Origin of the sequence: Danxiaibacter flavus (assembly GCF_041060425.1) — a bacterium.
Lineage (GTDB): Bacteria > Bacteroidota > Bacteroidia > Chitinophagales > Chitinophagaceae > Danxiaibacter > Danxiaibacter flavus.
Map to the genome: position 1 here is coordinate 103,779 of NZ_JAULBC010000006.1, position 57,671 is coordinate 161,449.

Genomic DNA, 57,671 nt, shown 5'->3' on the forward strand with positions numbered 1-57,671 from the left:
TCGTACTTCATCCGGAACTTATAAAGATAAAAGAAACGTTCGCTTGTCGCACCTACCGTACTTCGTACTTAAGGGTGTTGCACAAAAAAGCCACAACGCACCCGGCGTCATGGCTATAAAAATTTAAGATATAAACTCAACTACTTTCCTCCGCCTTCTACAACTTCTCCGTCAATTTCAAGAATTACCGGTTCTGCTATTTTAGCGAATTTTACTGTAACCTTTTTTGTGAAAGGTCCGCCTGCTGCGGCATTGTAAGTTACCTTAATAGTAGATGTCTTGCCTTTTAACACGGCTGCTTTGGAGTATTCAGGTGAAGTACATCCGCATTCCGCTGTGGCTGTTTCAATCATTAAAGGTTTACTACCGTTGTTGGTAAATGTGAAATTGGTTGTAACCGGCTTTCCCTGGGTAATTTTTCCAAAGGAATGCTTGGTTTCAGAAAATTTAACGTCAGATGCCTGCTGAGAAAAGGCATAAGTGCCAATCAATAAGGCAAATAATACCAATAATTTTTTCATATTACGAATGTTTTACCGAATTAGTTTTTTGTTGCCGGTGTGCTTTCGGCAAATGTTTCTCCGTGGAATTTGACTACTTTGCTCAGGCCGTTATTAAAGAAGATAGTGGCTGTTTTAGTGAAAGCTCCTGAAGCTGCTGCATTGAATCCAAGTGTAACCTTAAATGATTCTCCCGGCGCGTAAGGTCCAGCTTTCCATTTAGGAGTGGTGCAACCGCAACCTACCTGCACGTTTTCAATCTTTACGGGGCTGTTGCTTATGTTTTTAAGAGAGATATCGTATTCAACTGGTTTGCCCTGGGGAATTTTGCCAAAATCGTGGTCAAGCTCGCTAAACTCTACAACTTTTGTAGCATCAGCGCTTTGGGTTGTTGCAGATCCCTGGCCTGTTGGTGTTTGCGCGTTAACGAGGCCGGCAACAAGTAATGCACCTAATAAAAAGGTTATCTTTTTCATTCCGTGTTTTTTATTGTACAAAAGTAATGAACTAACAGACTATAAATTGCCGCTAGGACTTTAAAAGTCTGCATGGGTTTAAATTTAGAATAATATTAATGAATTTTGTGCTCATAATAAAAGAAAATAGGCCTGCCGGGAAGCATTTTAGATTATGCAAATAATCAATACATTTGGCGCATGGAAAATCTTGCTGTTCATACAGATGCAAACAATGATATGCTTTCTTATGAAGATTTCCGTACGGAAGTACTGAATGATTATAAGCGGGCCATTGAAAGTCGTGAAGTGAGTCTTTTGGGGAGAAGGGAAGTGCTTACCGGGAAAGCCAAGTTTGGAATTTTTGGCGATGGTAAAGAAGTGGCGCAGGTGGCGATGGCCAAGTTTTTTAAACCGGGAGATTTCAGGTCGGGGTACTACCGCGATCAGACTTTTGCATTTGCATCCGGGCTCGCCCAGGTGCAGGATTTCTTTGCACAATTATATTCTGACCCGAACATCGAAAACGAACCGCTGAGTGCAGGCAGGCAAATGACGGGACATTTTGTGACCCGCAATGTGGATGAACAGGGCAATTTTGTTGACATAGGCCATCAGAAGAATACAGCTTCGGATATGGCGCCGACTGCGGCCCAAATGCCTCGCTCTGTCGGGCTGGCTTTTGCATCCAAGCTGTTCAGAAACTCAGCCGTTTTAAAGCCTTTTACACAATTTTCCACTAACGGCAATGAAGTTTGTTTTTGCACTATCGGTGATGCTTCAACAAGTGAGGGACATTTTTGGGAAACAATAAATGCAGCAGGCGTACTGCAGGTTCCGCTTGCAATATTTGTTTGGGATGATGGTTATGGTATTTCCGTTCCCAAGCAATTACAAACTACCAAAGGATCCATTTCTGCTGCTTTGCAGGGTTTTCAAAAGAAGCCCGATACAAACGGAATCGATATATATAAGGTGAAGGGATGGGATTATGCCGGCATGTGTGAAGTGTTTGAACAGGCTATTCAAAAAATACGGGATACACATATTCCGGCGATATTTCATGTTGATGAGTTGACACAGCCGCAAGGGCATTCCACTTCAGGAAGTCATGAAAGATACAAATCTCCCGAGCGTCTTGAATGGGAGAGGGAATGGGATTGTATCAGGAAAATGCGTGAATGGATCGTTGATAATGAGATTGCGGTTAATTCAGAGCTCATTGAAATTGAAGCTAACGCGAAAAAATATGTGCGCGAATGCAGAAATACCGCATGGAGCAACTATATAACGCCTTTAAAGGAAATGGCAGCCAATGCTATTTCCCTTATCAAAAGCACTCCGGTAAACGATGTTGAATCGCACAATGATCTGCAGAAAATTGCGCACGAATTAGCGGGAAATAAAGAGCCGTTCAGAAGGGATATTTTACGCGCATTATCACTTGCCATTTCTACGGTAAGGCACAGTTCTGCTGCGCAGGAGCTGATTGACCACAAAGCATCATTGCTGGAAGAAAATGCACGTCTGTATAATACCTACTTGTATGATGATGGTCCGAAAAGTGCCTTGCGTGTGCCTGAAGTGAAAGCTGCATTCGGATCAGATGCTCCCTTTATAAACGGTTATGAAGTGCTCAACCGTTATTTTGATCAGTTGTTTAAGGCCAACCCGCTCGTAGTTGCTTTCGGTGAAGATGTAGGAACAATTGGTGATGTGAACCAGGGATTTGCAGGCTTGCAGCAAAAACATGGTGATAACAGGATCTTCGATACAGGTATACGTGAACTTACCATAATGGGGCAGGGGATAGGGCTTGCATTACGCGGCCTTAGGCCAATTGCTGAGATTCAGTATATGGATTATATGGTGTATGGCCTGCAACCACTGACGGATGATGTGGCTTCACTTCATTTCAGAACAGTAGGTCAGCAGAGCTGTCCGCTGATCGTACGTACGCGTGGCCACAGGCTGGAAGGGATCTGGCATAGTGGATCTCCAATGGGGATGTTGATCAACTCGCTCAGGGGAATGCATGTATGTGTGCCTCGCAGCATGGTTCAGGCTGCAGGAATGTACAACACATTATTGCAAAGTAACGATCCGGCGCTGGTGATTGAATGTTTGAATGGTTACCGCCTGAAAGAAAAGCTTCCACAAAACCTTGTTGAGTTTACTGTTCCGCTTGGCATACCGGAAGTCTTAAAAGAAGGTGATGATATCACAATTGTTTCTTACGGATCAGTTTTACGCATTATACAGGACGCTGCCGAAAGGTTAGAAAAACAGGGAATTAACTGCGAAATTATAGACGTACAGACGTTGCTGCCATTCGATATTCATCATTCCATCCTGGAATCTTTGAAGAAAACCAACAGGATTGTTTTTGTTGATGAAGATGTTCCTGGCGGTGCCGCTGCTTACATGTTCAATAAAGTAATGGAAGAACAGAAAGGCTATAAATGGCTGGATGTTGCTCCGCGCACGATAACCGCAAAAGCACACAGACCATCTTATGGCAGTGACGGAGACTACTTCAGCAAACCCAATGCTGAAGAGATATTTGATGTGATTATGGATATGATGAAGGAGTAGTTGTGTCGCGTGGAGATGTAACTTGTTAGAAGGTTTTTTAATGGACAATTGATAATTGAAAATTGAAAATGAGGGTTGGTCTGAAAGGTGAAGCTTGCAAATCGTCAATTAGCAGGCTTTACTTCAAATGCCTCAAGCCTCACACCTTACACCTCAAGCCTCATACCTTACACCTGAAACCTGACACCTCAAATTCACAAACCATGAATATACCTGAAGGATATCAAGCTGTAATGCCTTACCTCATCGTTAATGATGCTCCGGGATTTATTGCATTTCTGAAGAAGGTTTTTGATGGAACGGAAAAAATGCGCGAGCTGCGTGACGATCATAAGATCATGCATGCAGAGGTTGTAATTAACGGATCCGTTATTATGCTTGCCGATGCTACCGAGGCTTATCCTCCAAAAACTTCGGGGATGTTTGTTTACGTGGATGATGTAGATAAAGTATATGAACTTGCACTGAAAGAAGGCTGTCACAGCCTCATGCCCCCGGCTAACAAAGAATACGGTCGCGCCGCCGGTTTCAATGATGTATATGGCAACACCTGGTGGCCCGTAACGCCTTAGGGTTATACGTTGTAAGTTATACGTTGTACGTTTTTGAGACCAGCTGAAAGCCTAAAGCCCAAAGCCTAAAACTAAATGCGGAGAAAGGGGCCTTTTTGTAATCTTTACTTCTTTTTGTGTTCCTTTGCGCCTTAGTGTCTTTGTGGCAGATAAGTTGTACGTTGTAAGTTATACGTTGTACGTTTTTCTCCTTAGAAGTTTTCTTCGTGTTCCTTTGTGACCGTTGTGACTTCGTGGTTCTTAATTTGTGTTTCAAACCTTCGTGCCCCTTTATGTTCGTTGTGCCTTCGTGTTTCAAACCTTGCGCCCTGGCGCATAAAAAAGACGCCGTGTTTCTCAGCGTCGCCCTGTCTCCGTGGTTCAAAAAAAATTATGCTTTGGGATGTATACTTTCGCCTTTCAATCTTTCCTTTACCCATTTATGTGCCACTTTCAGCTGTTCTTCCATTGTCAGGTTGGAATTGTCCAGCACCAGTGCATCGTCTGCTTTTCGCAACGGGCTAATCTCGCGATTGCTGTCCATATAATCACGCATTTCAAGGTTAATGCGTACTTCATCCAGTGTTATATCCGGATTCCTTTCAAAAAGCTCTTTAAATCTTCTCTCAACGCGTACTGCCGGATCTGCAGTCATAAAAATCTTTAATTCTGCATCAGGAAATACAGTCGTGCCGATATCCCTTCCGTCCATAACAATACCTTTCTTTTCGCCCATTTTCTGTTGCTGATCTACTGCAAATTCTCTTACTTCCTTAACGGCGGCAATTGCACTTACATGTTCACTTACCAATAGATCTCTTATCAGTGCTTCCACATTTTCTCCGTTCAGGTATATATCACTTCTGCCGCTTCTTTCATTAAACTCAAACCAAAGCTCAATATTGTGGAGCGCTTTTTTTACTTCGGCCGACTTTTCATGGTTAACGTGATTTCTGAGAAAATACAGTGTAATAGCACGGTACATGGCTCCGCTATCTATAAATACATAATTCAATTCCCTTGCCAGTTGCTTGGCTAGTGTACTTTTTCCGCAGGAAGAAAAACCGTCTATCGTTACTATTATTTTGTGTGCCATACTACAGCAAAATTGCGGCAAATTATTGTGTAATGCAAGCAAAAAAGAAAAGCCATCTCAAAGATGGCTTTTAAATATAAAGTATATTACAAATTATTAGTTGGTAATCACTTCAACACCGGGATGTTTTGCTGCATCAAAAACGAATTTGTTATCGGGTAAAGATGCGTTTGTGTTTATGTTGGACAAAGAGAAATCAATCGTATTGTCACTTTTGTCAAGAATGTGCGCTTTGGTGATCATATTTTTCGATTTATCTACAAATACATTCACCTGTTTGAAATTTTTCTTTGAATCCACCGGTATCATCTGGATTTCGCTAAAGGCACCTGCAGAAGAAACTAATTTGTAAGTAAAATCTTTGTCGTAAAAATTAGAAAGCAATTTTTGCGGGGTTAATGTCTTGTTGTCGTTGTCCACATCACTTACTGTAACCTCACTTTCGCCATTGTAGTTCCAGGTTTTGGTTCCATTGCAAAAAATCTCAGTGCTTCCCTGTTTAATATAATATTGTTGCCCTTTAAATGAAATTAACCCGTTTACAGACCCTTTTTTCACATTTTTCTTGTCCCTGGTCGTGTACGAAAAATTTGCGGTAACTCCTTTCAGCGTTTTTAGCTTAGCACTCACGCCGTCCAGTATTTTTTTTGCATTTGCATCATTTTGCGCTTGTGATATAATTCCCAATCCCAGAAAAACCGTTAACAATAAATAGAATTTTTTCATCTTCTTACTTTTAAAGTTTGCAAATATAAAAAAGAGGATATTGCTTTTTAATTATAAATTAATTGTTCAAACATTTAGAGTTGATCCTCTTTGAGATATTTAAGGCTAAATGTATACCGTATTTGATATTAATCAGTTATTTTTTAAAATTCTTAACTAGCACAATTAGCGGCATAAATTTTCTATTCATAAATTGCCGTCTTTAATGTAATTTTGCCCGCTTTATGAAGTTTTTTGTACATGTGCTTCTTATTGGTGTATTATTATCATCTTGTTCTTCTAAGTTTTCGAAGGTTATGAAGAGCAAGGATAGCGAATACAAACTTAAAATGGCTGAACAGTTTTATGCAAATAAAAAGTACAGCTATGCACAGCAGCTATTTGATGATCTGTTTCCTACGATGAAAGGAAAAGAGGGATATGAGGATGCATTTTATAAATATGCGTATTGTGCTTATTATCAGAAAGATTGGTTAAATGCGGAGAACCTTTTTAAAACGTATATAGAAACGTTCCCCAACAGTCCGAGAGCCGAAGAGTGCGAGTATATGAGGGCATATACCTTCTATAAACAGTCGCCAAAAGTGGATCTGGATCAGACAAACACCACCAAAGCAATAGCATTGATGCAGGCATTTATCACAACGCACCCTACTTCAGAAAGGAGTAAGGAAGCAACGGAGATAATTGCCAAACTCAGGCAAAAGCTGGAACTGAAGGAATTTAAAACGGCCGAATTATATTATAACCTTGGTCATTTTAAAAGCGCGGCAACGTCTTTTGGCACTTTGATAGACAATTATCCTGATTCTGACAAGGGCGACAATTATATGTTATATAAGATAAAATCATCTTACAAATATGCTGAGATGAGCTTTTATGACAAGCAGGAAGAGCGTTTTGAAAAAGTAATTACTGCATGCGGAGAATTTAAAGACCGGTTTCCGGACAGCAAATTACTTGCAGAGGTTGAAGAATTTAAGACACATTCTACACATAATATAAAAAAAATACACAATGAGCAAGCTCAGGCGACAACTCAGCGCTAGTACCACAAATGTGGTGGAAACCAAAAGCCTGATTGATATTAAGGCCCAGACAGGAAACCTGTATGAGTCAATTTCAATCATAGCTAAAAGGGCCAACCAGATAAATGTGGCTATTAAAGAAGAGTTGCATAACAAGCTGGAAGAATTTGCCAGCCATACAGACAGCCTTGAAGAAATTCATGAGAACAAGGAGCAGATCGAGATTTCAAGAGCGTATGAAAAAATGCCTAATCCTGCTATCCTTGCAACCCAGGAATTCATGGAAGGTAAAGTTTATCACCGCAAGAACGACGACGATCTGTTCAGATAAGCAGAGCGGTGCGTTAAATTATATAAGAAGGGTAGTGGAAACGCTGCCCTTTTTAGCTTTTAGCTATTAGCTGTCAGCTATGAGCCTGGAGGAGGTCCAGGTGTCAGGTATCAGGCGTCAGGGATCAGGTAAGAGGTGTTAGGTATTAGGTATGCAGGCTTTTGCCTTCTTCATTGTATGTCATTGTTTGACTGTCGCTTGCAATAAAACCAACCCGGAATATGTCAGCCACTCCAGCCCAACGTACTTCGTAATTCGTACTTCGTCCTTATTTCTTAAACCGGTCCCCAAAATATCAACCACTCCAACTCAACGTAATTCGTACTTCGTACTTGCATCAAGAACTGCTCAAGATAAATCAGCAACTCTGACCTAACGTACTTCGTACCTCGTACTTTGTACTTTTACACCATTTCTGAGAAATAACGTTCTCCCCATTACATCGTACATCGTACACCATACATCGTACATCCGCCTTATCCAACATCAAACATCTTTTCGTAATTTGGCAGCGTGTTAAAAGGAAAAAAAATATTACTAGGTATCACCGGCAGTATTGCCGCCTACAAATCCATCTTGCTTGTAAGATTGCTTATAAAAGCTGGAGCGGAGGTTAAAGTTGTTATTACTCCGGCAGCAAGAGATTTTGTGTCTCCTTTGGTATTGTCAACACTATCCGGCAATAAGGTTCTTGCAGATATTTTCAGCGAAGACAGTTGGGCCAACCATGTAATGCTCGGGCGATGGGCAGATGTGATGGTAATAGCACCTGCAAGCTGCAATTCCATAGCGAAAATGGCCAATGGTCAGTGCGATAACCTGCTGCAGGCGGTTTATCTTTCTGCGACTTGTCCGGTTGTGGTTGCACCTGCTATGGATGAAGATATGTGGCACCATCCATCAACAAAGCAGAATATTGCAAAACTTGTTTCTTTTGGCAACAAGGTAATGGACGTGGAAAAAGGCGAGCTGGCCAGTGGATTAATAGGAGAGGGCCGCATGCCAGAACCGGAACAGATCCTTAGTTATATAGAACATTTTTTTTTCAGGGGCGATGCATTAAAGGGCAAGAAAGTGTTGATCACCGCCGGGCCCACACAGGAATTGATTGATCCGGTGCGTTTCATCAGCAATCATTCTTCTGGCAAAATGGGCTATGCACTGGCCGAAGCATTTTACATGCATGGCGCAGATGTACATGTTGTAACCGGGCCGGTTAATCTCCCTCATTCCAATAATGGTATACGTTTCAGCAAAGTTGTTTCTGCAAATGAAATGTACAATGCTGCCGTAGATGCATTTAAAGATGCTGACATAGCTGTAATGAGCGCCGCAGTAGCAGATTATACTCCGGCTGAAGTTGCAGAGGAAAAGATCAAGAAAAATGACGGAGAGCTTGTTATCCGCTTACTGAAAACAAAAGATATTTTAAAATCCCTGGGGCAACTTAAGAAACCCGGACAGTTGTTGGTGGGGTTTGCTTTGGAAACAAACAATGAGCGGGAAAATGCTTTGCAAAAGTTAAACAGCAAAAATGCTGACTTAATTGTTTTAAATTCATTACGCGATACCAATGCCGGTTTTGGCTATGACACCAATAATGTGACGGTTTTTGATAAAGAAGGGAATGTGTTTGAATCCGGCCTGGTTTCCAAGCAACAAGTTGCCGAGGACATCGTTAATATTATTATTAAAAAGCTGTATGATAAAGCGTAGTTTGTTATTAAGCTGTTTGCTGCTCGCATGCATATCCTTTATTCATGCGCAGGAGCTTGTAACCAAGGTGGTTGTTAACAGCCAGCGCATTGCCAGCTCTGTTGACAAGAAAAGGTTCAATACCTTACAAACCCAGCTTACTACTTTTTTAAACAGCCGTAAATGGACCGGTGACACTTACCAGAACAATGAAAAAATTCAATGCTATTTTTTGCTGAACCTTGAGAGCATTGTTGAAACCGATGTATATAAAGCTTCACTAACAATCCAGGTTGCAAGGCCGGTTTTTAATTCATCTTATCAGTCGCCGCTGATTAACTACCAGGACGGAGATGTAACTTTTAAATACGTGGAGTTTCAGCCGGTAGAGTTTAACGAAAACAGAGTACAGGGAACTGATCCGCAGGCCGCAAATCTTACCGCAATTTTTGCATACTATTCCTACATGATACTTGGCTTTGACTATGACTCTTATTCTCTGAAAGGTGGTGATCAGTATTTTAAAAAAGCACAGAATATTGTTAACAATGCGCCTGAATCAAGGAATATTACGGGATGGAAAGTGTTTGACGGATTACGTAACCGCTACTGGTTAGTGAATAACATGGCCAATCCCAAAAACAATACTTTGCATGATGTGTTTTACAACTATTATCACAAAGGGTTGGATAATATGTACGATAATCCGACTGAATCACGAAATCAGGTAATAGATGCACTTAGCAAGCTGCAGGATTTTAACCAGGATAATCCGAATACGATGATTGTTCAATTTTTCCTCCAGAACCGCTATCAGGAAATGACGGGTATCTTTAAAAACGCAGATCCCCAAAGCAAAGCAAAAGCAGGTGATCTTTTAGCAACACTGGATGTTTCCAATTCTAACAGGTATAAACAGGATCTTAGATAATGGTAAAAAGAGTTAGTGTTTTTTGTATGTTATTGCTGTTCTTTTCCTGTGCTGATAAAGAACGGGTACCGAAAGGAATTATACCGCCTGAACAGATGAAAATGATCGTGTGGGACCTGATGAGGGTAGATGAGCCCGCTTACAAATTAAAGCTTGACAGCAGTATTAATACAATAACCAACAAGCAGATGGTGATGTATAAAACTGTATTCGCCATACATAAAATAAGCAGGGACGAATTTTATAAAAGTTATGCTTATTACGAAGCGCATCCTGATTTGCATAAAGAGATGCTGGATTCTTTACAGACATATGCAAACAGGCAGCAAATGAAACTATATACCCGCGACAGTGCTGCAACTAAAAAATAAAAGTCAAATTGGCTAAGGCCTTTTGACCGTGTCGATTCAGTTGTTAATTCGCGGTTAGTTATAAGTCAAAAATCAAAAGTAAAAATTCAAAAGTTCTGATGTAACTAGCTAATGTTTTTCTTAATCACCAAAGAGAGAATGCATATCACCAGACCGCAATAGGCTTTTTTTGAATTTTGACTTTTTACTTTTGACTTAGGCCTTATGTTGCAAATCTAACGACGAGTCATATGAATAAAATCTACGTTAATGCTGATGAAGCATTACATGATGTTGCTAACGGAGCTACCCTTATGCTTGGCGGTTTTGGCCTTTGTGGTATTCCTGAAAATTGTATTTCCTCTCTTGTTAAAAAGAATGTACAATCGCTCACCTGCATTTCCAACAATGCCGGCGTGGATGACTTTGGCCTCGGCAGGTTGTTGAAATCAAGACAAATAAAAAAAATGATCAGCAGCTATGTGGGTGAGAATGCTGAATTTGAAAAACAGCTTCTTTCCGGTGAGTTAGAGGTTGATCTTGTGCCGCAGGGTACGCTGGCTACGCGTATTCAAATGGCAGCCATGGGTATTCCTGCATTTTATACACCCGCCGGTTTCGGAACCGAAATAGCTGAAGGCAAAGAAACCAGAAGGTTCAATGGAAAGACCTATCTGATGGAATATGCACTGCATGCAGATTTTGCACTTGTAAAAGCGTGGAAAGGTGATACAATGGGCAATCTTGTATTTCGTAAAACGACGCGTAATTTTTCCGTTCCCATGGCTAAGGCCGGAAATATCACCATCGCAGAAGTTGAAGAACTGGTAGAGCCAGGTGTATTAGATCCGGACCAGGTTCACGTTGCCGGCATTTATGTTCATCGCATTTTTAAAGGCGAGCATTATGAAAAACGCATTGAGAAAAAAACGATCAGGATTAATTGATAAGTGACAGTTCCTGCCCGACTTAGATCGTTCAGGCGGGGAAAATTGAAAATGGAGGGAATGGGCGAATGTGCAAATGTGCCGATGTGCAAGTCAAAAGCTTGAGTTAGTGCAACTGTGGTTCCACGCCTTTTGCCTGATACCTGAAATCCTTCTTAGTGCATCGTACACAGTCAGAATCAATTTGAGAATTGATAGTTGAAAATTGAAAATTGAAAATGAGGGATGCTGATTCAAACCTGGCGTTCAATAAAATTCGAGGAAGTTGCAAAGTGTAAACGTGCACACAACCAGGTACTTCGTACTTCGTAAATCGTACTTGAAGCATAATCATCGAGCATCCACATCTAACATCGTACATTAAATAACTTGCTATGTCTCTTGATAAATATGGAATTGCGAAACGTATCGCGCAGGAATTGCGTGATGGAATGTATGTAAACCTTGGCATAGGAATACCAACACTTGTAGCGAATTTTATACCTAAAGGCATGTCCGTTATCCTGCAAAGTGAGAATGGAATGCTGGGCATAGGCCCATACCCTGAAGAAAGTGAGATTGATGCGGATCTCATAAATGCAGGAAAGGAAACGGTAACCGTTATTCCGGGAGGTGCATTCTTTGATAGTGCCGAAAGTTTTGGCATGATCAGGGCGGGGAAGATTGACTTAACTGTTTTGGGTGCAATGGAGGTCAGTGATACCGGAGATATTGCCAACTGGAAAATTCCCGGGAAGATGGTTAAAGGCATGGGCGGTGCAATGGATCTTGTTGCCAGTGCAAGAAACATCATCGTAGCAATGCAGCATACAAACAGCAAGGGAGAAAGTAAATTGTTGCCTGCATGCACATTGCCCTTAACAGGGGTGAAGTGTGTGAAAAAAGTGGTGACAGAGCTGGCTGTGTTTGACATAACGGACGAGGGCTTTCTGCTGAAGGAAAGGGCGCCGGGAGTATCAGTGGATGAAATAAAAAGTAAAACAGCAGGGCGGATTGTTGTTCCTCCCGATGCTCCTGAGATGCAATTATGATTTGTGAACTTTTGAATTGATTGTTTTAATGTTGAATTTTCTGATTTTATGGTCTCTGATGTCTGATTTGTTTATGTGCAGCCGGATAATAAAATTCAGACATCACTTGTGAAAAAGAAAAAAACATGCTCAGTCAATGTGACCCTGGATAATAGCCAGAATGTTCATCGCTTCCAAATCAGAGATCAACAAATCAGACATCAAAAAATCCCACATCTGCGAACAATTTTGAACATTTACTTCGATGTATTGTTTTTGATAAAAAACACAGTTTATCAAGACGGCGAATAAAACCCCGACGAAGCGTATTTCCTTGCAGTTACAGAAAAGGTGCAGTTGGCTGTGCGCATTGCTAATGCTAACTTCTGCAACCCATGGGCAGTTTGGAAATGATTCCATACGAATGGCTGAGAAGAAAGGGTTGCTGCTTCCTTATCCTGTTTTAGGTTATGCGCCTGAAACAAAGTTTCAGTATGGGGTTGGTGCCGTTTATAGTTTCTATATTGATAAGACCTCACCTAAAACACGAAACTCCGCACTGTACTCCTACAATATGTTTACCGCGGAAAGCCAGATCCAGCTTATACTCCAGGGGAGTATATGGACAAAGGATAATGTCTGGCATTTTTTTACAAGTGGTATCTATAGCGATTTTCCCATTTATTTTTACGGTATTGGCGCGCACACCAAAGAAAGTGATGCGGACCTGATAACTGCAAAACGTTTTCGTTTTGTTGCTGGTGCTGAAAGAAAAATTATTGAACATGTATATGCAGGAGCGGGGCTTGGACTGCAATCTGACGATTTTACCGATGCAGCGCCGGGCGGCATATTTGATACCGGCAAATATGTCGGCAAACAAGGCGGTAAACTGGCTTTGCTGGGTTATCAGTTAGTGTATGATGATCGTGACTATGAGAACTACACCACGAAGGGTTATTATTTAAAAGCCGGCGGATGGTCGAATTTTGGGTACAGTGACTGGCATTACACGTTTTTTACTATTGACGGCCGGTGTTTTATTCCTGTCGGAAAAAATCAAACCCTGGGCTTTCAGGCTGTATTCCAGACAACACAGGGGAAGGATATGCCATTTTATTCTCTTTCAAATCTTGGTGGTTCAAGCTATTTGCGTGGCTATTATATGTGGCGGTACAGTGATCAGAATTTGGTAGCAGCCCAGGCCGAATATAGATACCGGCCATGGGGCAGTAAGCGGGACAGAGGATTTGTTTCGGCTTCAAGAATTATCTTCGGTGCCTTTGCAGGAACAGGAACAGTTTTTCCAAATACAGGCTTTTCGTGGAATGATTTATTTCCAAGTTTCGGTGGCGGTGTTCGATATATGTTTGATCCGCTGGCACGGCTCACGCTTCGGCTTGATTATGCCGTCGGAAGCAAGAAAACCGGCGAAGACCGGTCTACCGGTTTTTATGTGTCTTTAAATGAAGCGTTTTAAAAAAATACAGTTACACTGAGTTGCACAAAGAAGACACAGAGGGCACGGAGTTTTTTTTCGCTACAATCATTTTCAATTCTCCATTTTCAATTTTCAATTAATTGACTCTGTGTCTTCTCCTCGCTTTCTCCGTGTAACAAACTCCGCTCAGATCTCAAATGTAAAAAAACGTATCACGTATAACTTACAACTTACAACTAAAACTCAAATCCCACCCGTAACGAAATTCGCCTGTAATCATACGTATAACGGTCTTCGTATTGTTGTTGTGCGTCGGTATAGTAATTCGTCCTTTCCGTATAATTAAAGCGCTTGTAGCAATAACCAAGCATTAGATTCATTGCGTGCCCGTCATTCAACTTTACTTTGTAACCAATACCTGCCTCTGCATAAGGCCCGACTTTCAGTTTGTGCCAGGTGTCATCTGAGTTGTAATATTTTTCCGGTATTACGCCATTGTTCCATGGTATTGAAACACCCAGACTGGCAAATGCAAACGGCGAACTTTTATTGTTATGCAAAGCATATCTGAACTGAGCAAATACAGGGATGGTCCTAAATCCGTAAGGATCCAGCGCAACACCAACACCTGTGAAATAGTTTTTAAAACTAATTCCCTGCACTATTTGGGAATTCACTTTGGTATATGCCTTGCCAATCAGCATTCCCACTTCATACATGCCACTGTATTGCACTTTACCGGTTTTATTATCCTGGCAATTACCTTTAAGACTGCTCGCCGTCAAAAGCAACAATAGAAAATAGTAACGCATACAACTAGTTTTTGCGCAAGGTTATTTTGCTGATGATATGAGTATTATTGATGTCCGAATAGTCGCACTGATACAGTCCATCGCTTCCGGCTACAATGGCAATGTTGTTGAATGAAATAACATCAACGGCATCTGGGATTTCTACCCTTTTGATCAGTTTGATATTCTTAACATCAGACGCATCAAACACTCTCAGTCCATCTATACCGTCACATATAAACAAGTAATTTCCGTCTTTGCTTAATCCTTTAGGATTGGTAAGGTCATATGATTTTATCTCAACCGGCTGGGTAAGATCTTTTATATCGAGTACGTGCAGCTGATTCATATTGCCGCCACAGGTACTACCTGCATACAGTGTTACAAAAGCATATTTATCGTCTGCTATTACCGGGTCGCAGGAGGTTACATGCCCGAACGATCCTAGCTTTGAAGGTGATGCAGGATTGCTTGCATCATAGATCTGCATCCCGTTAGATGCGCCGATAAAAAGCTTGTTCTTATACGGAAAAATTGTTTCGATGGAATTGCCGAGATCAACTGTCTTCATCCATTTCGGATCAGGGCTTTCGCGAACATCTATTACATTTAGCTTAGAGAAAGTCACTGCGTAGAGATAATCGTTCATCAATGCAAATCTTGACATGGAACCAGCCATTCCTTTTGAAGGAGAGGACGAAGAAGCGTTTGGCGCAAGTGCATAGAAAAATACATCATTGACCGAATAATAGATCGGCGCATAGTAGCTGCCGTCCTTCCAGATACCATTGTTTTCGGATACGGTAATGTCGATTGTTGTGTCTGTTGTCACCCAGTCCGTTATAATGGTGTTACCTGTTACCTGGTAACCCATCACCCACTGCCTGTCCGGGAAAATATTGGGTATAACATTTTTAAGCTTGACATTGTTGGGGTCGCTGATGTCGATGGCCATAAGGTCGGTAAAACAATCGGCATACAAAATATTTTCTTTCACAGATATATCACCGTTACCGGGTATGTGAATGAATGCTTTGTTAACCGGTGCAGAGGGATTTGTATTGTCAATGATATGAACGCCTCTTCCTGCTTCGTTCAGGAAGATATAATTGCCCATTACAAACAGTTTGCCCGGGTGAGCGACGTCTTCTGCTGCATCGCTTTTTATAGACGCCCGCACCTGTTCCGAAGTAGAGAACACCGGCGTGAACTTTTTAGTCTTTTTAAATCCGCTGTCTTTTACGCAGGACGTAAAGCTGATGCCGGCAAACAATAGTATTGCCAGCCATAGTATGATAGCTATATGTTTCATGAGTGGTGGTGTTGATAGTATGTGTTTCTACTGCCACTATTCTTTCCCGGGATGCTGAAGAATAGCTTTAGCAAAAAAATATAAAGCGCGTTAGTGCCGTTTTTTTAGTTGTAAGGGAAGGGTTGAATAAAATGACCAGTTTTGCCAGATAAGTTTTGGCATACTAGCCTGGTCAGTTAGTTTAGTTATACTTCTTTGATACCGCAATCCGAATGATATATCAGACGGTAGTTTTACCGCCGCGCCAACATTCACGTTGAAAATATGTTTGTTCAAGAGCGAATCGTTATAATACAGTTTATTAAGTTTTGTATCAGGTAAAATCCAGTTGGAGGCAAACATCCACGCATAAGATCCACCGGCCTGTATGTTGAATTTTGTTTTACTGCCGGGGTTCACTGTAAATATCATGAATGCCGGCAGTTCCAGCCAGTGTGCCGTATTTGTAATAGTATTTGTAGTGCCTGCGTTGTACAATAAAGCTCCTCCTGTTAATGAATAGTATTGTGATGAGTACATGTATGAGCCAGCCTTCTGCTTGTTACTTAGGAACCGGTATTGTAAGCCTCCTGCAATTTCAACGCCCCTTGCAAGTTCGCGTGTGTACTGTATTCCGGCCAACACGTGGTAACCGCCATTTGCCACTGTTATATAGCTGGCAGAATCCGGACGCGGTAGCGAAACGCCACCGTTGCTGCTCCCGTTGCCTGGGCTATTGTAATTATTATCCAACATGTTTTGTCCCGAACTAAAAATACCCAGGCTGGACTCTTTTACAGACATAGGGCCGCCTCCGGCCACAAAGCTCCATTGTTGTTTTTTGCGGCTGGGAGTTTTGATCTTAATATCAGCCACATGATTATTCAGGCTGGTGGTTGTTTTTTTTGAATTTTCGAGATAAGAGCTGTCTATCGATGCTGATCCTGTTTGAAGAGCAGACCAATAGTCGTCCGGTTTTTTGGGGCGTTCACCATCCCGAATGAAAACAGTATCATTGATATCAGCTCGTGGCTCGCTCCCGGTAAACCTGGGGAGGTGCTCCTTACTTGCTGTTTGATTGCCTTTATACCCGAAATTGTTCTTGTATAAAGTTGTAGCTGTTTGTTTTGTTGTGATCTCCGGGTTGATGTTCTGTCTGTCTTTCTTATCAGATACTTCACCCGTCAGGGTTTTCGATGATTGATTCGTTTTCTCGTCAGAAGGATTCTGTTGTTTTTTCTCCTGCAGGTCCTTTTTTGTAATGATGTTTGTCGACGGTTGTTGATTATCTGCTTTCTGCGTGGTTTTTTCATTTGTCGAAAAATAGATCACTCCCAAAAATGCAATCAACAATGCCGCCACGCCGGGTAGAAGCCACCACCAGGCTACGAAACGCCTGCGCTTTTTGCTGTCAAGTGCAGCGTCAATCTCCTGCCATACCAGGGGTGATGGATCAAGATTGAAATCCTGCATTTGTTGCTGAATATTTTTTTCAAATCCTCCCTGCATAATTTTTCTTTTCAGATTGATCAGCAATTTTTTTTAAAGCGTCGATTAATAAGGATCTGGCTCTGCTGTATTGACTTCTTATCGTATTTTCTTTTGAGTTGAGCAGTTTGGCTACCTCTATGTGGTTGTAGCCTTCTATTGCTACCAGGTTGAACACTGTTTGGTAAATAACCGGCAGTTCGCGTACCAGTTCAACCAACTGCTTTGTATCTACATGTATTTCAGGTGTTTCATCACTTACCGGATGCATCGGGATGTCTTCAATCTGTAGTTCTCTTTTATACCGGTTGTGCTTGTTTAAATAGCTGATGCTCGTGTTTATCATTATGCGCCTGATCCAGCCGCCCAGTTCTCCGTCGTTCCTGTATTGATGCAGTTTAGTGAAAACCTTGATAAATGCTTCCTGCAGGATATCTTCAGCGTCGGCAATATTTTTTGTATAGCGGTAGCAGATCCCCAGCATTGCCGGGGAATACCGTGAATACAATAAATGTTGCGCACTCCTGTTGCCCTTAAGACATTCTTTTATTAGTTCTGTTTCCTGCATGCAGCTCTTGTACAGTTAGTATGACCGCAATTGTTGCCTGATCATTGCAATAATTGTAAAAAAAACTAAAAATATTTATATCGACCGGAATATGGAAGACGACGGCGGTATTTGACCGGGATTTTGGGGGATTGGTAGGATTTGCGGGATTTACCAAAATCCTGTTTAATTTGACCGGGATTTAAAGGATTAAGAGATTTACGGGATTTATCAAAACCTTGTTCAAGAAATCCCGGCCCAAAATCTCAGCAAAACAAAAGGCCCTCCAAAAGGAAGGCCCGCATTCAGGATTTTACTCCTGCTCATGAAACTTTTGCTTAGTCTCTTTAATCTGTATTTGTGCCCGCAAAGACATTTTGCATTAATCCAGTAAATCCCTCCAATCCGCAAAATCCCGGTGTAGAAATTCTCGGTCAAGAGAAGGGCCCTCCAAATGAAGGGCCCGTAGTCAGGATGTTACTCCTGCTTATGAAACTATTGCTTATATCTTTTAATGCGTTTGTAAGCCAGCAAATGCTTACTGTGTAATCCCATAAATCCTGCCAATCCAAAAAATCCGGGTCAAGAAATCCTAATCAAATCCCGGTCAAGAAATCATCCGTATTCCAAATCCCGGTCCCCTATTGCATTCCCTGGGTTGCACCTTGCATGCCTTCACCCTGGCTTTTGTTGTTCTGGCGCTTGAATATTGAAGCATCCATTTTGCCGAAGCGGTAGGTAAAGTTTAGTTTGAACATATGCGGGTTGGTCAGACGGTAGTAATCCTGCACAAAGCCATCCCCGTAAGAAACCTGGTCAGATCTTCTTGTTCCGAAAATATCACTCGCACTCAATGTGATCGTCGCTGCATTATTCTTCAGGAAACTTTTTTTAATTGCTGCATCCATGCCCCAGAACGGCTTGATATAACCTTGTGAAGATGCCTGTGCCTGTGACATTGGTGGTCCGAAACCTTGTTGGTTATTCACCGGTAAGTTTGTTTTTGACTGGTAATCAGCAGACAACTGGATGCTGAAATTTTTAGGCAACTTGAAGTTGTTATTGAATTTGCCGAACCAGCTCCACAATGCATCCTGTGAGGTTCCGCTGATGTTATCAGTATTTATTTTTGAGTTGTATACGTTAACGTTGGCCGTAACATCCCACCACTTTGTAAGATAATTGATAGATGTGATCTCTGCACCTGTTGAATAGCTTGAGTTGGCGTTTACATAGGTGTTGATCTTATCTTCCTGACCTGTTACGGGGTTTGTACTTGTTTGCAGATAACGTGTGATCAGGTTATCAGTGTGTTTGTAATATACTGAAGCGAGAATATTATTGTTGCCCTTAAATGTTTTGCTATAAGATGCTTCAATAGAGTTAGTGAATTCCGGAACAAGGTTTGGATTACCCTGTGTAATATTCAGGCTGTCTGTATAATCTGTATAAGGAATTAACTGGAAGAAATTCGGTCTGTTGATCCTTCTTGTATAGCTCATTTGTAACTCCTGGTTCTTCTTTAACTTCTGGCTTAAAAACACAGAAGGGAAGAGGCTGATAGGATATTTGTTATTGAATTTCTGATTCAGGTTTGTGAGCTCGCCGTTGTAGTTGGAGCTTTCTGCTCTTAAGCCAAGTTTATAACCAAAGTCTTTAATAGAACTTGTTACAGATACATAAGCAGCATACACATTATCACTGTTTTTGTAGTTGCTTGCTGCTGCTGGTATTTTTATAAAGTCGCTTGCACCGGCATACTGCATGTAAGTATTGTTGTTGCTGGTTGTATTGCGTAACTGCGCACGTAAGCCTGTTTCTATTTTTGAATTGCCTTTAAACGGCCTTACATAATCTGTCTGAATAGTAAGGAAGCTGTTGGTACCATCGCTTAACACCTTCTGGTATTGAGTGCCTGTGATAGCGCCATTTGCTGGTGCATCATAATAGTTGGTTGTGTACATCGCGTTTCCGTCGTTCTTACCGGAAAAGAAGTTAGCATCAGCAGTCAATTCTTCACCTTCTTTTTTGAAGTTGTGTTTAAAGCCTGCCTGTAAGCCGTTTGCATTAAATGTTCTTTGGCTGTTCGACAGACGTTGACTATAGGAGCTTATTTTGCTGTTATTGAACAGGCTATCTGTTCTTACGTCGATTGTTTCACCCGGTTTGAATTCACCGTGTACTTTCATCGCAGAAAGAGACAACGTCGTTCTGTTCGTCATGAAATAATCAGCACCAAGGCGTCCAAAAACAAACGCACCATTTGTTTTATTATAATTGTCCTGTGCAATATTGGTAATAGTATCACCTTCATTTAATCTTCTTGTTGTACCGTTTGTGCGGTTCTTCATCTGGTTGGCCATTACGGCTGCAGATAAATTAAACTTGCCTTGTCTCAGATTAAAATTACCACCACCGTTCACAGCGCCACGCTTGTCAACACCGGCCATAATATTTCCGTTATAACCGGTCTTCTTATTTTTCTTGAGAACGATATTCAGTATGCCGGCGTTACCACCAGATGCATCATATTTTGCAGAAGGGTTGGTGATCACTTCCACGCTTTCTATTGCATCAGCAGGAATCTGATCCAGTGTTAACGTTGTAGGTCTGCCGTCAATATATATCTGGGGTGCAGCATTGCGCAATTTCACGTTGCCGTCAATATCAACCTGAACGGACGGAACGTTGCGCATTACATCTAATGCCGTACCTCCCGCACTAACGATATTCTTTTCTACATTAAATACTTTTTTGTCGATATCGAGCTTCATCATTGGCTTGGATGAAGTAACGGTTACGCCTTGAAGTTGTGTAATGTCCTGTTCCATTTTAATATCGCCAAGATCCTTATCAAAAGAAGGCATAGCACCCATCGGCGGCATGCCATTGCCCGGTTTTGCGTTTGCAGGAGGAGCTCCGGATCCTCCGCCACCGCCAGGCGCAAAAGAAACAGGCTGTTGATGGACCTTAAATCCGACAGCAGAAATTTTTAACGTCAGACTACCAAACACAGGCAGGTCCTCCATGCTGAATTCACCATTTGATTTGGTTGTAATGCCCTTAACCAGGACTTCTTTTTTCTTTTTAGACACAGTGTCTAGAGTAGTCTTCATTAAAAGGACAGATGCTTCTGCTACCGGTTTGCCACTGCTGTCCACAATTTTGCCGTAAATGTGACCAACATTGGCGTTGGCCATTGCAGAATTTCCCTTCTTTGCCGCAGGCGCCTGCGCAAATATTTGCGCCGATAAAACAACCAATAAAGAAAGGAGTAAAAACTTTTTCATGCTTTGATATTTTTTTCGCTGTAGTTAGCATATCAAAAGTATTTTGGAAAAAGCTGCGCGTGGAGTAATTGCGACAATTGTAAAAAAGTTCGCGACAAAGTTTAGCGTGCGGAAATCATGAATTTTTGAGGCAATTGACAATTGATAGTTGACAATTGACAATGAATGTGCAGAATGTGCGGATGAGCGGATGTGTAGATGTATGAATGGTAAATGTGCAAATGGGTAAATGTGCAAATGGGTAAATGTGCAAATGGGTAAATGTGCAAATGGGTAAATGTGCAAATTGGTAAATGTGCGAATGTGCAAATGAGTGAATGTGCAAATTATCAATCTGCAGATTTCCGGATAAAAGCTATTTTTTAAAAATCGATCAAAACGATTCTATTCATTCTGATTTCAATGCTCAATAATAACCTGATTGCCCATCATTTGCACATTCGCACATTCACGCATTCGCACATTATCAATTGTCAATTTGCAACTGTCAATTATATTTTTACTTTCTCCAGCAGCATCTCAGGTTCATTCGTTGTTATGTAGTTGAATTGCTGGTTGATAAGTGAGTCCATCACTTCTGGTTTATCAACGGTCCATGCGTTAAGGTTTACTTTGTTGGCTTTAGCTTGATCAATCCATGCCGGATTTTTTTGGAAAACTGAAAAATGATAGTCGATGCCAAACAAGTTATCCTTTTTTATCTGCTCTGGTGCTATATCTCCGTTCAGGTATGCGACTTGCGCTTTTTTGTCAAGCGCTCTAACTTTTTTGCAGACATCATAGTCAAAGCTGATGTACATGGCCCATGGCTGCGCTTTTAACTGGTGAACGAGTGCGACTACTTTTTCAGTGGCTTTTAATGCGCGTTCTTTGGAAATCTTTGATGGCTTGATCTCAAGTACCAGGCGCGTAGTATGCTGTTGCATGCCCGCTGTAAGGTATTGCAACAAAGTGGGGATGGTTTCACCATTAGATAATTTACTTTCTGCTAATTCAGCATAAGTTGATGTTTCGATAGGCTTACCAAAGAAATCCGGATCGTGATTAATTACCAGTGAGTCATCGGCGGTAAGGTGAATGTCAAATTCAGAACCGGCGCACCCAAGTCTTATAGCTTCCTGCAAAGATGCGATGGAGTTTTGAGGTAATGCTTTTGTTTTCCACGCACCTCTGTGCGCAACAACAATATTGTCCGCAAATTTACCTTTTGTCTTTTTGTTTGTTTGTGCAGATGTGTGCATCATAGTCGATAATAAAACGGCAATAGCAACAATTTTTTTCATGACAAATAAGATTGGTTGTAATAAGGGCTTGAAGATAAGAAGCTTTTAGCTATAAGCTATCAGCTATTAGCTATTGGGTATCAGGTATCAGGTGTCAGGTATGAGGTGTGAGGTGTGAGGTTCGAGGCATGAGTGTCAGTTGTATTTGCGTAGATGGATAAACAAGATAGCCATAAAAAAAATGCAGGTGTTGGCTTCAAATCAGCGATCATAAAATCAGAGATCAGACATATTAAATTTCAAATTTCAAATTCCACATCCTCACATCCCTGTCTTCCCCGTTATCATCAACACGGCTTCCTTATAGTTGTCTCCAACAGGTATTTCAATATCGCCGATGAAAATGCTGTTCTTGCGTATTGCTGTTACGTAATCTTTAGAGACGATATAAGATTTTTGCACACGGATAAAACTGGTTGCAGGCAATTGTTCTTCAATGGACTTCATGCTCATTCTTGCAACAACTGGTCGTGTAGAACTTTTGAGGTGGATTTTTATATAGTCCTTCAATCCTTCAATCCACATAATGTCAGCAAATACAACCTTCAGCATGCTGTAGTCAACGTTAATAAAGAAGTATGAAGGAGAGGTGCTGCCACTTTCCTGATCTTTTGCCTTTGTACGCAGTTGATGCAACTCAAGCGCTTTGTTGCAAGCTTTCAAAAAGCGTTCTAACGCTACAGGTTTAACAAGGTAATCAACCACATCAAGACTATAACCTTCCAGCGCATATTTTTCATACGCTGTTATCAGTATAAACATGGGTTTTACAGTAAGGCTCTGAATAAATTGCAGGCCCGTTAAGCCGGGCATTTGTATGTCAAGAAAAATGAGATCCACCGGATTAGATTGAAGTATCTTCATTGCTTCTATCGGATTGCTGCATGAGGCAACAAGTTCAAGGTATGGAACCTTGCTGATGTTGTCAACGAGCAGTTCGAGTGCAAGCTCCTCATCATCTATGGCTATACATTTCAGCATTAGTGCAGGTTAATTTGAAGTGAGACGGCAAACCATCCTTCATTCTTTTGGATGTTAATCGAATGATCATTGCCATAAAGTAAATTTAAGCGTCTTTTTACATTTGCGAGGCCAATGCCGGATGTTTTGTCTTTAACCTCTTCCTTGTTCTCATTAAACTTGTTCTTCACGGAAAATATCAACGAGCCATTTACTGCTTGCAGTTTAATATCAATGCAGGCGTCTTCAATCAGTCCCGTTCCATGTTTAAATGCATTCTCCACAAAAGGAATCAGTAGCATAGGCTCAATAAAGTAGCTTTTATCTACCTCAGACATATCTGTGTGTATGGCCACTTTTTTGCCAAATCGTTGTTGTTGCAGATCTATATAGCTCTGGAGATATTCAATTTCTTTGTCGAGCGCCACTTTATCCTCATCTGTCTCGTATAACATATAACGCATTAAAGAAGATAATTTTATCAGTGAAGGCTCCAGTTGTTCAGAATGCTTTCGGGAAAGTGCCACCATATTGTTCAGTACATTGAACATGAAATGGGGGCTCACCTGTGACCGCAAAAAAACAAGTTCTGTTTTAAGGTTTTCATTCTCCTTTTCCTGTGCCAGCTTGTCTGCGTTAATTCGATCCTTTATTACCTCATAGGCCGTGCTACATGCAACCATAAAGATGTAGGGAAAAATATTGAGTAAAGCGTTTCTGAAAATGTATTCCTTGTGGAAAACGAAAATATCAAAGCATAAATAATCCAGTAATAATACAAGTGCCAGCAAAACAATATGAGTAATGAAGTACTTCCAAAATTTTTTAAGGTAAATCAGGCGTGGCACCAACAGGAAAGCGTTGATATAAAATATGGCCATCCAAACCACAATGTGGGAAAAGTATAAATAGGTAAACCCTTCATCGTGTTTTTCGGACGCATGCTTTTCATTGTCATATGGCTTTAACAGGTACGGCAGGGAAAACAGAATTACCCAAAACAAAAGATGAAATAAGACCTGTACCCATTTCTTGTTGTACCACTGTAATTTCATAACGGCAAAGTAAACTACTATCCATGAGTTTAAAGTGCCGGCCGAAAATTATTGCGACGTAAGAATAAATAACTGATACAAAAAAAGCCGGTTTTCACCCGTTCCATATCTTCGGCTTTTATAAAAAGGCAATTATTAAAAATAAATTAAGCTAAAATGAACGCAAACGGCGAATACCTCGTTTATAAAGAGAAAATGCAAAATATTGCGGACGTAAAATATGCGGCCGCGGTATTGCAATGGGATCAGGAGACTTATCTGCCGCCGAAAGGAGCAGCAGGAAGGGCACGTCAACTCGCTACACTTAGTGAAACTGCGCATGTGATGAGTACGGATGAAAGCCTGGGCGCGCTGTTGAATAGTCTTGCCGGAGCCGGGGGCTTGTCCGCCATCCAAAAGAAAAATGTAGCCCTTACGCTTGAAGAGTACAACAAGCAGAAGAAATTTACACCGGCATTTGTCCGTGAAATGTCGGAAGCTGTTTCAGCAGCGTTTTACGCCTGGATCGATGCGCGAAAGCAGAATGATTTTAAAGTATTTCAGCCAAAGCTGGAGAGAATAGTTGCTTTAAAAAGGCAGGAGACGGGGATACTTGGTTATGAAGGCCATTGCTACAACAGTCTGCTGAATGAATATGAAAAAGGTGCCACGGTGCAGATGCTGGATGAGGTTTTTGATAAAATAGCCACTCCGTTGAAAGACCTTATGGTCCAAACACAACGGACGACCCCTGACGACGGATTTTTACATCTTTTTTATGATCGCAGGCAGCAATGGGAATGGGGTATGTATCTTGTTAAAGAGCTGGGATTTGACCTCGAGGCGGGAAGACAGGATATTTCGGAACATCCGTTTACTACGAATTTTTCAGCAAAAGATGTACGCATAACCACCCGCATTGATGAACACGATTTTGCCAACATGACCTGGAGTTGTATTCATGAAACAGGACATGCGCTGTATGAACAGGGCTTGCCAGATGAAGAATATGGTTTGCCGTCAGGAGAATTCGCCTCTTTAGGCATTCATGAATCCCAAAGCCGTTTATGGGAAAACTGTGTGGGCCGCAGTAAAACGTTCTGGAAACATTACCTGCCGAAACTACAACAGTATTTTCCTGAGCAATTGAGTCCAATATCGCTTGATCAATTCTTTAAAGCTATCAACAAAGTAAGCCCTTCACTTATCAGAACTGAAGCTGACGAGATTAGCTACCATTTTCACGTACGTATTCGATACACTATTGAAAAGGAATTATTAGAAAACACATTAAAGGTTGGTGACATACCCGGGCGATGGAATGATTTGTACAAGCAGGACCTGGATATTACAGTGCCTGATGACAAACAGGGCTGCCTGCAGGATGTACATTGGAGCCATGGCAGTTTCGGCTATTTTCCAACTTATAGTTTGGGCAGTTTTTATGCAGCTCAATTTTATAACAAAGCGGAGAAGGATATTCCCAATCTGGAAGAACTGATTGCCGGCGGCAATACTGCACCGTTATTAGACTGGCTGAGGCAGAACATCCACAAGCATGGCAAAACATTTAATAGTGAGGAATTGTGCGAGCTTGTTACCGGAAAAAAACTGGATACCGGGGAGTTTATGGCATATGTGAAAAAAAAGCATGCATTGGTGTAAAAAGAATTGAGCTTAGCCGTAACCCATTGGTTTGTGCTGCTTTAATGTGTTATTAAGCATTGTAGAACAACATTTAATTGATTATACAGTTAGTAAATATAATATTGTCGGCATGATTTTTTATTGCCTAAGAGCTAATTAACTGTTACCGACTGGCAGGATATAAAATGAACTAAAGCAACTCAACTTGGGGATACGGCTAATCTTAGAAACACGGGTTTGGGCTATTCTTTGTAGCTGTCTTTTTGCTTGCGCTACCGTTGCTCAGCCAAAAGCAGATTTTACAGCGGACTCAACACAAGGGTGCCCTCCGTTAGTTGTGCATTTCGCTGATCAGTCAACAGGTAATCCAACTGCCTGGAAATGGGATCTCGGCAATGGTGTTATTTCTACTGATCGCAATCCAAGCACCATCTATTTAAACAGTGGTTCTTATACAGTTAAACTAACCGTCTCAAACGCTGCAGGTGAAGACTCCGTAATTAAAACAAGTTATATTGTTATCGGTGAGTTACCGCAAGTAAAATTCTCTGCAACGCCTTTGCAGGGATGCGCTCCGCTGAATGTGCAATTCACTGACGCCAGCACTTCTGGCGGTGGCACAATTACCGATCGAACCTGGTACTTTGGGGATGGTTCAACCGACAGCAACACACCCAATCCGTTGCATACATATACAGCCGGCAATACATATAGTGTAACGCTTATCGTAAAAAATAGTCTTGGGTGTAGCAAAAGTGCGCAGCAGCCTGCCATGGTAAAAGTAGAAGGTCCGGTTAATGCGGATTTCAGCTTTACCAGTACCAGCAATTGCAAGCCGCCTACTGACGTAACCTTCCAGAATAATTCAACACAGGGAACATTACAATACCAATGGAATTTTGGAGACGGGGCATCGTCAACCGATATAAATCCACAACATACTTATACAACCGGCGGCACATTTAATGTTCAGTTGATCGCCAATTCCCCGCTCGGTTGCAGGGATACAATCAGCAAAAGCCTTACAGTTGGTGCAACAAAGCCTGATTTTTCTGTAACCTCTGGCTGTAGCAACCGGCCTGCTGTATTTACCAATACATCACAGCCAACAGCGGCAAATGCTAAATGGTATTTTGGAGATGGCCAGGAAGCCACCGGGGTAAATGCTTCACATGTGTACACTGCAAACGGTACATACCAGGTAAAAATGGTTGGTGTGTTTAATGGTTGTACAGATTCCATAACAAAAGCTGTTACTATAACAAACACGCCGGTTGGGGATTTTACATCTCCCAATGCCGGTAGTTGCAATGCGCCGGCTACCATTAGTTTCAATAGTAGTGTTCCCGGGGCTGCAAATTTCTTTTGGGATTTTGGTGACGGAACAACTTCAACAGATCCGAATCCAATCCATACATACACTGCAATAGGATCATACAATGTTAAACTTGTGGCTGCAACAGCCGGTGGATGTTCCGATTCAATGACGAAGCGCGGGTTTGTGAAGATTGGGCCGGCAACGATTGTACGCCTCATTAATACACCTTATTTGAATTGTGCACCAGCGTCCGTTAAACTTGGCGCGCAAATAAACAGTTCAGAGCCCATCACGTACATGTGGGATCTGGGTGACGGCACTACATCTAATAGTCCGGCACCTTTCCACAAATACAATACTGTTGGCAATTATACTGTTCAATTAATAATAAAGACTGCAAGCGGTTGTTCAGATACATTAATAGTGCCGGATGCCGTTGTATTAACCGATCCTCCAAAGGTTAATTTTTCTGCAACGCCGGTTGATGTTTGTGCAAGTACTCCAATACAATTTACAGATCTGTCGACTGGCAATATAACAAAATGGTCCTGGCATTTTACGGGCGATGACTCAAGTTATTCACAGCAAAACCCTATTCATGTATATAACGACACAGGGTATGTAGATGCAACTCTTACGGCTTATAATCAGGGTTGTGCAGCAACATTAACAAAAAAAGGTATCGTTCATCTGAAAGGACCGGTATCACGCTTTGCTGTGCTTACGGATTGTAATAATAGGCTCGTTAAGCAATTTTCAGACAGTTCACTCATAACCATCACTCCGCCAACACAGTACACCTGGGATTTTGGAGATGGTAGTCCCGTGTCAACTGAACAAAGTCCAAAACACATATATAGCAAGACGGGCAACTATGTTGTTACTTTGACGACAACGAATGGCGAGTGTACTTATTCATTGCAAGTGCCTGTGCCTGTAGTTGACGAAAATCCGTCCTACACTTATCAACTGCCTAATTCGAATACAAGTTTATGCCGGAATGATTCTGTGCTATTTAAAGCAACTTCTTACACCCCGGCCAACATAGCAGCATTCTACTGGGCCTTTGGCGATGATTCTACTGCAGGGCCGGCACAAATTGACAGTACCATTTGGCACAAGTATAAGACAGCCGGCAGTTATCAGCCAATGCTTGTAACTACCGATATATTGGGGTGTAAAGACACGGCCCTGGGTAATCTGAAGCTAGGTGTTTATGGCCCCACTGCTGCATTTACCAACCCTACAGGAACCTGTATTACCGGAACAGTGACATTCACTGACCAATCGCAAGCCGATGGCTTACATCCCATCACAAGCTGGATCTGGAATTTTGGGGACACCACTGCACAAACTTTTACAGCGCCACCATTCAGTCATACATACAATACGGCAGATAGCTTTAATGTCGCTTTAACTGTTGTGGATTCTTATGGATGCCGCGATTCTGTTACCAGGAAGAGTGCCATACTGGTAACACATCCTGTTGCATCTTTTTCTGTTCAGGATACCATCAGATGTACAAAGACAGATATTGCTTTCTCCAATCTTTCAACAGGTATAGGATTGCATTATACATGGTCGTTTGGCGACGGAACAACTTCGCAGGCATTTAGTCCAACACATCAATATGCATCTGCGGGCATATATACAGTCAGGCTCAATATAGTTGACACAATGGGTTGCGTCGACAGCATGGTTATGACGAACAAGATAAAAATTATGGATCCGCAATCGTCATTTAACCTGCAGGATACTTTTTCCATTTGTCCACCATTCAAGATCGAGCCTCAAAGTACAGCTACGGGTTTTGCATCTCTGCAATGGATTTTTGGTGATGGAAATATCTCGACCGACACAATGCCAACGCATTACTATTCAACAGCTGGCGTATTTAACCTGCAACTGGTGGCAAAAGGATATGGTCAATGTACAGATACAGCTAAGAAAACAATAATTGTAAAAGGTGCTACAGGAACTTTCACCTATCCAACTTTTGGTCAGTGCGCGCCTCAAACGATTGCTTTTTCCGCCGATGTAGAAAATGCGACAACCGTGATCTGGGATTTTGGCGACGGCGATCTGAATACGGACAATGTTGAGCAGGTTTCACATACATACAACGAGGCCGGTATTTACCAGCCATCCCTGTTATTGATTGATGACAATGGTTGCAAAGTGGGTGTTCAGGGATCAGAGTTGATAAAGATATCGGGCGTGCGTGCAGGCTTTGGCGCAAGCATACAGGGTGTTTGCGATTCCTCGCTTGTATTGTTTACAGATTCAACGCAGACCTTCAACGATTCTACTATAAAATATCATTGGGATTTTGGAGATAACACAACGGTAGATAACGTTTTTAATCCTTCGCATACTTACGCTAAGACAGGCATTTATACGGTAAAACTGGTAATTGATTCAAAGCTTGCATGTATAGATACAGCTGCACTAAACCTCGATATAAAAGTATATTCCAGCCCGGTTGCAAGCATTCTGTCTGCTGATAGCACATGCGCCGGTGTGCCGCTTACACTACAGGGAAAAAACTCGGATACACTTGCTGTAACCTGGACATGGTTGATGGAGAATACAACTTCCCTAACGGGCGATTCGGTGCAATACGCTTTCAGTAATGCCGGACAGGCCAATGTTCAGGCCATTGCTACCAACGCATTTGGCTGCGCCGATACTGCAACCAAAAGCGTAACGGTTATAGGAAAACCTGTAGTGGATGCGGGTTTAAACGCAATCTTATGCGAGGGGCAAACAAAGCAATTACAGGCAACCGGCGCGTTAACCTATGAATGGTCGCCAGCTGCTTCGCTTAGCTGTACCACATGTACATCACCAATGGCAGCGCCGGATTCTACAACAATGTATTATGTTACCGGTTATCTGCTGGCAAATTGTTATACTACTGACTCCATTCAACTCATTGTAAAACATCCCACAACGGTGAATTTAAAACCGGTTGATACCTTATGTGCCGGTAGCTCGGTTCAATTAATTGCCTCAGGCGCGGAAGTGTATAAGTGGCAGCCATCAACCGGGTTAAATAATACCGGTATACCAAATCCACTGGCATCACCCGTTACATCTACAACGTATACAGTAACCGGAGGCGATAGTGCAAATTGTTTTAGCGACACTGCAAGTGTATTGGTGAGAGTTTTTCCGATGCCTTCGTTTAATATCATAGATAGTGTGATACTCATGAATATCGGTGACGAAAAAACCATTTATACTACCAGCTCACCGGATATTATCAGGTATAAATGGGAACCCGATAAATACCTTTCATGTAACGATTGTGATACACCTGTAACGGCAGCCAAAGTGAGTATTCGCTACAGGGCAACGGCATATAACGAAGGCGGTTGTTCGGTGTCTGATGTAGTATCTGTTCGTGTTAGCTGTAGTGGAGAAAATGTATTTATACCTAATACATTCTCCCCGAACGGAGATGGAATGAATGACTATTTCTTCCCGAGGAGCAGATCTCCGCTAACGGTTAAGTCTATGCGCATATTTAATCGCCTGGGCCAGGTAATGTTTGAGCGGACAAACTTCGCGATGAATGATCAGTCGAATGCCTGGGATGGCACGTTCCAGCGTAATAAACAACCTGCGGATGTATACGTTTATGTTATAGAAGTGCTTTGTGATAACAACAACAGCATTACAATGAAAGGAAATGTAACGTTATTGAGATGATAGCAAGTGAAACGTGAATAGTAAATAGCGAATAGTGAAACGTGAATAGTGAATAGTGAATAGTGAAGGGTGTTACCATATTACAATAGTAAAAAGAATGAATAGGAAAGATCAATACAAAAATATTTGCGGATGAAAAGAATCGTCATCATATTACTTATTGTGATGAGCATAACGCGAACCGGGCTTGCGCAGGATCCGCACTTCTCTCAATTTTTTGAAGCACCACTACTAAGAAATCCTGGCCTTGCAGGCTTGTATGATGGAGATATCCGGGTACAGGCTTTGTATCGCAACCAATGGAGCAGTGTTACAGTTCCATATCAAACCACTTCTTTAAACGCTGAATATAAGCAGCCGTTAAGGGGTGAGGATTATATTACATTGGGTATGCAATTGTTGCAGGACAAAGCGGGCACTACAAATTTTACTACGACAAATATTCTTCCCGCTGTTAACTATCATAAAGCATTAAGCGGAGAAAAGAACAGGTATTTATCATTGGGGTTCATGGGTGGGTATGTGCAACGAAGGATCGACCGCAGCAAAATAACTACCAACAACCAGTTTGACGGTGTTGGCTGGAATCCCTCACTTTCTGATGGAGAAACTTTTCTTACGACAAATTACAATTACTGGGATGCAAGTGTTGGGATGAGTTACAATTCAAGTTTTGGCGATAAGCCGGAGAATCTCTTTTATATCGGTTTGGCGTACCATCATTTAAACCGGCCTAAAAATTCTTTTTATAAGAATCCCAACATTGAGCTGAACGCCAAATGGGTATTAAGCGGCGGGATTAAGTTTGCATTAAATGAAGTAAGCCTGTTTACTATCCAGGCTGACGTAAGCCGCCAGGGCGACTTTGTGGAAGGGGTAGGAGGTGCATTGTATTCCTATAAACTTGGGCCAGAACCGGATAATCCCGATTATATAATAAGTTTTGGGGCTTATCTTCGGGCGCGGGATGCATTTATCCCTGTTGTTAAACTGGATTATCATCCGTTTTCTGTTGCGCTCAGTTACGATGCCAATATATCTCAGTTAAAGACTGCCAGTCAGTCAATGGGTGCGATAGAAATATCGCTCTCTTACGTGGGATTTTTAGATAAGGGCAACAGCACCCGTAACGCTGTATTGTGCCCCAGGTTCTGAACATAAAACAAAGGGGCAGGCTCTTGCGCAAGCAAGAGCTTTTTTTATCAGGTATGGATAGGGTTGGTGCAAGGAATGATTATTCATGTTCTTTTTTCCCGATGCAATCGGGACTGAATTGGTAGACACGAATGATCCTTCAGAACACTTACGCCAAAGCGGCGAGTTCTATTGCGCAGTTGATTTCAATTCATTGCCGTCTGCCCTGCCCGGATGCGGCCAGACGGGCTTAAGCTTAATGTCATTTAGTTAAGAATATTTAAAGCTCCAGCGGAGCTCCCTGTTTGTAGAAAACGGGGATTTTAAAATATCATCGGACTCCAGCGAAGTCTCCTGTAATGCTTGACAGGTAGCACCTAACGGAGCTTGAACGATCTGTTTTTTTCTTTCTGCAAACGGGATGCTCCTACGGAGCGACACATTCAAAATTCAAACAAACAAATTAGTGCGCCAGTATTGAAGGGTAAGCTGCCAGGAACAACGAAACAAATTCGCTGCTGCTAAGTATATGTCCCTGCTTTTGTGCATTGTCAGCAACCTGATATGCCCATTCAGCTGAGGCCATTCTTTGTGTTGGAGTGCCGTGATGATTAACATTCGTAAATCCGCAATCGCCAATGTTAAAGAACACTTGCAAAAATTGTTTAACCCTTTTCCATTGCATGGAAGCGCCTCTCGCATGGGACAAATAGTAAGCGGAGAAAGCATCAGCCATCAACTCCATTTTCCTTGTGTTTTCCGGTGATGACGTACTGGGATACAAGTTCAACTGAAACTGTATGTGATGTCCAAATTCATGTGCCAATACGGCCTGGGGCGCCACATCACCATAGCCAATACCAGTATAGCCATCCAGTATTCCATCGCCCATTACAATCTTTGATGGAATTGTTCCGTATGGCGGAAAATCAAACGAACTTTGTGCGAAAGCATTGAAAGTAAATATCGGATGATCCCCCTTTCTATACTGTGGTACATCGTTCATCAGAGATATGATCAGGTCGGCCCAAAACTCAGCATCCGTTTGTGAATCACCGTATAGTATCATATCTATTCTTATAATTCTATCTCTGTCAAGCAACATATTTCCATGCATTGCCACCATAATGATGTCGGCAGACTGTATGTCCCAAAAACGTTTCAGGTCTTTAAATGTTTTTGTAAGCACATGGGTGTATTCACCGTTTATGCCAAATGTTTGCCCGGCTTCACTGTTTTCAAATAACAATGCATCGTAGGTGGGAAAATCCAGCATGCCGGTTATTGATGCAAAGAAGATTGTATTTTCATCCCAGTCACTAAGCTGTTCATTAAGCCACTGCCTTATTGGAGTATTGGAGTTACAAACCGGCGCACCCGGAGCCTTTAAAGCCTGTAACACCACAGACTTATATTCAGGATGCTGCTGGAGTAAATTACTCACGTGCGTATTCAAATTGTGTTCGGGTAGAGATAAAGACGAACGTAACGATGCAAGTCTTGCAGAAACATCCGCCGCAGTTCCCGTTTTTCTCAGACCATTTGTACTTTTTGATTGCGACGAATTAGGTGACTGATTTAGCTTTTCTTCTTTTGTACAACCCTGGAGCAACATAAGGCATACGGCAATCACAGCCGCATAAAGGGAGAGGATTCTCATACTTTTAAGGTTTATTAGTTGGAGGAAATAGTTAGCTAATACAAATTAATGTATAGATATGCAAAGTCATAATTTATTGTGCTGTTTTTTAAAAAAAAGCAACAGCTTTAAATTAACCGCGATCGCAATCCATTAAGCATGTGAAAGCACTTCACACGCTTAATGGATTGGTTGACACCAGTGATTTTGCTGAACATATCAGGCTGTTTGTGAAAGTATGCGGCAATGTCCCTATGCGGCATGGCAGGCATTAGCCAAAAATCGTTATCAAAAATTTTATCAATAAAACTACAACCAGATTGGTTGACTCAGCATAAGTATATTGCACACATAGCCCGGCTGCATACTTGCCCAAGGAAGGGAATTGCAAGTCCGGTGAATAGTCCTGGTTTCGGATCATTAGAAAATCACAGACTTTTTTTAATTTTATAGAAGACGAACAACGCCAATTTAACGATATGGTTGGTCAGTCGTTTCTACCAGGTCCCGCTTTGCGGGAATATGTTAAAGGGTATCAGCTATGGCATTTTACATTTCCGGATGCCAATGATTTACCCTTTAAACCATATGCGCCAAGGCCTGAGCAGACGCTCATTTTTTGTCCTCGCGGTGTTGAACAGGTGACGCATGCAGGTAGCGATAAAATCATCAGGCGGACCCGCTCTTTTATTATGGGGCAATTTACCGAACGTACCAATCGTTACATGGGAAGTACTGACTATGTCGTCCTCCTGGTGACATTTCAACCTGGTGTGTTGTACCGCATTACCGGCATCCCTTACGCCGAACTAACCAACACATTTGTCGATGCCGAAGCTGTTTTCTCAAAAGAAATGCGACTTGTTAATGAACGTCTTAACAGTACCGATGATCCGCTGGAGATGATTCGGATTGTTGAAAGTTTTCTTTGCTTTTTACTGAGGGACATAAAACGGGATATGCATCCACTTGATGCAGTTGTCAATCTTCTGCTTGAACGGCCTGAAAATTTTAAGCTGCTACATCTGGCAAGAGAAAGTTTTTTATGTACGCGGCAGTTTGAACGAATATTCAAAGAGCGCATGGGCATTAATCCGAAACTGTTTTCCCGCATCGCCCGTGCTTATAAGGCATACCGTATAAAATACCAGCATCCCGAACTGGATTGGCTTGGTATTGCTTTGTTTTGCGGTTATCAAGACTACCAGCACCTGGTGAAGGACTTTCAGGATTTCGCCGGAGTACCTCCAAATCTATATCTTTTAGAAGACAGCAAAGCACCGGAAAGACTGTTGGGAGTTCGGGATCTCTCTATTTTAAAAGATGTCGTTTTTTTACCACTGAATTCAACGAAGAGCGTCTCAATTTTATGAAACAAAATTGAGGCTGTATGAAACTTGTATTCATCTCTCTCGTTATTTGGCTTTGTAGTTGTGCGACAATTTATGCGCAAAAGTGTGGGTCAGGAAAATTGGACCCCAGAGTTGCAGATGTACTTAAAGCAGGTCTTGGCGATTTTCTTTCAACGTATACCACTTCGGTGGAAAAGATAAGGGATCTAAAATTTGAAACTCCCGATTTTCCCTCATCTGATGTGAAGTATTTGAAAGTTACTGCCGACAGCATTCCAGTCCAGGTTTACAACCCGGCACATGCTACAGGCATGACTATCATCATTAGTTATCATCCCGGTGGTTTTGTAACGCCTATTCTTCCTTCCATGAAGTATGATTTTTGGAGACAGGCAAAAAACTACCAGGCCATAGTGTTCGCAGTGGATTACAGGGTAGCTCCCGAAAATAAATATCCTGCTGCGGTTAACGATGCATACAATGCATTTAAATGGATCGCAGACCATGCTCAGGACTACGGTGGGGATACCAGTCGTATTGTATTGTCAGGGGCAAGCGCTGGTGGAAACCTTGCCGCTGTCGTATGTCAGAAGGCGAAAAAGGAGGGTATAGCCCACAAAATAAAATTACAGGTGTTGAACTGCCCTTCAACAGATAACCCGAAGAACTATGCAAACTATCCATCATACCAGCAAAATGCCTCCGGGTATTTTTTGTCTAAGAAGTTTTGTCTGTACTACATATCGGTTTATGCACCGGACGAGGAGCTAAATAATCCGGAAGTAGCACCTGTTCAAAGCAAAGATTTGTCCGGGTTGCCTCCGGTGGTTATGATTGCTGCTGAATTTGATCCGTTACATGACGAAGACTTAGCTTATGCTGAACGATTAAAGAAGGCCGGGGTTAGGGTTTGGTATAAATGTTTTCCGGGACAGATACATTGTCTCTTGGGACTTCCGCCTGATGCGGAGGAGTTAAAGGAGTTAGACAGATTGATTATGACCTCTATAAATCAATTGCCGGCAAGTAAAATTAAATGAAGAACGTGCATGAAATACAGTTACACGGAGACACACGGAGAATACACAGAGCTTCACAGAGAATGGCTTCTGATCTTCAGAAACGAATTGTGATCTGGCAATAACCTCAGTCCTCATATCTGTTATTGGCACGACAGGAGAGGTCTCCTGAATATTAACCTGATCGTGATATTTTATGAGCGCTTGATATTGACAACTCACATTGACCTAAGAAATGTAATAATCGCCCTTGTGAATTCCTCAGGCGCCTCCTGAGGCAAATTATGTCCTATTCCTTTAGCAACTCTTCTTTCATAACCGCCTTCAAAATAACCGGCATCTTTACCTGTTCCCGAAAACGGTTCAACTCCGTCGGCTTCTGCATCTAATATTATAGCCGGTACTTTTATTGCTGGCTGCTTTTGCAGCAACTGTTCCATCATTTCAAATTTCGGTTCGCCATTTGCTAATCCATATCGATGTCTGTACGAATGCACTACAATATCTACAAAATCGGGATTGTTGAATGAAACGGCTGTTGCTTCGAAAGTGTCGTCATCAAATTTCCAGGTTGGAGACCAGTTTTTCCATAAAAGCTTACAAAGTTCTTTCCTGTATTTTGTCAACCCGAGGCGTCCGCGTTCGCTATGGAAGTAGTATTGATACCAATTCAGCATTTCAATTTCGGGTGAAACAGGTTCTGAATATTTTGCTATGGTCTGGATGTTATACCCCGCCATTGATACAAGTCCGGTAATGCGTTCAGGATAAAGTGCAGCAACAATACAACAGGCACGTCCGCCCCAATCATAACCACCCACAATTGCTTTTTGTATAGATAAGGCATCCATTAACGCAATTAAGTCATAGGCTAGTGCAGCTTGCTGACCAGAACGGATGGTATCAGGAGATAGAAATTTTGTCGGTCCGAACCCACGTAAGTATGGAACGATAATCCGGCAGTTTTCAGTCACCAGGATTTTTACTACTTTATCATATGCTCTTATGTCATAGGGAAATCCGTGAAGAAGTATAATAGTCGTGGCATCAACACTTCCACTTTCTTCATAAGCAATGCAAAGGTCTCCTGCGTTAATGTATTTTAATATGCCCAATATCATATCATTTATTTTTTGAAATGGGTGTATTGTACACAACGGCTAAAGCTTGGCGAAGAACTGATAGCATTCCTGTCAGCCCGAACCCATGCTAGATTTATAACTAATGTTCATTGTTATTAATGTCGCTAATTTATAACGTCATGCTCAGTACTAAAGTTGAATAGCAAAACAAAAATAAAGGTTGGCATTCGTGCAGCCGGATTCTTAGCCAACCTTATTGTTATACACTACATTTTTCGATAATTATTGGCTACAGTTATTCCTAAATTAGTCTTGCATATTTTAAGATGTAAGTTTTGTCCAACAGGATAACTAAGTGGCGAGTATAGTGTGATCAAACTGTCCCCACTTTTTATAGTATAAGTGTAAACAGTGTGAGAACGTCCTCCGCCGGTGCTGCTTTTATTTACGATAGACGCTTTAATCAGTTTCCATTGCTTATTTGTTGTATAATAATCAACGTATTTAATTAAACCACTTAATAAATACATCGGCAATAGTGTTATCATCATTAAGATAATGGTCATAAAAACTTTATCCTTAACGGTCAGGTTTTTTATTCTTTTACCAATAAATATGAATACTGGAACTGCTGAACAGAAATATAATATTGGTAACAAAAAGGCATCTGTGTCATTAGAGTTCTGAAAATCATCTAATTCGTTTCCATGAAGCAATATCATCAACACAATTGCTGCTATCGTAAAGATTATTATTTCTTTTTTACCTGAGGATTCCATGTCAATATTTAGTATACGACTGATAATTACGCGAAGGTATCCTTCCTGTCCAAAGTTGCGGCAATTTTATTTTCTCCTCGATCTCTAATAGATCCTTTCAATTACCGCAACTTAAAAAATATAAAGTAAGCTTCGCAAATACAAAACAAGCTGAGGAATTGACAGACATGTGATCGTGCGGAATCTTCGTGGCAAAATGCCTTTTCTGAACATTTGTTTTAGCTGCAGTTTTTTACTGTTGAGGTTGCGGCAAAGTTGCCAACAGATTTTCCAAATTGATCATTGACATTTTAAATCCTTCTGTAAAGCCCATTTCAATCATCTTTTCCATACGGGCAAGAGATTCATTATAAATAGTAATACTGACTTTTGTCTTTCCGTTTTCTTCGCTGAAAGTGTAGTCCCAATCAGAACCTGGCAATTCAGGATTTTCATCTTTGTCAGCAAAAGCATTAAACATTTTGAAGTTGGTTTTCGGGCTAATGGAAGTGTATTTCTGAATTGCCCAACGCTCATGACCCTCAGGGCTTACCATCGCATAAAATCTTCGCCCGCCAACTTTGAAATCCATAAATTTTGTTTTTGATGACCACGGTTTAGGCGCCACCCATTGGTCAAGAAGTTCAGCTGTGGTAAAAGCATCCCATACCAGCGAAAGCTCGGCATCAAATTCCCTGGTTATGAATACCGTTTTAGTTGCTTTATCAACGGTAAAATCAAATAGCAGATTGTTTGTCATTTCTTTTGTTTTTTTAGTGTTGATAATACGTTGTCGAGTTGATTAAATTTTGTTTTCCAGATTTGTCTGAATTGGTCTAACCATTTATCAATCTCTTTCATTTTTTCAATTTCAAGAGAATAATAAATTTCCCTGCCATGTTGTTCCTGTTTTACGAGTTCACATTCAGTAAGTATGCGCAGGTGTTTGGAAACAGATTGTCGTGTAGTCTGGAAATTGTCCGCAATGGCGTTTGGTGTCATTGCCTGCAATGCAATCAGGGTAATAATAGCCCGCCTTGTCGGGTCGGCTATTGCCTGGAAAATGTCTCGTCTCATAGTGTTTGAATTTTCGATTGTGCAGCCAATCGGTTGCAAATATACGTGCAGCTATTCGGTTTCGCAAATTTTTTTTCAAGATCGCTTTTTTATCGAGATACCTTGTTAAACCCTAACTTCGCTTCTCCTAAATACACTACATATGTCTACAAACAAACTAATTATCTGCAAAGCCCGTGCTATGGTGTGGAGTGGCGAAAGCCCCCAGTGTTCGTAGTGAACATAGGACACCTAAAGCACGGGCTTTGCATCTCCTAAATCACTACATTATGGCAGTAACATTTGGCAAAGACTCTATGTCAATTGAATTAAGCAAGACAAATATCTACGCTGATTTTTACGAAATGCAACTAAGTTTGATCAACCTGATGAAGAACTATGTTTCCAATGATTATGGGCAAGGTGATGGTTCAGAAATTTATCACGGCCTGGAATTATTGGAGGCAATGCTGATAACGCCCGATCAAATGAAGATGTAAAACGAGCCAAGCATATTCTTGATGTTACAAAAGCCTGCATGTTGCGGGCTTTTTACCTTTTAATAATGTACTGTCTCTGCTAGCGCCGATGCAATCGGCTTGGAATTAGCAGACACGAGTGATCCTTCGGAACACTCGCGCCAGAGGACTGATATCACCCTGTATAATATTTGCAACTTGTTACTCATAGATTTTCGTTCCCTTTAAAATGTCAGCAAAGACTTTCCATGAAGGTGTGTCTGCATTGATCGTTTGGTTTGTGTTGTCGTAGTAACCTTGGATGTCTTGAGTGTAGGCAATCATTGCTTCTAAAAATCTTTCAAGGTTGGGATTTTCCCACTCATTTTGATTATTCAAAAAGTCCTGGTAAAGTAACTCCAGGAATTTAATGAATGATTGCCTGTCTATTACTTCAATATCGTAGGGAGTGTCCATAATTTTACTGATAATTTTAGGCTCTGCGGTTGCGGCGTTACTAATATTCCATTAGCCCGGGTTTATTACATAAGTTTAATGAATTTCAAATGACGAGTTTTATTCGTCTGCTGCCATGAAGCAAAGCCCGTGTTATGTGCCAGTAAAGTCTTCTAGTTCTTTCGCATAATATTTTTCTATCAACATATAGCCAATCATAAAATCGACAGTATATTTTTTGTTATCAATAGTTATTGGTTTTGCATTTTTGAATTTTGCTTTTGTGACTAAAAAGTCCTTAATAAATTTTTGTCTTTCTGTTTGCAAAATAAGGAAGTAGTAGCTGTCAAACTTAAGGATGTCATATATTTCTGAAGCCTTACCGGAATGCACTACTAACGTGCTCCTGTTTTGCCGCGCCCATCTTCCACTGTCGAGCTTTGAGTTGCCGTAGCAATCGTGCCCAAACTTTTCAAACGTTCCGTTGCTGTCGAGAACAAGTCTAAATCCAGCAAAGCCATTTGAGATGTGGTATGTACCTGATAGATCAAGAGCTTTTATTGCGTTAACAATTGTCAGATCTTCGATGGCATTATAAGCACTTATTGAAGAAATTGCTTTGACTGTTTTTTGTCCGGCTACAACCGTCGAGAAAACTAAAGTGATTATTGACAGAATTTGCTTCATTAGAGAGTGTTAGTCTATTTGCTCATAAGTCATAAATATACGAGGGATCTCAGAATTGGTAGACATGAGTGATCCTTCGGAACACTCGCGCCAGATCGGAGGAATTGATAGACACATGATCTGCCCAACCCTTTGTTGGCAGCATAGGCACTCTAGTCGATTTCATAGTCATCTGAAAAATCAGTTTCTCCTGTAATACAAGTGAAACAGCCTTTTCCGGAAATAGCGGATCCTATTACCCATAATGAGTTTCCACAGTCACATTTTATGCCGTCCTTTTTTAGCTGTTTGATGTGCAAAATGTTTCTTCTTAACTGGGCTAAGTCCTCCTTTGGATTGCTCATCTTATATTTTTCAATAAAATTGTCGATCGATATTTTAGTGAATTTATAGCCTTCAGATTTTGGTTTAAAAGTCATGACGCTGTTTACTTTCTGGGATTTTATTTATTTCTGAAATGGTAGTCAATATTTTTCTGGTGTCAAATGTAATTTGTTTTGTCAAACGCATTGATTTGGTCAAACATTAGTTTTAATATTTATAGGATTGTTCACAACTCCATATCCGGTAATACGTTCATTTGCACACCTGCACATTCGCACATTTGCATTATCTTCGCCGCTGAAAAGCTCTTTATAAATGATTAGTAGAAGAAATATCAGAGTTAAGGTAATGCAGTTGATCTACTCACTGGAATCCATGGATAACTCGAAAGCAGACCCGGTAAGAACACTCCAGAAGCAATTTGATCAGTCCCGCCAGTTATTTGTGTATTTGTTGTATTTTTTAACGGAAGTTACCCGTTATGCTGAAACGGATGCCAGGGTAAGAGCTTCTAAAAATCTCCCTTCGTACGAAGATCTTCACGTAAATACTAAAATTGCAGGTAACGAACTGCTGTGGCGCATCAGGGAAAGCGGTTCTTTCCAAAAAGCAGTTGAAACAGAAAAGCCGGAAGCTATCCTGGACTATGATATGGTGAGAAAGATCTATACGGAACTGGTTGCTTCTGATCTTTATAAAGAATATATCACCGTTGAAGGACGTGATAAAAATACCGAGCGCGACATCATCAAATACATATTTACTGATCTTATGCTTCCTAACGAAGATTTTATTTCGCAGGTGGAAGAGCTGTTCAATAATTGGGATGATGATGCCGATATGATGAATCAGCTAATTCTCAACTACATACATAAACCAGCTTCGTTTAATCTGCAGGATATTGTTGGGGATGACAAATGGAAGTTCGCCAGGAATCTTCTTACTACATCCATGGAACGCAAGGAACAGTTAATGGAGCTGATCGTTCCAAAGCTGAAGAACTGGGATTCAGAAAGGATTGCCATATTAGATATGATCTTAATGCGAATGGGTGTATGTGAATTCCTGTATTTTGAAACAATTCCTCCCAAAGTGACTATTAACGAATACATTGATGTTGCAAAAGAGTACAGTACGCCTCAAAGCGGCCAGTTTGTTAACGGTATTCTCGACAGTATTCATAAAGAGCTGCTGGCTCAGAATAAAATTCAGAAAATAGACTTCAAACAAAAAATATAACAGAGATTTGCACCTATGAATCAATTAAAAGTGCTGATTTTTGCTGCAGTTTTATTTGTTGGAATGGCTGCTTGTAAAAATGAAGCATCCTCAAATCAACCTACAGCGGAATCGAAAAAGGCCCTTGCTGATACGGCTAATTACACAACGGTTCAATGGTTGGATTCCATTTACAATTTCGGAACGGTGGCGAAAGGCGAGCAGGTAAAAATGGTTTTCAGATGCAAGAATACAGGTGAAAAGCCGTTGATCATTACCCAGGCAAGGCCGGGATGTGGTTGCACAGTGGCTGATTTTACAAAAAATGCCATTCCTCCGGGAGGCACAGGTGAAGTTACCGGCGTGTTTGACAGTAACCGGGGCAGCGGAATGGTACATAAATCCATATTCGTTGTAACAAACACCAAACACAACACCGAGCATATTTTAATTTTCACAGGAGAAATAAAAGAAAAAAGTTAGTCAAGCTTAAATACACAAACAATGAATCAAATGAATGCAATTTTATTAGCAGCCGGGCAAGGTCAGGCAGGTGGCGGCGGAGCGTTTCAGCTAATCATGATGGGTGCCATTATATTGGTATTCTGGCTCTTTATGATCCGTCCACAGGCTAAAAAAGCAAAAGATCAAAAGAAATTTATCGATAACCTGCAGAAAGGCGACAGGATTGTAACTATCGCTGGTATTCACGGTACTATTTCTAAAGTAAATGAAGACAATACCATTCAGTTGGAAGTTAGCCCTGGCAGCTATATCAAGATCGAAAAATCTGCTATCAGTCTTGAATGGAGCAATGCCATCAACAAGGCAGCTACTACAGCAGCAACAGCAGAAAAGAAATAGACTTAATTTATAGTAGGAGTGAAGAGGAAAGCGGGTGATCGTTTTCCTCTTTTTTGTGGAGAATAGGTGTTAAGTATCAGGTGTCAGGTATCAGGTTTCAGGAGAGAAGTTTAAGGTGTGAGGTATAAAGCATAAGGTGTGAGGTATGAGGTATGAGGAAAAGAGGGAAGGTGCCAGTGCTTTTAGAAATCAGACATGAACAAATCCTACATCAGACGTGCCATCGAACATATTACACCGTACATCGTACATCGTACACCGTACATCCCACATCGTACATCGTAAATCGTACATCTAACATCAAAATCGTGGTTTTAAAAATCGGTTTAACCGGCGGCATAGGCAGCGGCAAAAGTACAGTCGCAAAAGTGTTTGGTACACTTGGTATACCTGTATTTGATGCAGATAGTGTTGCAAAAAATATCATGAACGAGGATCAGCATTTGCAACAGCAAATACAGCAAACTTTTGGAGATGGTGCTTATTCTGATGGAACGCTTAACAGGAAATATCTTGCGGATCTTGTATTTAATGATCCATTTAAGCTGGAGCAGTTAAATGCGTTGGTCCACCCCGCAACTATACAAGCCGCGGAAGAATGGATGAAAAAGCAAGATGCTCCTTATGCTATAAAGGAGGCTGCACTGCTGTTTGAAGCCGGCTCTGCAGGACATCTCGATTACGTAATAGGCGTTTATGCGCCACAGGCATTGCGTATAAAACGTGTGATGGATCGTGAACAGGTTGGTCGCCAGGATGTCTTAACGCGCATGAGCCGTCAAATAGATGAGCAAATAAAAATGCGTTTGTGCGACTTTATTATAATTAACGATGAGCAACAAATGGTGATTCCACAAGTACTGAAACTACACGAAAAATTGTTGGATATAGCTGGTAAAGAAAAATAGCTGACAAATTTGCCGCGCCGGCAGGTAATTTGCTTAACCACAATCAAAAAGGAGATGACGGCATATTTTTTTTCGATAGCCCGCAGGGCTTAAAGCTTAATGGAAGACCTGATATGCATGGAGCTTCTTGTTCGTAGGACATTAACCCTTCTATGTGGTTGAAGCCCGAACCTGCTATGATGTTCTCAATTCGGAAATTGTTATTAACCTGAATTCCCTACCAGGAAAACTTTCACCGTTCTTAGATCTGTCATTGGCACAGAGCTCTTAGACAGCCCCGCAATCTTTCAGCGCATTTAACCACCGCGCTGCCTTTTCATGAAAAAAATGATGATAATGTCTTTATCAAATTGCAATTTTATTAAGTTTACGTATAGACAAGTTGCATGATAAAGAACATATTGTATATCGGTGCTTTCATACTGGGCATGTTTCTTTTGTTGTATGTTTTATCTTATATCTTTCTGCTCCCTTATCTCGCGCAAGTACAAGTACCGGCAAGATGGCAACAGCTCAGTCTCCCTGTTACAAAAGAACAAATGACAAACTATCTTGGTGATCCGGCTTCGGAATTACCTCCGAATGAAACCAATTGGATCAGGCACAACAATCGCTTTACCTACACACTCACTGCTCACTACGATACATTACAAATGTGCGACCGCTTTACCATTCGTTATAAAGTACACACGTTCTTTTACAGAAGGTCTGGAGTGGTGAAGGTGGATAGTGTGAGGTGAGAAAATGTACGATGTTAGATGTACGATGTTAGATGGCGGGAGAGGAGTAAGGTGTAAGGTTTAAGGTATTAGGAGAGCCATTGGCAGTCAGCTATTAGCTATAAGCTGTCAGGGGTGAGGTATCAGGTATCAGGTATCAGGTATCAGTGTCTTGTCCCGGATAAATTCGCTTCTCAGCATTTGCACATTCGCATATTTACCAATTCGCATATTCACTCATTTGCATATTTGCACATTTACTCATTCTCCCCGTTTTCAATTGTCAACCGTTATTGTCCGACAAAATTTCAACAATTTGAGTCGTAATCCTTATTGGATAATAGTTCCCGAGGACTTCTGTCAAATTAATCCCGAAGCCCGCCTGACCGGACGGGCAGGGGATGGAATTATTATAGAATAATATATAGGCCTGTAGTAAACCCCGACGGGCAATGTCATTAAGTTAAGAGTTTTCATATCAAACCGCTTATAAAATATCACCATCAGTTCTATATTCGGGAGACCTCTCCTGTCGTCGAGGTGACGTTGAGGTTGCAGGCTTGCTCATTATTCTGTACTTGGTATTGATGCTGTTGTGATTACTTTTTCTGATAAGCCAGGATCGTCATATCGACGATAGGAGATATCTCCCAAAGTTGAAGATGTCTGTGCTTAACTTAATGACATTGCCCGAAGGGGTGGCATAATAAAATATCACCCCGTCGGGGTTTGAAGGCATGGTTTCTGCCTTTTCTATAATAATACCATCCCTGCGGGATTGCATAATCCTCTGCTAAATCTTCTCATAAAAATTGAATATCGGCACGTTTAATCGTTTGCATATTCGCACATTTACCAATTCGTATATTCACTCATTTGCATATTTGCACATTTACTCATCCGCACATTCATTTTCAATTCTTAATTAATCTAAAGCACCATCTTTTCAGCTTGCCTTCAAAGTCAAAAGGCGTGGTAGCTTTGGTGATGTCTTTTATTTCAGTTGTATGAATTTGCTCTTTGTCGAGTTCGAATTTGGTGAAGTTGGTACTGAAGTAGAGAGTGCCGCCTTTTGAGGTTGCTCGGAGAACATCATTAATTAATTCAACATGGTCGCGCTGAATGTCGAGGAAATCCTTCATGCGCTTGCTGTTGCTGAAGGTAGGCGGATCCATGATCACCAGGTCGAAGCTATCTGGCTGTAAGGTTTTAAGGTATTGCTTTACGTCCGCATGAACGAAGTGATATTTCTTGCTATTGGAGAGATTGTTTGCTTTAAAATTATCTTCTGCCCAACCCAGGTAAGTTTTAGAAAGATCAACAGATGTAACGGAAGCCGCATTTGCGCAGGCTGCATAAACAGAGAATGATCCGGTATAGCAGAACAGGTTCAGCACGCGTTTATCTTTTGCCTGATCGAAAACCATTTTCCTTGTGATGCGATGATCGAGAAACAATCCTGTATCAAGATAGTCTGTTAGGTTCACCAAAAAATTGAGCCCGTTTTCTTTCACTGTATGAAACTGTTTTTCATCACCCAGCTTTTCATATTGATCCTGCTCACGGTGACTCATTCTTTTTCTCTCACGCACAAAGATCTTATCCTGGGGAATTTCGAGTATCCTGCTGATTGCAGGCAGACATTCATCCAGCCACGCATCATGTTCTTCATCCGTCATTCCATGCCTGCGAACATATTCTGCAACGTAAATCATATCCTCATAGATCTCAATACAAAATGGAAATTCAGGCAGATCATGATCGTACACGCGGTAGCAGGAAACGCCCTGTACTTTAGCCTGCTTCCTGCGGTGTTTGAATACTTTACTCAAACGGTTTTCAAACATGATGAGCTTATCCATTAGGTTGTACGTTTTACGTTTAAGGCCTTTTTGATTATCCGCTTGTTATATTCTGTTATAAACTACAATGTTGCGTTGTAAGTGGAGTGTTGTACAAATTCCAACCACCTTCTCCGGTGAAAAACGTACAACGTATAACTTATAACGTATAACGTCCCACTATAAATTAAAAACGTTGTACGTCTTACCTTTTAAGGGCTTAAACGTACAACGTATAACTTATAACGTATAACTTATTTCAGCTTCGCCAGCGCGTCTTTCACTCTTGCCCATGCTCTTTCAATGTTAGGAAGGCTGTTGGCAAAAGAGAAACGAACGCAGTTAGGCTCTCCGAACGCATCGCCCATTACAGAAGAAACGTGTGCAGTGTTTAAAACATACATACAGAAATCTCCTGAATTGTTGATGGTTGTAGTTCCGTCTGATTTGCCAAAGTAAGAACTAACATCAGGGAAGATGTAGAACGCGCCCTGTGGTTCAAAACATTTAACACCAGGAATGTCTTTGATGAGTTCCATTACCCTGTTTTTTCTGCGGGTAAATTCTTCTGTCATTTCCTGTGAAGGCTTCAAGTCGCCGGTAAGTGCAACCACAGCAGCTTTCTGTGTAATAGAGCATGTACCGCTGGTGATCTGTCCCTGCAATTTTTCGCACGCTTTTGCAACTGCGGGGTTGGCAGCAATATAACCAAGGCGCCAGCCGGTCATTGCAAAACCTTTACTCAAACCGTTGATGATCACGATGCGCTCTTTCAGTTCAGGGAACTGAGCAATGCTTTCGTGCTCGCCAATAAAGTTGATATATTCATAGATCTCGTCAGAGAGAATATAAATGTGCGGGTGCTTTTTAAATACTTCTGCAAGTGCAGTTAACTCTTCTTTTGTGTATACCGCGCCAGATGGGTTACATGGAGAAGAGAACATGAACACTTTTGATTTATCAGTAATAGAAGCTTCCAGTTGTTCCGGAGTGATCTTGAAACCAGCTTCAGGTGTAGTGCGTACTTCAACAACTTTACCCCTGGCTATTTTCACCAGTTCAGAGTAAGTTACCCAGTAAGGAGTAGGAATGATCACTTCATCACCTTCATCTACCAAAGCAAGAATTGCATTTGCAAGACTTTGTTTGGCACCGGTTGAAGTAACAATGTTTTCTGGTTTATAATCAAGATTGTTGTCGCGCTTCAGCTTTGTACAAACAGCTTCTCTAAGGTCTAAAAATCCAGCAACAGGTGTGTAGTGGCTCCAGTTGTCATTAATTGCTTTAATGGCTGCATCCTTCACGTGTTGTGGCGTATCAAAATCAGGTTCACCTAAGCTAAGGTCAATTACATCAATTCCCTGAGCTCTTAATTCGCGGCCCAATTTGGCCATTTTGAGTGTTTCCGGTTCATTGAACCTTTCCAAAAGAGAAGAAAGTTGCATAGTTGGTTGATAGATTTTTGGCGGCAAAAGTAAGTAAAAATGTGTTTTGTACTTTTTATATTATACCACCCGTTGTTAGTTTATAGAATATTGACATTTTCTTTTAAAGTTATCGCCAGTCGCATCAAGGGGTATTATCAATCAATTCCAGGTGAAGCTTCTGGGCAGCGGTGGCTCTGGTGGAATCAAAAAAGCCGGCAAGGTAAAAAGTATAGAAATGTGTTCGGGTAATTGGAAATTTTTGCTTAATAATAACTGTGTCTTTTATGGCAGTGGTATCAATGTGGTACAAGCTTGCCAAAATCTCTACTGAGTCTCTTTTGGTTTTAAGCGTTGTGAAATTACCAAATGCATTGGTGATATTTTGGTCGTTGAAAACGCGGGCCTGGGAAGGATTAATAATAATCGTATCAATTTTTTTATCAGAAGTATCGCTCAACACGCGGAAATAAATATTTAATGGCCTGCCATCGGGGCATAAGTACAATACGCGTGCTCTCGCATAGATACTATCTGGTCTGAAATCGTCTTCAATGATTGAAGGTCTGATCTTGTAAAAACTATCCACAGCAAAAATGCTGTAATAGCGTGCCGGCAGCCATGTTGCAATGAAGGAAAAAAGTGAATCGGTTTGCCCGGTTTTAGTCAGTTTCATGCCATATGTGCCTGTAATAAGATTATGGGCATATGCAGTTGAGTCCCCGAAATTTACGTTTGAAAAGATTGAATCACCATTTCCCCATAAAGTAATGCCGGTCGGCGCATCTGGGCTGGCATTAATCAACATAACACTGCTATTAGCAGCAGTAACGTGAGTCTTGCTGCATTGAATGGCCAAAACAGAAGTTAATAAAGCTGCTACAACGAATAATCCTTTCCTAAACCTTGTCATGAATAAATTTTGATAACACTGGGCAACAATGTTATGCAAATATTGTGAAAAAGCGATTAGCTATGAGCTATTAGCTATTAGCTGTCAGGTATCAGGTATCAGGTCTCAGGTATTAGAGAAGGTGTAAGGTATTAGAGAAGGTGTAAGGTATGAGGCATGAGGTGTGAGGTGTGAGGCATGAGGTGTGAGGTGTAAGGCGTAATGGTTAAGGTGCGGGACGTATGCGTTAAGCTGCCAGATGTGATCGTTTGGTGTGCATTTGTTAAAAACGATAATTTCAAAAACGATATGTTAATTGTGGTACCAAAACCTCAAAGCCTTAAGCCTTATACCTGAAACCTGAAACCTGATACCTGATACCTTATGCCTCACACCTCACGCCTCATTCCTCACACCTATTTCCTATATTTGACGCATCCAAGAATAGTTATGCCACACGAAGCAATATCCGCATTTGATATTTTTAAGATAGGAGTAGGGCCGTCCAGTTCACATACTTTGGGACCATGGAAAGCTGCATTACGTTTTGTAGATCATATTGAAGCCAATTATGGATTGAATAATCTTGAATCGGTAACGGTATTGCTGTATGGTTCACTGGCAAAAACCGGTAAAGGGCACGGGACTGACGTCGCGGTAATACTCGGTTTGTGTGGCGAGAACCCTGAAACGATTCCGGTGGATTCTATCAACGAAAAGATCAACACAATCACCAACAAAAATCAACTGGTTGTTGGCGGTAAAAAAGCTATTGCGTTTTCACCTTCATCTGATATCCAGCTTTTATACAGCGAATCACTACCTTATCACCCCAACGGAATGAGCTTTTTGGCTTCTTTTACCAGCGGAGAACAGATAAGTGAGACCTATTATTCAATAGGAGGGGGGTTTGTTGTAAAGGAAGGAGAAGAAGGTTTAGCGGCAAAGCCTGTTCAGTTACCTTTTCCGGTTAATACGGCGAACGATCTGCTGCACTGGTGCATGACCACAGGATTTGCAATTAATGAAGTGGTAATGGAAAATGAAAATGTGTGGCGGAACGAAGACGAAACAAAAAGCGGCATGCTTCGTATCTGGCATACGATGACCGATTGCATATACAGGGGCTGTCATAGCAAAGGTGAACTACCGGGCGGACTGCATGTAAGGCGAAGAGCTTTTGATCTTAACAAAAAACTGCTAAATGGTTCCGCATATAACTCGCAGCAGGAATGGCTGGATGCTATTAAAGCAAAGGGCAGTAATTTTCAATATATTCTTGATTGGGTAAGCTGTTTTGCACTGGCGGTAAATGAAGAGAACGCCTCTTTTGGCCGTGTGGTTACAGCTCCTACAAATGGCGCTGCCGGTGTAATTCCAGCAGTTCTGCAATACTTTGTAATATTCTGCGACGGCAATGATGATGATAAAATTGTACGCTTCCTGCTTACTGCTGCTGAAATAGGCAGCATATTCAAAAAAGGAGCTACAATATCTGCGGCAATGGGCGGTTGCCAGGCTGAAATCGGGGTATCTTCTGCAATGGCTGCAGCGGCGCTTACAGAAAGCCTGGGAGGGACGCAGAAGCAGGCATTGATGGCTGCTGAAATAGCAATGGAGCATCATCTCGGATTGACATGTGATCCTGTCGCAGGCCTTGTGCAGGTTCCCTGCATTGAACGCAACACAATGGGTGCCATCAAAGCAATCACCGCTTCTCAGCTTGCACTTCAAAGCGCTCCAGATTATGCAAAAGTTTCGCTTGATAATGTGATTACTACTATGTGGAACACAGCGCTTGATATGAACAGCAAGTACAAGGAAACCGCTGATGGCGGCCTTGCTGTAGCTATTCCAATCAGCTTAAGTGAATGCTGATGTTTAGCTATTGAGCTGAATTTGATTTTAGTTTCTAATGTTAAAAATGCATGACGGATGCGGCTTCACTTGAAATGTTGCGTTATTTTGTTTATATTGCCCGGAAAGTTTTCAAGTTCTTCCTCAACCAATATCCAATGTAAAATTTTTCTTCTTTTTTAAACCGCACCCAGTTGTATGCCATCTGAAATTGAATCGGAAATTCTTATGCTGAATTAAAGGTTTTTTAAAGTTGTACGTGGGATTTGGCAGGAGAATTGCATTTTTAAATGTATTCAGTATTCAATTTAGTAACGTCAGTAATGAGAATCCAACTAACTTTTTTTGCACTGGCTATGCTTGTGCTAACCTTGCCTGTAAAAGGGCTAACGCAGACCAGACCTTTCAATGGAGCCAATAAGATCATTGCAAGTTTCAATGGCAATAGTGACTCTTTAATGAAGAAAATACTCACCTATTTTGCCGACAAAGGCTATGCTGTTGAAGCTGTAGACAAGAATTCAGGAGTCATAAAAACAGGAGAAAAGTCTCCGATGAAAACGCTCGTGTCAGTTAAGATTAGTGCGATCGTAAAAGACAATACCATCATCTTTACAGGGCTGCGTAAATCGCGTAACGGCAATGGCCCTACTATCGGGCAGGATTTTCGGGAGATCACTTGTGGAGGAATTTGGTCAAGTGAGCAAAAAGATGCCTGGGACGAACTGAATAAAGTTGCACAAGGCATAAAGCCAACTGCAATAACGTATGCGAAGAATTAAATTTCCTTCGGGTTACGTGAGAAATAGTAAGGACAGCGTTCAGTTTATGAATGTTGTCTTTTTTGTGTGAAGGAATATCCGCTAAAAGTATTTGTCCAGCTTAAACACATCCCACGCAAAACGGAGAACAGTTCCTGCTATAACGATCAGAAAAAAAATCCTGATGAAGCGGTTCCCTTTTAACAGCGCCAGTTTTGACCCCAGAAAAGAACCGGTAACATTACATACAGCCATAGGAATTGCGTACTGATATAGGATATGTCCTGTCGAACTAAAATATAAAATTGATGCAAGATTGGTTGATATGTTCACCATCTTGGCGTAGGCATTAGAATGCAGGAAATCCTGGCCTATAAAAGTGATAAATACAAGTAACAAAAAACTTCCGGTTCCCGGTCCGATAAAGCCATCATAAAAACCGAGTAACAAGCCAAAGCAAATGCCGTAAGCGAGGGCGTTTTTACTCGCATCAGGATTGTGTTCTGTCTGGCCGAAATTTTTATTTATAGCCGTATAGATAAATACCCCTGTAAGTATAATCAGAATAACAGGTTTGAATATATGGTTACTGAGCGTGGTTGCCATATAGGATCCGGCAAAAGCAGCAACAAAGGCGCAGAGCGCAATGCTCAGTAAAAGCTTCTTGTTGAATTTAACTCTTCTCGCATACTGCCATGCGGCGGTTCCTGTACCTGCGAATGAAGGAATTTTGGTTGTGCCTAACAAAGTAGGCACCGGGTAGTTTGGCAGAATAATGAGTGTAGCCGGTGTTTGAATCAGGCCGCCTCCACCAACGATCGCATCCACAAAACCTGCAGCGAACGAAGCGCAGCACAATAAAACGAGTGACGAAAAATCCATTATTATTTTGATCCTTATAATATTCCGGTGCAGGATAGTGCTCTGCACCGGAATGCATTTATTTTCTTGATTGTGACATCAGCCAGGGTAATAACCCAGGCTCTGCAAAAGCGTTGTCCCAGCTATTGTGTTTCACGCCCGGGTATTCGGTATATTTTATGTCTGCACCTGCTTGTTTCAAGGCCGCGACCATGTTCCTGCTCCAGTCCGGATTAACAACATCGTCTGCCCCGCCATGAAAGATCCATAATGGAAGTTGCTTTGCATATTTTGTTGCATCTTCCGGACGACCTCCTCCGCAAATGGGAAATGCAGCTGCAAAGTAGGACGGGAAACGTTGTAACATGTCAAAGGTTCCAAAGCCGCCCATTGACAAGCCGCCAATGTATAACCTGTGTTTGTCAACACGGTTGGAGCCGGAAATACTATCCATCAGCAGCTTGGTAAGCTCTAAAGATCGCTGTATTGGCGTACCATCTTCTAACGCAATCATGCGCTTTCCTGTACTGTCCTGTTTGGACTTATATCCAACCCAGCTGGTACCGGAAGGGCATTGGGGAAATATAACAATTGCCGGATATTTTTGTCTTACCGCACTGTCAGCAAAAAGCTTTCCGCCGTGTACAAGCTGCGCTGTATTATCATTGCCTCTTTCACCCGAGCCATGAAGAAAAAGAATGACAGGATATTTTTTCCCTTTGTGGTAATTTAACGGGTAAAGAATCCGGTATAAAAGCGTATCGCCATTGCGGATGAACGTTTTCTTTTCAAAATCAGGAAACTGATCCTGCGCCCTGGCTGATACAAAAGCCAGCATTAAAGCAATTGCCAGAATTTGTTTCATCGTTTTATTTTTTACTCAAGTTAGGGTTTGTATGTTCAATCTGGTTACATTTCGGTTGTCTTGCATTTTCTTTATGTGAAATCCTGTAATTCACCCTGCACATTAAAAATCTATTGTAAAATGTTGTTTCTCTTTGTTTTCTTTTCTGAAGAATACAATGCCGATAAAAAACAGGTCGATGCTTAAGGTTACTGCATTATGGTTCTTTACGTACTCCCATGCTTCCTCCATTTCGCTGCTCCAATGCACATCGTCAAAGATCAGTATACTGTATTCATGAATTTTCGGCAACAATGCATGAAAATAATTGATCGTCGGATCTTTCCGGTGATTGCCATCAAGGAACGCAAAGTCAATTTTTTGAGGAATCGTCTGCAAGGCATTATCGAGTGTTTCATCAAAATTGCCCTGGATAATGCGAATGTTGTTAAGGTTGAGTGATTGGAAATTTTCTGACGCAACTTTTGCGATCTCAGAAGCTCCCTCCATCGTAACTACTTCAGCATGTGTGTTGGCGCTTGCCATATATGAAGTGGTAATGCCAAGAGAAGTTCCAAGTTCAAGTATTGTGTTTGGTTGATAGTAATTCACCATTCTGAATAGTAACTGGCTGAATTTGGCCGGCTTTAAAGCTGAATGAGCAATAGACGCAATGCTGCGCTGATAGTGGGAATTAACACGTGATCCCGCACCGAAATCTTCTATCATTAAAACTGCCCGATCTTTTTTCAGCTTATCGCGAAGGCGCTCTATTGCATTAAAAGAATAGAAAGTTCTTTTGTCGTTTAATACTTGTGTAATAAAATTGAAAACAAAAGGGGAGTGAACACCGTGCCCCTTGCCATTGGATGATTGAACCTTGTACCGTATGTATTTACGTAGCAACTGGAATTTTGAATACATTCGGCGAAGATAAGGTGAAAGCTGTCGGAGAGGGCAAAGTAAAAATTCAAAAGTCAAAAATCAAAAAGTTCGAGGGTAAGGCCGGCTGATTCAGTGAAATACGGCTTTGCAAAGTCAAAATTTAAAAGTCAAAATAAGAAAGCGAGCGAAGTGAAGTTTGAATCTGCGAAGAACGGTATCAAGATGATAGAGCCTGCTTGTGGCTGATAGCTGACAGCTGACAGCTGACAGCTCACAGCCTTTCCCACACCTGGAAGCTGTAATCGTAGGCATGGTGCGTGTCTTTGAAAAAATCCTGATTGGAAGTAAGTTTGAATGTTGATTCGTCTATAACCGGGAAGAAAGTGTCAGCATCTTCAAATATGTGATGCACGCGGGTTATGTAGATCTTGTCTGCTGTCTTGATGGCTTCTTTGTAAATTTCACCGCCTCCAAGAATCATTAACTCTTTATAATCATTCTGCGCTGCAAGAAATTCCGCATCTCTAAGATTGCCCACGCTAACAATACCATCACCTTTAATATCTTTTTGTCGTGTGATCACTATATTCATTCTGCCGTTTAGCGGTTTGCTGCAAAGCGATTCAAAGGTTTTTCTACCATAAGCTACCGGCATGCCCCATGTGATATTCTTGAAAAATCTCATATCATTGGGTAATCGCCACAATAATTCATTATTTTTTCCAATCGCATTATTAGTAGAAGCCGCAACAACAAGAGATGTAGTCATATTATAGCTTTCAGCCGTCAGCTATCAGCTTTCAGCTTTTGGGTTGTAAAATCTCACTATTCTTCTAAAACAAGTTTATATAGCTTTCAGCTATTAGCTTTTTTGGCTGTAAAATCTTACTATTCTTTTAAACATGTGTATATATCTTATCCCTCAATTCTTCCTGTCTTACCAATCTTACGCGTCTTACGGTCTTACGATCTTACGATCTTACTGTCTTACTATCTTACTATCTTACACTGCAACCGGTGCCTTAATTGCCGCATGATGCTGATAATTCTCCAATGTAAAATCTTCAAAATTAAAGCTGAAAATATCTTTCACTTCCGGGTTGATCTTCATCGTAGGAAGCGGATAGCATTCGCGTGATAACTGAAGTTTGGCTTGTTCCAGGTGATTGTTGTAAAGATGGACATCGCCGAAGGTATGGACAAAATCACCGACCTCCAGGTCACAAACCTGTGCGATCATCATGGTTAAAAGTGCGTAAGATGCAATGTTAAACGGAACACCGAGAAATACATCCGCACTTCTCTGGTAGAGCTGGCAGCTCAATTTTCCATCAGCAACATAAAATTGAAAAAGTGCATGACAAGGCATCAGCGCCATTTTGGGAAGATCTGCTACGTTCCAGGCACTGACTATAATGCGCCTGCTGTCAGGATTATTTTTCAGTTGCTTGATCACATCGCTGATCTGGTCGATTTCCAGCTGATTGTCGCCACCGGTCCATCTGCGCCACTGTTTTCCATAAACTGGTCCCAGTTCGCCATTTTCATCAGCCCATTCGTCCCAGATACTTACGCCGTGATCTTTAAGATATTTAATGTTGGTTTCACCTTTCAGAAACCACAGCAATTCGTAAATAATACTTTTTACGTGAACCTTTTTTGTTGTCACTAACGGAAAGCCTTCTTTCAGGTTGAACCGCATCTGGTAACCAAAACAACTTAAAGTGCCCGTACCGGTGCGGTCGGTTTTAGAAGCGCCGTTATCAAGTATATATTGTAGTAATTGCTGGTATTGCTGCATAATTTTAGTCTTTAGCTCAAAACGAAAAGAAACAAGTAACAACTAACGCGTATTACGAAGCCTTTCTTCTTTCCAGTTCCTTTTTTAATAAACCCAGTTCCCTGCCTGTTTGTCCGCTGATGCTCGTGTTCTCCTGTGCGCGACGCATAAGGTAAGGAATTACATCGTTAATCGGGCCGAAGGGAAGGTATTTACTCACCGCATAACCGGCTTTGGCCAGGTTGAAGGTAATGTTATCGCTCATGCCATACAGCTGAGAGAAATGAACATTCGGGTGATTGTGTTTCCAGCCTTTTTCGTCGAGTAACCTGGCTGCCAGCATGTTGCTTGCTTCATTGTGAGAAGCTACGATGGCAGCTATTTTATCCAGGTGCTCAATACAAAATGTCACAGCAGCATCGTAGTCGCGGTCTGTCGCTTCTTTATCAGGCTGAATAGGAGAAGGGTAGCCCATTTCCAGTGCGCGGGCTCTTTCTTTTTCCATATAAGCGCCACGAACCAGTTTCACGCCAAGAATAAAATCCTGCTGCTGAGCTATCTGGTATGACATTTTCAAAAAGTTGAGCCTGTCGTGACGGTACATTTGTATGGTATTGAAAACGATGGCTTTATCCTTATTGAATATTTCCATCATTTCCATGGTAAGTCTGTCAACAGGGTCCTGTATCCAGCTTTCTTCAGCATCAATCAGCACTCCAATTCCCTTTTCGGCGGCATCTTCACAAATACGGAACATTCTTTCACGAACCTTGTTCCATTCCGCCATCTCTTCTTCATGATCATGTATGCCACTTCTTAAACGAGGAGCTTCGTTCAGGGTTTGCAGCAGACCGAAACGTGCAATTCCGGTTACTTTTACACTTATGAATGGCACATTTTTGCGTGATGCTGCAAAATCTATCACTTTGATAAATTCTTCAGTGGCATGCTCAAAACTTTCTTCGCCTTCCTTGCCTTCAACCCCGTAGTCCAGAATGACATTTACATTATAGTTGCCAAGCATATCACTGATGGCAGAAGTTTCGTTGAGCGTTTCGCCACCCACAAAATGCTTGAAAATGGTTTTTCTTACGATCCCCTTTATTGGTAAACCGGTTTTCATAATGAAGGGTGTAAGGCGTGCCCCAAAAGTTACAAACATAGGGTAATGCATGGTTTGTAATAGCCTTTTGGCGCTTTTTAGTTCTTTGTAGGACTTGTACGCGAATGCGGTTTCTGTGTTGTCAAAAGATAGATCCATATCATGCTGCTTTCCAGCTGCGAATATCGGTAGACTGTTGTTAAGTAAAAAATGAAATATGAAAATGTATTATGTACAATGTACGATATATGGTGTACGATGTACGATGTAAATCAACGCCGGAGCCTAGTGCTATTTATGACGTTTTAAGTACGAAGTACGGTACGAAGTACGGCAGGTGCGGCAGCGTGAGCAAAGAACGGATTAATAATTGTGCGGTCAGCGGCCTGATATGATGTTTTAAGTACGAAGTACGAGGTACGAAGTACGTCAGGTGCGACAACGTGAGTTAATAATGAACTGCGAATCGTTCGGTCTGGGACGGATTTCTTTGGCAAGCTTACGGACACTTACACCTCAAACCTCAAACCTCAAACCTTACACCTTACGCCTGAAACCTGATACCTGATGGCTGATAGCTGATAGCTAATAGCTAATGGCTCACAGCTCACTGCTGATAGCTAACAGCTTTCCGCTATCTTCGCACAAATTTTAATAATGGAAGAAAAAAGAGCCTCAGATAGTTTTACTATTATGAATGAGCTTGTGCTACCTAACGACACCAACGTTTT

At 41.4% G+C, this 57,671-nt stretch carries 53 protein-coding genes (1 of these 53 only partly in view); 24 read left to right on the forward strand and 29 right to left on the reverse strand.

All coding sequences use genetic code 11. The features are described 5' to 3' along the window. Nucleotides 1–140: 140 nt before the first annotated feature. Nucleotides 141–521 (reverse strand): DUF1573 domain-containing protein, encoded by a 381-nt coding sequence (locus QTN47_RS17610; protein WP_369330721.1) that lies wholly within the window; start codon nt 519–521, stop codon nt 141–143. A gap of 20 nt (nt 522–541) precedes the next feature. Beyond that, nucleotides 542–976, reverse strand: a complete 435-nt coding sequence (locus QTN47_RS17615) for a DUF1573 domain-containing protein (RefSeq protein WP_369330722.1) — start codon at nt 974–976, stop codon at nt 542–544. A 180-nt stretch (nt 977–1,156) separates the two neighbouring features. On the opposite strand from QTN47_RS17615, the gene QTN47_RS17620 reads away from it, so the two are divergent. Next, nucleotides 1,157–3,550 (forward strand): alpha-ketoacid dehydrogenase subunit alpha/beta, encoded by a 2,394-nt coding sequence (locus tag QTN47_RS17620; protein WP_369330723.1) that lies wholly within the window; start codon nt 1,157–1,159, stop codon nt 3,548–3,550. Between the two features lie 203 nt (nt 3,551–3,753). Next, nucleotides 3,754–4,122: a VOC family protein gene (locus QTN47_RS17625; protein WP_369330724.1), complete on the forward strand. Its 369-nt coding sequence runs from the start codon at nt 3,754–3,756 to the stop codon at nt 4,120–4,122. A gap of 370 nt (nt 4,123–4,492) precedes the next feature. On the opposite strand, the gene cmk is transcribed toward QTN47_RS17625, so the two are convergent. Both cmk and lolA1 read right to left on the reverse strand, forming a co-directional pair. Continuing rightward, nucleotides 4,493–5,197, reverse strand: a complete 705-nt coding sequence (cmk, locus tag QTN47_RS17630) for a (d)CMP kinase (protein WP_369330725.1) — start codon at nt 5,195–5,197, stop codon at nt 4,493–4,495. Nucleotides 5,198–5,293: 96 nt separating this feature from the next. Beyond that, a complete protein-coding gene (gene lolA1 / locus QTN47_RS17635) occupies nt 5,294–5,923 on the reverse strand; it encodes an outer membrane lipoprotein periplasmic chaperone LolA1 (RefSeq protein ID WP_369330726.1) in 630 nt (209 codons plus the stop codon). A 224-nt stretch (nt 5,924–6,147) separates the two neighbouring features. Between lolA1 and QTN47_RS17640 the strand changes: the two genes are divergently transcribed. The 8 genes from QTN47_RS17640 to QTN47_RS17675 all read left to right on the forward strand — a co-directional run bounded on the left by QTN47_RS17640 (nt 6,148) and on the right by QTN47_RS17675 (nt 13,695). Next, on the forward strand, nt 6,148–6,972 hold the full coding sequence (locus QTN47_RS17640; RefSeq protein ID WP_369330727.1) for an outer membrane protein assembly factor BamD: 825 nt from the start codon (nt 6,148–6,150) through the stop codon (nt 6,970–6,972). Next, on the forward strand, nt 6,941–7,282 hold the full coding sequence (locus QTN47_RS17645; RefSeq protein ID WP_369330728.1) for a DNA-directed RNA polymerase subunit omega: 342 nt from the start codon (nt 6,941–6,943) through the stop codon (nt 7,280–7,282). The genes QTN47_RS17640 and QTN47_RS17645 overlap by 32 nt, the downstream gene beginning before the upstream one ends. A 513-nt stretch (nt 7,283–7,795) precedes the next feature. Then, nucleotides 7,796–8,998, forward strand: a complete 1,203-nt coding sequence (coaBC, locus tag QTN47_RS17650) for a bifunctional phosphopantothenoylcysteine decarboxylase/phosphopantothenate--cysteine ligase CoaBC (RefSeq protein ID WP_369330729.1) — start codon at nt 7,796–7,798, stop codon at nt 8,996–8,998. Next, nucleotides 8,985–9,908: a type IX secretion system protein PorD gene (gene porD / locus QTN47_RS17655; RefSeq protein ID WP_369330730.1), complete on the forward strand. Its 924-nt coding sequence runs from the start codon at nt 8,985–8,987 to the stop codon at nt 9,906–9,908. Before coaBC ends, porD begins: the two co-directional genes overlap by 14 nt. Continuing rightward, a complete protein-coding gene (locus QTN47_RS17660; RefSeq protein WP_369330731.1) occupies nt 9,908–10,279 on the forward strand; it encodes a DUF4296 domain-containing protein in 372 nt (123 codons plus the stop codon). The genes porD and QTN47_RS17660 overlap by 1 nt, the downstream gene beginning before the upstream one ends. Before the next feature lie 230 nt (nt 10,280–10,509). After that, nucleotides 10,510–11,205: a CoA transferase subunit A gene (locus QTN47_RS17665; RefSeq protein WP_369330732.1), complete on the forward strand. Its 696-nt coding sequence runs from the start codon at nt 10,510–10,512 to the stop codon at nt 11,203–11,205. A gap of 374 nt (nt 11,206–11,579) precedes the next feature. Beyond that, nucleotides 11,580–12,236 carry a CoA transferase subunit B gene (locus QTN47_RS17670; protein ID WP_369330733.1) on the forward strand — a complete coding sequence of 219 codons (657 nt, stop codon included), beginning with the start codon at nt 11,580–11,582 and terminating at the stop codon, nt 12,234–12,236. 403 nt (nt 12,237–12,639) lie between these two features. Next, the gene (locus tag QTN47_RS17675) at nt 12,640–13,695 is read left to right on the forward strand and encodes a BamA/TamA family outer membrane protein (RefSeq protein ID WP_369330734.1); all 1,056 of its coding nucleotides are present in this window, start codon (nt 12,640–12,642) and stop codon (nt 13,693–13,695) included. A 197-nt stretch (nt 13,696–13,892) separates the two neighbouring features. Here the strand turns inward: QTN47_RS17675 and QTN47_RS17680 are convergent, their stop codons facing one another. From QTN47_RS17680 to QTN47_RS17715, 8 genes are all read right to left on the reverse strand, one after another. Next, a complete protein-coding gene (locus QTN47_RS17680; protein ID WP_369330735.1) occupies nt 13,893–14,468 on the reverse strand; it encodes a hypothetical protein in 576 nt (191 codons plus the stop codon). Nucleotides 14,469–14,472: 4 nt separating this feature from the next. Continuing rightward, complete coding sequence (locus QTN47_RS17685; protein ID WP_369330736.1) at nt 14,473–15,759, reverse strand: LVIVD repeat-containing protein; 1,287 nt, start codon at nt 15,757–15,759, stop codon at nt 14,473–14,475. Between the two features lie 90 nt (nt 15,760–15,849). Next, nucleotides 15,850–17,247, reverse strand: a complete 1,398-nt coding sequence (locus QTN47_RS17690; RefSeq protein ID WP_369330737.1) for a hypothetical protein — start codon at nt 17,245–17,247, stop codon at nt 15,850–15,852. Further along, nucleotides 17,231–17,794, reverse strand: a complete 564-nt coding sequence (locus QTN47_RS17695; protein ID WP_369330738.1) for an RNA polymerase sigma factor — start codon at nt 17,792–17,794, stop codon at nt 17,231–17,233. Before QTN47_RS17695 ends, QTN47_RS17690 begins: the two co-directional genes overlap by 17 nt. Nucleotides 17,795–18,414: 620 nt before the next feature. After that, entirely contained in the window at nt 18,415–21,063 is a 2,649-nt protein-coding gene (locus tag QTN47_RS17700) for an outer membrane beta-barrel protein (RefSeq protein ID WP_369330739.1), read from the reverse strand. A 491-nt stretch (nt 21,064–21,554) separates the two neighbouring features. Continuing rightward, nucleotides 21,555–22,346: a glycerophosphodiester phosphodiesterase family protein gene (locus QTN47_RS17705; RefSeq protein ID WP_369330740.1), complete on the reverse strand. Its 792-nt coding sequence runs from the start codon at nt 22,344–22,346 to the stop codon at nt 21,555–21,557. Nucleotides 22,347–22,607: 261 nt separating this feature from the next. Beyond that, a complete protein-coding gene (locus QTN47_RS17710) occupies nt 22,608–23,327 on the reverse strand; it encodes a LytR/AlgR family response regulator transcription factor (RefSeq protein WP_369330741.1) in 720 nt (239 codons plus the stop codon). Then, nucleotides 23,327–24,361: a sensor histidine kinase gene (locus QTN47_RS17715; RefSeq protein WP_369330742.1), complete on the reverse strand. Its 1,035-nt coding sequence runs from the start codon at nt 24,359–24,361 to the stop codon at nt 23,327–23,329. The genes QTN47_RS17710 and QTN47_RS17715 overlap by 1 nt, the downstream gene beginning before the upstream one ends. A gap of 156 nt (nt 24,362–24,517) precedes the next feature. Here QTN47_RS17715 and QTN47_RS17720 point away from each other — a divergent pair, with 156 nt between their 5' ends. The 3 genes from QTN47_RS17720 (at nt 24,518) to QTN47_RS17730 (ending at nt 32,174) form a co-directional block, all read left to right on the forward strand. Further along, nucleotides 24,518–26,005 (forward strand): carboxypeptidase M32, encoded by a 1,488-nt coding sequence (locus QTN47_RS17720; protein WP_369330743.1) that lies wholly within the window; start codon nt 24,518–24,520, stop codon nt 26,003–26,005. 187 nt (nt 26,006–26,192) lie between these two features. Further along, nucleotides 26,193–31,019: a PKD domain-containing protein gene (locus QTN47_RS17725; RefSeq protein WP_369330744.1), complete on the forward strand. Its 4,827-nt coding sequence runs from the start codon at nt 26,193–26,195 to the stop codon at nt 31,017–31,019. Nucleotides 31,020–31,151: 132 nt separating this feature from the next. After that, complete coding sequence (locus tag QTN47_RS17730) at nt 31,152–32,174, forward strand: PorP/SprF family type IX secretion system membrane protein (protein WP_369330745.1); 1,023 nt, start codon at nt 31,152–31,154, stop codon at nt 32,172–32,174. Nucleotides 32,175–32,616: 442 nt separating this feature from the next. On the opposite strand, the gene QTN47_RS17735 is transcribed toward QTN47_RS17730, so the two are convergent. After that, complete coding sequence (locus tag QTN47_RS17735) at nt 32,617–33,813, reverse strand: hypothetical protein (RefSeq protein ID WP_369330746.1); 1,197 nt, start codon at nt 33,811–33,813, stop codon at nt 32,617–32,619. 458 nt (nt 33,814–34,271) lie between these two features. Between QTN47_RS17735 and QTN47_RS17740 the strand changes: the two genes are divergently transcribed. Beyond that, complete coding sequence (locus QTN47_RS17740) at nt 34,272–35,165, forward strand: helix-turn-helix domain-containing protein (protein ID WP_369330747.1); 894 nt, start codon at nt 34,272–34,274, stop codon at nt 35,163–35,165. A gap of 17 nt (nt 35,166–35,182) precedes the next feature. Further along, complete coding sequence (locus QTN47_RS17745; protein WP_369330748.1) at nt 35,183–36,184, forward strand: alpha/beta hydrolase; 1,002 nt, start codon at nt 35,183–35,185, stop codon at nt 36,182–36,184. A 197-nt stretch (nt 36,185–36,381) separates the two neighbouring features. On the opposite strand, the gene QTN47_RS17750 is transcribed toward QTN47_RS17745, so the two are convergent. The 4 genes from QTN47_RS17750 to QTN47_RS17765 form a co-directional block, all read right to left on the reverse strand. Further along, nucleotides 36,382–37,284 carry an alpha/beta fold hydrolase gene (locus QTN47_RS17750; RefSeq protein ID WP_369330749.1) on the reverse strand — a complete coding sequence of 301 codons (903 nt, stop codon included), beginning with the start codon at nt 37,282–37,284 and terminating at the stop codon, nt 36,382–36,384. 227 nt (nt 37,285–37,511) lie between these two features. Continuing rightward, complete coding sequence (locus QTN47_RS17755) at nt 37,512–38,024, reverse strand: hypothetical protein (protein WP_369330750.1); 513 nt, start codon at nt 38,022–38,024, stop codon at nt 37,512–37,514. Nucleotides 38,025–38,256: 232 nt separating this feature from the next. Beyond that, on the reverse strand, nt 38,257–38,763 hold the full coding sequence (locus tag QTN47_RS17760; RefSeq protein ID WP_369330751.1) for an SRPBCC family protein: 507 nt from the start codon (nt 38,761–38,763) through the stop codon (nt 38,257–38,259). Beyond that, the gene (locus tag QTN47_RS17765) at nt 38,760–39,080 is read right to left on the reverse strand and encodes an ArsR/SmtB family transcription factor (protein ID WP_369330752.1); all 321 of its coding nucleotides are present in this window, start codon (nt 39,078–39,080) and stop codon (nt 38,760–38,762) included. The genes QTN47_RS17760 and QTN47_RS17765 overlap by 4 nt, the downstream gene beginning before the upstream one ends. A 269-nt stretch (nt 39,081–39,349) precedes the next feature. Here QTN47_RS17765 and QTN47_RS17770 point away from each other — a divergent pair, with 269 nt between their 5' ends. Further along, entirely contained in the window at nt 39,350–39,559 is a 210-nt protein-coding gene (locus QTN47_RS17770; protein WP_369330753.1) for a hypothetical protein, read from the forward strand. Between the two features lie 180 nt (nt 39,560–39,739). Here the strand turns inward: QTN47_RS17770 and QTN47_RS17775 are convergent, their stop codons facing one another. The 3 genes from QTN47_RS17775 to QTN47_RS17785 form a co-directional block, all read right to left on the reverse strand. Further along, the gene (locus tag QTN47_RS17775; protein WP_369330754.1) at nt 39,740–39,994 is read right to left on the reverse strand and encodes a DUF7660 family protein; all 255 of its coding nucleotides are present in this window, start codon (nt 39,992–39,994) and stop codon (nt 39,740–39,742) included. Between the two features lie 132 nt (nt 39,995–40,126). Further along, nucleotides 40,127–40,660, reverse strand: coding sequence for a hypothetical protein (locus QTN47_RS17780; protein ID WP_369330755.1), 534 nt, complete (start codon nt 40,658–40,660; stop codon nt 40,127–40,129). Between the two features lie 152 nt (nt 40,661–40,812). Beyond that, complete coding sequence (locus tag QTN47_RS17785; RefSeq protein WP_369330756.1) at nt 40,813–41,079, reverse strand: hypothetical protein; 267 nt, start codon at nt 41,077–41,079, stop codon at nt 40,813–40,815. Between the two features lie 220 nt (nt 41,080–41,299). Here QTN47_RS17785 and nusB point away from each other — a divergent pair, with 220 nt between their 5' ends. The 5 genes from nusB (at nt 41,300) to QTN47_RS17810 (ending at nt 44,714) form a co-directional block, all read left to right on the forward strand. Beyond that, nucleotides 41,300–42,223, forward strand: coding sequence for a transcription antitermination factor NusB (nusB, locus tag QTN47_RS17790; protein WP_369330757.1), 924 nt, complete (start codon nt 41,300–41,302; stop codon nt 42,221–42,223). 15 nt (nt 42,224–42,238) lie between these two features. Next, nucleotides 42,239–42,685 carry a DUF1573 domain-containing protein gene (locus QTN47_RS17795; RefSeq protein WP_369330758.1) on the forward strand — a complete coding sequence of 149 codons (447 nt, stop codon included), beginning with the start codon at nt 42,239–42,241 and terminating at the stop codon, nt 42,683–42,685. A 30-nt stretch (nt 42,686–42,715) separates the two neighbouring features. Further along, the gene (yajC, locus tag QTN47_RS17800; RefSeq protein WP_369330759.1) at nt 42,716–43,066 is read left to right on the forward strand and encodes a preprotein translocase subunit YajC; all 351 of its coding nucleotides are present in this window, start codon (nt 42,716–42,718) and stop codon (nt 43,064–43,066) included. 308 nt (nt 43,067–43,374) lie between these two features. Continuing rightward, nucleotides 43,375–43,974 (forward strand): dephospho-CoA kinase, encoded by a 600-nt coding sequence (gene coaE / locus QTN47_RS17805; protein WP_369330760.1) that lies wholly within the window; start codon nt 43,375–43,377, stop codon nt 43,972–43,974. Nucleotides 43,975–44,360: 386 nt separating this feature from the next. After that, nucleotides 44,361–44,714 carry a hypothetical protein gene (locus QTN47_RS17810; protein WP_369330761.1) on the forward strand — a complete coding sequence of 118 codons (354 nt, stop codon included), beginning with the start codon at nt 44,361–44,363 and terminating at the stop codon, nt 44,712–44,714. A gap of 893 nt (nt 44,715–45,607) precedes the next feature. Here QTN47_RS17810 and QTN47_RS17815 read toward each other — a convergent pair. From QTN47_RS17815 to QTN47_RS17825, 3 genes are all read right to left on the reverse strand, one after another. Continuing rightward, nucleotides 45,608–46,555 (reverse strand): class I SAM-dependent methyltransferase, encoded by a 948-nt coding sequence (locus QTN47_RS17815; RefSeq protein ID WP_369330762.1) that lies wholly within the window; start codon nt 46,553–46,555, stop codon nt 45,608–45,610. 233 nt (nt 46,556–46,788) lie between these two features. Continuing rightward, complete coding sequence (locus QTN47_RS17820) at nt 46,789–47,979, reverse strand: pyridoxal phosphate-dependent aminotransferase (protein WP_369330763.1); 1,191 nt, start codon at nt 47,977–47,979, stop codon at nt 46,789–46,791. Nucleotides 47,980–48,103: 124 nt separating this feature from the next. Continuing rightward, on the reverse strand, nt 48,104–48,871 hold the full coding sequence (locus QTN47_RS17825; RefSeq protein ID WP_369330764.1) for a DUF4397 domain-containing protein: 768 nt from the start codon (nt 48,869–48,871) through the stop codon (nt 48,104–48,106). Nucleotides 48,872–49,300: 429 nt separating this feature from the next. Here QTN47_RS17825 and QTN47_RS17830 point away from each other — a divergent pair, with 429 nt between their 5' ends. Together QTN47_RS17830 and QTN47_RS17835 are read left to right on the forward strand one after the other, a co-directional pair. Further along, complete coding sequence (locus QTN47_RS17830) at nt 49,301–50,728, forward strand: L-serine ammonia-lyase (RefSeq protein WP_369330765.1); 1,428 nt, start codon at nt 49,301–49,303, stop codon at nt 50,726–50,728. A gap of 302 nt (nt 50,729–51,030) precedes the next feature. Continuing rightward, nucleotides 51,031–51,489, forward strand: a complete 459-nt coding sequence (locus QTN47_RS17835) for a hypothetical protein (protein WP_369330766.1) — start codon at nt 51,031–51,033, stop codon at nt 51,487–51,489. A gap of 81 nt (nt 51,490–51,570) precedes the next feature. On the opposite strand, the gene QTN47_RS17840 is transcribed toward QTN47_RS17835, so the two are convergent. The 6 genes from QTN47_RS17840 to QTN47_RS17865 all read right to left on the reverse strand — a co-directional run bounded on the left by QTN47_RS17840 (nt 51,571) and on the right by QTN47_RS17865 (nt 57,099). Next, nucleotides 51,571–52,398, reverse strand: coding sequence for a sulfite exporter TauE/SafE family protein (locus tag QTN47_RS17840; protein ID WP_369330767.1), 828 nt, complete (start codon nt 52,396–52,398; stop codon nt 51,571–51,573). Nucleotides 52,399–52,408: 10 nt separating this feature from the next. Next, on the reverse strand, nt 52,409–53,194 hold the full coding sequence (locus tag QTN47_RS17845) for a carboxylesterase family protein (protein ID WP_369330768.1): 786 nt from the start codon (nt 53,192–53,194) through the stop codon (nt 52,409–52,411). Between the two features lie 102 nt (nt 53,195–53,296). Further along, nucleotides 53,297–54,097 carry an O-methyltransferase gene (locus tag QTN47_RS17850; RefSeq protein ID WP_369330769.1) on the reverse strand — a complete coding sequence of 267 codons (801 nt, stop codon included), beginning with the start codon at nt 54,095–54,097 and terminating at the stop codon, nt 53,297–53,299. A gap of 232 nt (nt 54,098–54,329) precedes the next feature. After that, on the reverse strand, nt 54,330–54,827 hold the full coding sequence (locus QTN47_RS17855) for a dihydrofolate reductase (protein WP_369330770.1): 498 nt from the start codon (nt 54,825–54,827) through the stop codon (nt 54,330–54,332). Between the two features lie 234 nt (nt 54,828–55,061). Next, on the reverse strand, nt 55,062–55,859 hold the full coding sequence (locus tag QTN47_RS17860; protein ID WP_369330771.1) for a thymidylate synthase: 798 nt from the start codon (nt 55,857–55,859) through the stop codon (nt 55,062–55,064). A 52-nt stretch (nt 55,860–55,911) separates the two neighbouring features. Further along, nucleotides 55,912–57,099, reverse strand: coding sequence for a proline dehydrogenase family protein (locus QTN47_RS17865; protein WP_369330772.1), 1,188 nt, complete (start codon nt 57,097–57,099; stop codon nt 55,912–55,914). 498 nt (nt 57,100–57,597) lie between these two features. On the opposite strand from QTN47_RS17865, the gene QTN47_RS17870 reads away from it, so the two are divergent. Further along, nucleotides 57,598–57,671: the 5' portion of an acyl-CoA thioesterase gene (locus QTN47_RS17870; RefSeq protein WP_369330773.1), read on the forward strand. The gene runs 445 nt beyond the window's last position; 74 of the gene's 519 nt are visible here — the first part of the coding sequence; the start codon lies at nt 57,598–57,600; the stop codon falls past the right edge of the window.

What these genes read in the sequence shown, in the direction of transcription:
- nusB (WP_369330757.1), top strand. Translation starts at nt 41,300, where the DNA reads ATGATTAGTAGAAGAAATATCAGAGTTAAGGTAATGCAGTTGATCTAC.
- QTN47_RS17855 (WP_369330770.1), bottom strand. Translation starts at nt 54,827, where the DNA reads ATGACTACATCTCTTGTTGTTGCGGCTTCTACTAATAATGCGATTGGA.
- QTN47_RS17690 (WP_369330737.1), bottom strand. Translation starts at nt 17,247, where the DNA reads ATGCAGGGAGGATTTGAAAAAAATATTCAGCAACAAATGCAGGATTTC.
- QTN47_RS17625 (WP_369330724.1), top strand. Translation starts at nt 3,754, where the DNA reads ATGAATATACCTGAAGGATATCAAGCTGTAATGCCTTACCTCATCGTT.
- QTN47_RS17845 (WP_369330768.1), bottom strand. Translation starts at nt 53,194, where the DNA reads ATGAAACAAATTCTGGCAATTGCTTTAATGCTGGCTTTTGTATCAGCC.
- QTN47_RS17835 (WP_369330766.1), top strand. Translation starts at nt 51,031, where the DNA reads ATGAGAATCCAACTAACTTTTTTTGCACTGGCTATGCTTGTGCTAACC.
- QTN47_RS17785 (WP_369330756.1), bottom strand. Translation starts at nt 41,079, where the DNA reads ATGACTTTTAAACCAAAATCTGAAGGCTATAAATTCACTAAAATATCG.
- QTN47_RS17700 (WP_369330739.1), bottom strand. Translation starts at nt 21,063, where the DNA reads ATGAAAAAGTTTTTACTCCTTTCTTTATTGGTTGTTTTATCGGCGCAA.
- cmk (WP_369330725.1), bottom strand. Translation starts at nt 5,197, where the DNA reads ATGGCACACAAAATAATAGTAACGATAGACGGTTTTTCTTCCTGCGGA.
- QTN47_RS17770 (WP_369330753.1), top strand. Translation starts at nt 39,350, where the DNA reads ATGGCAGTAACATTTGGCAAAGACTCTATGTCAATTGAATTAAGCAAG.
- yajC (WP_369330759.1), top strand. Translation starts at nt 42,716, where the DNA reads ATGAATGCAATTTTATTAGCAGCCGGGCAAGGTCAGGCAGGTGGCGGC.
- porD (WP_369330730.1), top strand. Translation starts at nt 8,985, where the DNA reads ATGATAAAGCGTAGTTTGTTATTAAGCTGTTTGCTGCTCGCATGCATA.
- QTN47_RS17645 (WP_369330728.1), top strand. Translation starts at nt 6,941, where the DNA reads ATGAGCAAGCTCAGGCGACAACTCAGCGCTAGTACCACAAATGTGGTG.
- QTN47_RS17670 (WP_369330733.1), top strand. Translation starts at nt 11,580, where the DNA reads ATGTCTCTTGATAAATATGGAATTGCGAAACGTATCGCGCAGGAATTG.
- QTN47_RS17825 (WP_369330764.1), bottom strand. Translation starts at nt 48,871, where the DNA reads ATGACAAGGTTTAGGAAAGGATTATTCGTTGTAGCAGCTTTATTAACT.
- QTN47_RS17730 (WP_369330745.1), top strand. Translation starts at nt 31,152, where the DNA reads ATGAAAAGAATCGTCATCATATTACTTATTGTGATGAGCATAACGCGA.
- QTN47_RS17680 (WP_369330735.1), bottom strand. Translation starts at nt 14,468, where the DNA reads ATGCGTTACTATTTTCTATTGTTGCTTTTGACGGCGAGCAGTCTTAAA.
- QTN47_RS17860 (WP_369330771.1), bottom strand. Translation starts at nt 55,859, where the DNA reads ATGCAGCAATACCAGCAATTACTACAATATATACTTGATAACGGCGCT.
- QTN47_RS17850 (WP_369330769.1), bottom strand. Translation starts at nt 54,097, where the DNA reads ATGTATTCAAAATTCCAGTTGCTACGTAAATACATACGGTACAAGGTT.
- QTN47_RS17685 (WP_369330736.1), bottom strand. Translation starts at nt 15,759, where the DNA reads ATGAAACATATAGCTATCATACTATGGCTGGCAATACTATTGTTTGCC.
- QTN47_RS17775 (WP_369330754.1), bottom strand. Translation starts at nt 39,994, where the DNA reads ATGGACACTCCCTACGATATTGAAGTAATAGACAGGCAATCATTCATT.
- QTN47_RS17610 (WP_369330721.1), bottom strand. Translation starts at nt 521, where the DNA reads ATGAAAAAATTATTGGTATTATTTGCCTTATTGATTGGCACTTATGCC.
- QTN47_RS17705 (WP_369330740.1), bottom strand. Translation starts at nt 22,346, where the DNA reads ATGAAAAAAATTGTTGCTATTGCCGTTTTATTATCGACTATGATGCAC.
- QTN47_RS17660 (WP_369330731.1), top strand. Translation starts at nt 9,908, where the DNA reads ATGGTAAAAAGAGTTAGTGTTTTTTGTATGTTATTGCTGTTCTTTTCC.
- QTN47_RS17735 (WP_369330746.1), bottom strand. Translation starts at nt 33,813, where the DNA reads ATGAGAATCCTCTCCCTTTATGCGGCTGTGATTGCCGTATGCCTTATG.
- QTN47_RS17710 (WP_369330741.1), bottom strand. Translation starts at nt 23,327, where the DNA reads ATGCTGAAATGTATAGCCATAGATGATGAGGAGCTTGCACTCGAACTG.
- QTN47_RS17865 (WP_369330772.1), bottom strand. Translation starts at nt 57,099, where the DNA reads ATGGATCTATCTTTTGACAACACAGAAACCGCATTCGCGTACAAGTCC.
- QTN47_RS17640 (WP_369330727.1), top strand. Translation starts at nt 6,148, where the DNA reads ATGAAGTTTTTTGTACATGTGCTTCTTATTGGTGTATTATTATCATCT.
- QTN47_RS17745 (WP_369330748.1), top strand. Translation starts at nt 35,183, where the DNA reads ATGAAACTTGTATTCATCTCTCTCGTTATTTGGCTTTGTAGTTGTGCG.
- QTN47_RS17755 (WP_369330750.1), bottom strand. Translation starts at nt 38,024, where the DNA reads ATGGAATCCTCAGGTAAAAAAGAAATAATAATCTTTACGATAGCAGCA.
- QTN47_RS17830 (WP_369330765.1), top strand. Translation starts at nt 49,301, where the DNA reads ATGCCACACGAAGCAATATCCGCATTTGATATTTTTAAGATAGGAGTA.
- QTN47_RS17720 (WP_369330743.1), top strand. Translation starts at nt 24,518, where the DNA reads ATGAACGCAAACGGCGAATACCTCGTTTATAAAGAGAAAATGCAAAAT.
- lolA1 (WP_369330726.1), bottom strand. Translation starts at nt 5,923, where the DNA reads ATGAAAAAATTCTATTTATTGTTAACGGTTTTTCTGGGATTGGGAATT.
- QTN47_RS17820 (WP_369330763.1), bottom strand. Translation starts at nt 47,979, where the DNA reads ATGCAACTTTCTTCTCTTTTGGAAAGGTTCAATGAACCGGAAACACTC.
- QTN47_RS17750 (WP_369330749.1), bottom strand. Translation starts at nt 37,284, where the DNA reads ATGATATTGGGCATATTAAAATACATTAACGCAGGAGACCTTTGCATT.
- QTN47_RS17780 (WP_369330755.1), bottom strand. Translation starts at nt 40,660, where the DNA reads ATGAAGCAAATTCTGTCAATAATCACTTTAGTTTTCTCGACGGTTGTA.
- QTN47_RS17615 (WP_369330722.1), bottom strand. Translation starts at nt 976, where the DNA reads ATGAAAAAGATAACCTTTTTATTAGGTGCATTACTTGTTGCCGGCCTC.
- QTN47_RS17715 (WP_369330742.1), bottom strand. Translation starts at nt 24,361, where the DNA reads ATGAAATTACAGTGGTACAACAAGAAATGGGTACAGGTCTTATTTCAT.
- QTN47_RS17620 (WP_369330723.1), top strand. Translation starts at nt 1,157, where the DNA reads ATGGAAAATCTTGCTGTTCATACAGATGCAAACAATGATATGCTTTCT.
- QTN47_RS17675 (WP_369330734.1), top strand. Translation starts at nt 12,640, where the DNA reads ATGGCTGAGAAGAAAGGGTTGCTGCTTCCTTATCCTGTTTTAGGTTAT.
- QTN47_RS17665 (WP_369330732.1), top strand. Translation starts at nt 10,510, where the DNA reads ATGAATAAAATCTACGTTAATGCTGATGAAGCATTACATGATGTTGCT.
- QTN47_RS17740 (WP_369330747.1), top strand. Translation starts at nt 34,272, where the DNA reads ATGGTTGGTCAGTCGTTTCTACCAGGTCCCGCTTTGCGGGAATATGTT.
- QTN47_RS17695 (WP_369330738.1), bottom strand. Translation starts at nt 17,794, where the DNA reads ATGCAGGAAACAGAACTAATAAAAGAATGTCTTAAGGGCAACAGGAGT.
- QTN47_RS17815 (WP_369330762.1), bottom strand. Translation starts at nt 46,555, where the DNA reads ATGGATAAGCTCATCATGTTTGAAAACCGTTTGAGTAAAGTATTCAAA.
- QTN47_RS17760 (WP_369330751.1), bottom strand. Translation starts at nt 38,763, where the DNA reads ATGACAAACAATCTGCTATTTGATTTTACCGTTGATAAAGCAACTAAA.
- QTN47_RS17795 (WP_369330758.1), top strand. Translation starts at nt 42,239, where the DNA reads ATGAATCAATTAAAAGTGCTGATTTTTGCTGCAGTTTTATTTGTTGGA.
- QTN47_RS17810 (WP_369330761.1), top strand. Translation starts at nt 44,361, where the DNA reads ATGATAAAGAACATATTGTATATCGGTGCTTTCATACTGGGCATGTTT.
- QTN47_RS17765 (WP_369330752.1), bottom strand. Translation starts at nt 39,080, where the DNA reads ATGAGACGAGACATTTTCCAGGCAATAGCCGACCCGACAAGGCGGGCT.